Origin of the sequence: Aquamicrobium soli, from assembly GCF_042646345.1 — a bacterium.
Lineage (GTDB): Bacteria > Pseudomonadota > Alphaproteobacteria > Rhizobiales > Rhizobiaceae > Mesorhizobium > Mesorhizobium soli_A.
Map to the genome: position 1 here is coordinate 182,219 of NZ_JBHRTK010000012.1, position 55,262 is coordinate 237,480.

52 protein-coding genes and 1 riboswitch (1 of these 53 cut by a window edge) are annotated in these 55,262 nt (G+C 66.4%); of the genes, 23 read left to right on the forward strand and 29 right to left on the reverse strand.

The window, feature by feature from the left end; genetic code table 11:
- Positions 1-58: 58 nt before the first annotated feature.
- From ACFOHJ_RS10390 to ACFOHJ_RS10405, 4 genes are all read left to right on the forward strand, one after another.
- Positions 59-511 (forward strand): hypothetical protein, encoded by a 453-nt coding sequence (locus ACFOHJ_RS10390; RefSeq protein ID WP_378220430.1) that lies wholly within the window; start codon positions 59-61, stop codon positions 509-511.
- Positions 512-544: 33 nt separating this feature from the next.
- Complete coding sequence (locus tag ACFOHJ_RS10395) at positions 545-1,324, forward strand: ATP-binding cassette domain-containing protein (protein ID WP_378220431.1); 780 nt, start codon at positions 545-547, stop codon at positions 1,322-1,324.
- Positions 1,325-1,395: 71 nt separating this feature from the next.
- Positions 1,396-2,187: an ABC transporter permease gene (locus tag ACFOHJ_RS10400; RefSeq protein WP_378221527.1), complete on the forward strand. Its 792-nt coding sequence runs from the start codon at positions 1,396-1,398 to the stop codon at positions 2,185-2,187.
- Between the two features lie 5 nt (positions 2,188-2,192).
- Positions 2,193-2,807, forward strand: a complete 615-nt coding sequence (locus ACFOHJ_RS10405) for a hypothetical protein (RefSeq protein ID WP_378220432.1) — start codon at positions 2,193-2,195, stop codon at positions 2,805-2,807.
- Positions 2,808-2,829: 22 nt separating this feature from the next.
- Here the strand turns inward: ACFOHJ_RS10405 and ACFOHJ_RS10410 are convergent, their stop codons facing one another.
- The 4 genes from ACFOHJ_RS10410 to ACFOHJ_RS10425 all read right to left on the reverse strand — a co-directional run bounded on the left by ACFOHJ_RS10410 (position 2,830) and on the right by ACFOHJ_RS10425 (position 5,938).
- Positions 2,830-3,810 (reverse strand): ABC transporter substrate-binding protein, encoded by a 981-nt coding sequence (locus ACFOHJ_RS10410; protein ID WP_378220433.1) that lies wholly within the window; start codon positions 3,808-3,810, stop codon positions 2,830-2,832.
- Positions 3,807-4,550 (reverse strand): ABC transporter ATP-binding protein, encoded by a 744-nt coding sequence (locus tag ACFOHJ_RS10415; RefSeq protein ID WP_378220434.1) that lies wholly within the window; start codon positions 4,548-4,550, stop codon positions 3,807-3,809. Before ACFOHJ_RS10415 ends, ACFOHJ_RS10410 begins: the two co-directional genes overlap by 4 nt.
- Positions 4,537-5,298 (reverse strand): ABC transporter permease, encoded by a 762-nt coding sequence (locus ACFOHJ_RS10420; protein WP_378220435.1) that lies wholly within the window; start codon positions 5,296-5,298, stop codon positions 4,537-4,539. The genes ACFOHJ_RS10415 and ACFOHJ_RS10420 overlap by 14 nt, the downstream gene beginning before the upstream one ends.
- A gap of 28 nt (positions 5,299-5,326) precedes the next feature.
- Positions 5,327-5,938 carry a YkoF family thiamine/hydroxymethylpyrimidine-binding protein gene (locus ACFOHJ_RS10425; RefSeq protein WP_378220436.1) on the reverse strand — a complete coding sequence of 204 codons (612 nt, stop codon included), beginning with the start codon at positions 5,936-5,938 and terminating at the stop codon, positions 5,327-5,329.
- A riboswitch (TPP riboswitch) is annotated at positions 5,927-6,034 on the reverse strand. Its footprint overlaps the gene before it by 12 nt.
- Before the next feature lie 179 nt (positions 6,035-6,213).
- On the opposite strand from ACFOHJ_RS10425, the gene ACFOHJ_RS10430 reads away from it, so the two are divergent.
- From ACFOHJ_RS10430 to ACFOHJ_RS10440, 3 genes are read left to right on the forward strand one after another with little or no spacing between them, the layout of a single operon-like run.
- Positions 6,214-8,163, forward strand: coding sequence for a PrkA family serine protein kinase (locus ACFOHJ_RS10430; protein ID WP_378220437.1), 1,950 nt, complete (start codon positions 6,214-6,216; stop codon positions 8,161-8,163).
- Positions 8,164-8,194: 31 nt separating this feature from the next.
- Complete coding sequence (locus tag ACFOHJ_RS10435; RefSeq protein WP_378220438.1) at positions 8,195-9,499, forward strand: YeaH/YhbH family protein; 1,305 nt, start codon at positions 8,195-8,197, stop codon at positions 9,497-9,499.
- Between the two features lie 12 nt (positions 9,500-9,511).
- The gene (locus ACFOHJ_RS10440; RefSeq protein ID WP_378220439.1) at positions 9,512-11,050 is read left to right on the forward strand and encodes a SpoVR family protein; all 1,539 of its coding nucleotides are present in this window, start codon (positions 9,512-9,514) and stop codon (positions 11,048-11,050) included.
- Positions 11,051-11,065: 15 nt separating this feature from the next.
- On the opposite strand, the gene ACFOHJ_RS10445 is transcribed toward ACFOHJ_RS10440, so the two are convergent.
- Entirely contained in the window at positions 11,066-12,658 is a 1,593-nt protein-coding gene (locus ACFOHJ_RS10445) for a rhodanese-like domain-containing protein (protein WP_378220440.1), read from the reverse strand.
- A gap of 111 nt (positions 12,659-12,769) precedes the next feature.
- Positions 12,770-13,312 (reverse strand): NUDIX hydrolase, encoded by a 543-nt coding sequence (locus ACFOHJ_RS10450; RefSeq protein ID WP_378221529.1) that lies wholly within the window; start codon positions 13,310-13,312, stop codon positions 12,770-12,772.
- Between the two features lie 619 nt (positions 13,313-13,931).
- On the opposite strand from ACFOHJ_RS10450, the gene ACFOHJ_RS10455 reads away from it, so the two are divergent.
- Genes ACFOHJ_RS10455 through ACFOHJ_RS10465 form a run of 3 tightly spaced genes read left to right on the forward strand, consistent with a single transcriptional unit; the run spans position 13,932 to position 16,545 of the window.
- Positions 13,932-15,533 (forward strand): flavin monoamine oxidase family protein, encoded by a 1,602-nt coding sequence (locus tag ACFOHJ_RS10455; protein ID WP_378220441.1) that lies wholly within the window; start codon positions 13,932-13,934, stop codon positions 15,531-15,533.
- Between the two features lie 50 nt (positions 15,534-15,583).
- On the forward strand, positions 15,584-15,997 hold the full coding sequence (locus ACFOHJ_RS10460) for a c-type cytochrome (RefSeq protein WP_378220442.1): 414 nt from the start codon (positions 15,584-15,586) through the stop codon (positions 15,995-15,997).
- Positions 15,998-16,044: 47 nt separating this feature from the next.
- Positions 16,045-16,545 (forward strand): RidA family protein, encoded by a 501-nt coding sequence (locus ACFOHJ_RS10465; protein WP_378220443.1) that lies wholly within the window; start codon positions 16,045-16,047, stop codon positions 16,543-16,545.
- A gap of 45 nt (positions 16,546-16,590) precedes the next feature.
- On the opposite strand, the gene ACFOHJ_RS10470 is transcribed toward ACFOHJ_RS10465, so the two are convergent.
- From ACFOHJ_RS10470 to ACFOHJ_RS10520, 11 genes are all read right to left on the reverse strand, one after another.
- Positions 16,591-16,854, reverse strand: coding sequence for a hypothetical protein (locus tag ACFOHJ_RS10470; protein ID WP_378220444.1), 264 nt, complete (start codon positions 16,852-16,854; stop codon positions 16,591-16,593).
- On the reverse strand, positions 16,851-17,234 hold the full coding sequence (locus ACFOHJ_RS10475) for a metal-sulfur cluster assembly factor (RefSeq protein WP_378220445.1): 384 nt from the start codon (positions 17,232-17,234) through the stop codon (positions 16,851-16,853). The genes ACFOHJ_RS10470 and ACFOHJ_RS10475 overlap by 4 nt, the downstream gene beginning before the upstream one ends.
- A 30-nt stretch (positions 17,235-17,264) precedes the next feature.
- Positions 17,265-17,477 (reverse strand): NifU N-terminal domain-containing protein, encoded by a 213-nt coding sequence (locus tag ACFOHJ_RS10480; RefSeq protein WP_378220446.1) that lies wholly within the window; start codon positions 17,475-17,477, stop codon positions 17,265-17,267.
- 112 nt (positions 17,478-17,589) lie between these two features.
- Complete coding sequence (locus ACFOHJ_RS10485) at positions 17,590-17,847, reverse strand: DUF2249 domain-containing protein (RefSeq protein WP_378220447.1); 258 nt, start codon at positions 17,845-17,847, stop codon at positions 17,590-17,592.
- 146 nt (positions 17,848-17,993) lie between these two features.
- Entirely contained in the window at positions 17,994-18,341 is a 348-nt protein-coding gene (locus ACFOHJ_RS10490) for a carboxymuconolactone decarboxylase family protein (RefSeq protein ID WP_378220448.1), read from the reverse strand.
- A gap of 101 nt (positions 18,342-18,442) precedes the next feature.
- A complete protein-coding gene (locus tag ACFOHJ_RS10495) occupies positions 18,443-19,141 on the reverse strand; it encodes an ABC transporter ATP-binding protein (RefSeq protein WP_378220449.1) in 699 nt (232 codons plus the stop codon).
- Positions 19,138-20,994 carry a branched-chain amino acid ABC transporter ATP-binding protein/permease gene (locus ACFOHJ_RS10500; RefSeq protein ID WP_378220450.1) on the reverse strand — a complete coding sequence of 619 codons (1,857 nt, stop codon included), beginning with the start codon at positions 20,992-20,994 and terminating at the stop codon, positions 19,138-19,140. Before ACFOHJ_RS10500 ends, ACFOHJ_RS10495 begins: the two co-directional genes overlap by 4 nt.
- Positions 20,995-21,007: 13 nt before the next feature.
- Positions 21,008-21,883, reverse strand: coding sequence for a branched-chain amino acid ABC transporter permease (locus tag ACFOHJ_RS10505; protein WP_378220451.1), 876 nt, complete (start codon positions 21,881-21,883; stop codon positions 21,008-21,010).
- A gap of 199 nt (positions 21,884-22,082) precedes the next feature.
- Positions 22,083-23,429, reverse strand: a complete 1,347-nt coding sequence (locus ACFOHJ_RS10510; RefSeq protein ID WP_378220452.1) for a substrate-binding protein — start codon at positions 23,427-23,429, stop codon at positions 22,083-22,085.
- Positions 23,430-23,648: 219 nt separating this feature from the next.
- On the reverse strand, positions 23,649-23,990 hold the full coding sequence (locus tag ACFOHJ_RS10515) for an Hpt domain-containing protein (RefSeq protein WP_378220453.1): 342 nt from the start codon (positions 23,988-23,990) through the stop codon (positions 23,649-23,651).
- Positions 23,990-24,751: a response regulator transcription factor gene (locus ACFOHJ_RS10520; protein WP_378220454.1), complete on the reverse strand. Its 762-nt coding sequence runs from the start codon at positions 24,749-24,751 to the stop codon at positions 23,990-23,992. The genes ACFOHJ_RS10515 and ACFOHJ_RS10520 overlap by 1 nt, the downstream gene beginning before the upstream one ends.
- A gap of 102 nt (positions 24,752-24,853) precedes the next feature.
- On the opposite strand from ACFOHJ_RS10520, the gene ACFOHJ_RS10525 reads away from it, so the two are divergent.
- From ACFOHJ_RS10525 to ACFOHJ_RS10555, 7 genes are all read left to right on the forward strand, one after another.
- Complete coding sequence (locus ACFOHJ_RS10525) at positions 24,854-25,258, forward strand: response regulator transcription factor (RefSeq protein ID WP_378220455.1); 405 nt, start codon at positions 24,854-24,856, stop codon at positions 25,256-25,258.
- 10 nt (positions 25,259-25,268) lie between these two features.
- Positions 25,269-25,505, forward strand: a complete 237-nt coding sequence (locus tag ACFOHJ_RS10530; protein WP_378220456.1) for a hypothetical protein — start codon at positions 25,269-25,271, stop codon at positions 25,503-25,505.
- Positions 25,502-28,246, forward strand: coding sequence for an ATP-binding protein (locus ACFOHJ_RS10535; RefSeq protein WP_378220457.1), 2,745 nt, complete (start codon positions 25,502-25,504; stop codon positions 28,244-28,246). The genes ACFOHJ_RS10530 and ACFOHJ_RS10535 overlap by 4 nt, the downstream gene beginning before the upstream one ends.
- Positions 28,243-28,821: a DNA-3-methyladenine glycosylase gene (locus tag ACFOHJ_RS10540; RefSeq protein WP_378220458.1), complete on the forward strand. Its 579-nt coding sequence runs from the start codon at positions 28,243-28,245 to the stop codon at positions 28,819-28,821. The genes ACFOHJ_RS10535 and ACFOHJ_RS10540 overlap by 4 nt, the downstream gene beginning before the upstream one ends.
- Before the next feature lie 65 nt (positions 28,822-28,886).
- The gene (gene hrpB / locus ACFOHJ_RS10545; protein WP_378220459.1) at positions 28,887-31,358 is read left to right on the forward strand and encodes an ATP-dependent helicase HrpB; all 2,472 of its coding nucleotides are present in this window, start codon (positions 28,887-28,889) and stop codon (positions 31,356-31,358) included.
- Positions 31,359-31,390: 32 nt separating this feature from the next.
- Entirely contained in the window at positions 31,391-32,716 is a 1,326-nt protein-coding gene (locus ACFOHJ_RS10550; protein WP_378220460.1) for an ActS/PrrB/RegB family redox-sensitive histidine kinase, read from the forward strand.
- Between the two features lie 99 nt (positions 32,717-32,815).
- Positions 32,816-33,376, forward strand: coding sequence for an ActR/PrrA/RegA family redox response regulator transcription factor (locus tag ACFOHJ_RS10555; RefSeq protein ID WP_378220461.1), 561 nt, complete (start codon positions 32,816-32,818; stop codon positions 33,374-33,376).
- 128 nt (positions 33,377-33,504) lie between these two features.
- Here ACFOHJ_RS10555 and ACFOHJ_RS10560 read toward each other — a convergent pair whose 3' ends face one another.
- Positions 33,505-34,005 (reverse strand): MmcB family DNA repair protein, encoded by a 501-nt coding sequence (locus ACFOHJ_RS10560; protein WP_378220462.1) that lies wholly within the window; start codon positions 34,003-34,005, stop codon positions 33,505-33,507.
- Positions 34,006-34,158: 153 nt separating this feature from the next.
- Between ACFOHJ_RS10560 and ACFOHJ_RS10565 the strand changes: the two genes are divergently transcribed.
- Positions 34,159-34,437 (forward strand): hypothetical protein, encoded by a 279-nt coding sequence (locus ACFOHJ_RS10565; protein WP_378220463.1) that lies wholly within the window; start codon positions 34,159-34,161, stop codon positions 34,435-34,437.
- A 36-nt stretch (positions 34,438-34,473) separates the two neighbouring features.
- Here the strand turns inward: ACFOHJ_RS10565 and cueR are convergent, their stop codons facing one another.
- Complete coding sequence (cueR, locus tag ACFOHJ_RS10570; RefSeq protein WP_378220464.1) at positions 34,474-34,914, reverse strand: Cu(I)-responsive transcriptional regulator; 441 nt, start codon at positions 34,912-34,914, stop codon at positions 34,474-34,476.
- 214 nt (positions 34,915-35,128) lie between these two features.
- Here cueR and ACFOHJ_RS10575 point away from each other — a divergent pair, with 214 nt between their 5' ends.
- A complete protein-coding gene (locus ACFOHJ_RS10575; RefSeq protein ID WP_378220465.1) occupies positions 35,129-35,743 on the forward strand; it encodes a L,D-transpeptidase in 615 nt (204 codons plus the stop codon).
- A 123-nt stretch (positions 35,744-35,866) separates the two neighbouring features.
- Here the strand turns inward: ACFOHJ_RS10575 and ACFOHJ_RS10580 are convergent, their stop codons facing one another.
- The 5 genes from ACFOHJ_RS10580 to ACFOHJ_RS10600 form a co-directional block, all read right to left on the reverse strand.
- On the reverse strand, positions 35,867-36,436 hold the full coding sequence (locus ACFOHJ_RS10580; protein ID WP_378220466.1) for a NifU family protein: 570 nt from the start codon (positions 36,434-36,436) through the stop codon (positions 35,867-35,869).
- A gap of 116 nt (positions 36,437-36,552) precedes the next feature.
- Positions 36,553-37,044 (reverse strand): universal stress protein, encoded by a 492-nt coding sequence (locus ACFOHJ_RS10585; protein ID WP_378220467.1) that lies wholly within the window; start codon positions 37,042-37,044, stop codon positions 36,553-36,555.
- An 88-nt stretch (positions 37,045-37,132) separates the two neighbouring features.
- Positions 37,133-38,209, reverse strand: a complete 1,077-nt coding sequence (gene trpS / locus ACFOHJ_RS10590) for a tryptophan--tRNA ligase (RefSeq protein ID WP_378220468.1) — start codon at positions 38,207-38,209, stop codon at positions 37,133-37,135.
- Positions 38,210-38,289: 80 nt separating this feature from the next.
- On the reverse strand, positions 38,290-39,903 hold the full coding sequence (gene murJ / locus ACFOHJ_RS10595) for a murein biosynthesis integral membrane protein MurJ (protein WP_378220469.1): 1,614 nt from the start codon (positions 39,901-39,903) through the stop codon (positions 38,290-38,292).
- Between the two features lie 274 nt (positions 39,904-40,177).
- A complete protein-coding gene (locus tag ACFOHJ_RS10600; protein ID WP_378220470.1) occupies positions 40,178-42,937 on the reverse strand; it encodes a [protein-PII] uridylyltransferase in 2,760 nt (919 codons plus the stop codon).
- A 203-nt stretch (positions 42,938-43,140) separates the two neighbouring features.
- On the opposite strand from ACFOHJ_RS10600, the gene ACFOHJ_RS10605 reads away from it, so the two are divergent.
- From ACFOHJ_RS10605 to ACFOHJ_RS10615, 3 genes are all read left to right on the forward strand, one after another.
- A complete protein-coding gene (locus tag ACFOHJ_RS10605; RefSeq protein ID WP_378220471.1) occupies positions 43,141-45,663 on the forward strand; it encodes a heavy metal translocating P-type ATPase in 2,523 nt (840 codons plus the stop codon).
- A 36-nt stretch (positions 45,664-45,699) separates the two neighbouring features.
- Entirely contained in the window at positions 45,700-46,083 is a 384-nt protein-coding gene (copM, locus tag ACFOHJ_RS10610) for a CopM family metallochaperone (protein ID WP_378220472.1), read from the forward strand.
- Between the two features lie 135 nt (positions 46,084-46,218).
- Positions 46,219-47,052 (forward strand): aldo/keto reductase, encoded by an 834-nt coding sequence (locus ACFOHJ_RS10615; RefSeq protein WP_378220473.1) that lies wholly within the window; start codon positions 46,219-46,221, stop codon positions 47,050-47,052.
- A 37-nt stretch (positions 47,053-47,089) separates the two neighbouring features.
- Here ACFOHJ_RS10615 and ACFOHJ_RS10620 read toward each other — a convergent pair whose 3' ends face one another.
- From ACFOHJ_RS10620 to mutS, 4 genes are all read right to left on the reverse strand, one after another.
- The gene (locus ACFOHJ_RS10620) at positions 47,090-47,647 is read right to left on the reverse strand and encodes a TetR/AcrR family transcriptional regulator (protein WP_378220474.1); all 558 of its coding nucleotides are present in this window, start codon (positions 47,645-47,647) and stop codon (positions 47,090-47,092) included.
- Between the two features lie 87 nt (positions 47,648-47,734).
- Complete coding sequence (locus tag ACFOHJ_RS10625; RefSeq protein WP_378220475.1) at positions 47,735-48,199, reverse strand: nuclear transport factor 2 family protein; 465 nt, start codon at positions 48,197-48,199, stop codon at positions 47,735-47,737.
- 97 nt (positions 48,200-48,296) lie between these two features.
- On the reverse strand, positions 48,297-49,283 hold the full coding sequence (locus ACFOHJ_RS10630) for a diaminopimelate dehydrogenase (RefSeq protein ID WP_378220476.1): 987 nt from the start codon (positions 49,281-49,283) through the stop codon (positions 48,297-48,299).
- Between the two features lie 47 nt (positions 49,284-49,330).
- Complete coding sequence (gene mutS, locus ACFOHJ_RS10635; protein ID WP_378221530.1) at positions 49,331-52,018, reverse strand: DNA mismatch repair protein MutS; 2,688 nt, start codon at positions 52,016-52,018, stop codon at positions 49,331-49,333.
- Positions 52,019-52,217: 199 nt separating this feature from the next.
- Between mutS and ACFOHJ_RS10640 the strand changes: the two genes are divergently transcribed.
- The gene (locus tag ACFOHJ_RS10640) at positions 52,218-54,500 is read left to right on the forward strand and encodes an NADP-dependent malic enzyme (protein WP_378220477.1); all 2,283 of its coding nucleotides are present in this window, start codon (positions 52,218-52,220) and stop codon (positions 54,498-54,500) included.
- A gap of 116 nt (positions 54,501-54,616) precedes the next feature.
- Here the strand turns inward: ACFOHJ_RS10640 and ACFOHJ_RS10645 are convergent, their stop codons facing one another.
- A protein-coding gene (locus tag ACFOHJ_RS10645) for a GGDEF domain-containing protein (RefSeq protein WP_378220478.1) crosses the window boundary here: on the reverse strand, positions 54,617-55,262 show its 3' portion. It continues 512 nt past the right edge of the window; 646 of the gene's 1,158 nt are visible here — the last part of the coding sequence; its start codon lies beyond the right edge, outside the window; it ends in the stop codon at positions 54,617-54,619.

The following is a 55,262-nucleotide window of genomic DNA, read 5'->3' on the forward strand; positions in this document are numbered from 1 at the left end:
GGTTCCGCAGATTTCGTGAAAACCACGGCCGCTCGAGCAGACCGAAAGGGAGGACTACATGAACATCCGCACCGCCATCGCGCTGGCCGTCTTTACCGGGCTTGCCTTTGCCCCGCTTGCCGCCCATGCCGACGACGACGATGACGACGCTCCCAAGACAACGCGGTCCAGCCAGAACGTGCCGGAACTGATCCTCGGCTCGAAGGATTCCAGCTACGACGTCAACAAGAAGGATTTCGAGCTGATCTCGGGCCAGGGCTATCGCTGGAAGATCAGCTCCTATGGCGGCTTCGAATACAAGTTCATGACCGACCTGTTCCGTAACGTGTGGGTCGACCAGATCGTCATCAACGACCTCGAGGTGCACATGGCCGGCGCCCCGGCATGGCTTGAATTCGACGGCAAGGGGACCATGATGGTGCAGTTCCACACGGTGCGGCCGGGCCAGTATACCTGGTCGGTGCCGGACCTTGCCGACAAGGGGCTGAAGGGTACGATCACCATCAAGTAGGGTGAGCGGCAGAACGGGAAACAGGAGCGCCTGGTGCAGCATGTCAGGGCGATAGGCCAGGAGGGAACGCCGGCGGCACTCGAGGTCGTCGGTGTCAGCCATTTCTACGGCCGCAAGCAGGCGCTCAAATCCGTCTCTTTCAGCATCCGGCCGGCGACGTTTACCGTGCTGCTCGGCCTCAACGGCGCCGGCAAGACGACGCTGTTTTCGCTGACCAATCACCTTTTCGACACCCGTCATGGCGAAATCCGCATCTTCGGCCATGACATCAACCGCGATTCAAGCGAGGCGCTGCGGCGCATGGGCGTCGTCTTCCAGGCGCGCACGCTCGACCTCGACCTCAGCGTGCGCCAGAACCTCGCCTACCACGCCTGCCTGCACGGCATCGGCGCGCGCCACGCGGCCCGGCGCATCGCGGCGGTGCTCGAAACGGTCGAGATGAGCGACCGGCTCGACGACAAGGCGCGCAGCCTTTCGGGCGGCCAGATGCGGCGTGTCGAGATCGCGCGCGCCCTGCTGCACAGCCCGCCGCTGATGCTTCTCGACGAGGCCACGGTCGGGCTCGACATCCGCTCGCGCGCCGGCATCCTCTCCACCATCCGCTCGCTGGTCGAGCGCCGCGGCATCGCCGTCCTGTGGGCGACCCATCTGATCGACGAGGTCGAGGAAAGCGACGAGGCGGTGGTGCTGCGGCAGGGCGAGGTGGTGGCGCAGGGCCGCGTCGCCGACATCGTGCAGGCCACCGGCACCGGCTCGATCCAGGACGCCTTCGCCAGCCTCAATCGCGCCACCGCCGACGGGGTCGCTCCATGAGCCCGCAACCCGCCGCCGCGCTCGACAGCGCGCTTTCGCCGGCGAGCGGCCGGCTCGGCCTGCGCCGGTATATGATATGCCTGCGCGGCATCGTGCTGCGCGAGGGGCTGCGCTTCGTCCACCAGCGCGAGCGCTTCATTTCCTCGCTGGTGCGGCCGCTGATCTGGCTGTTCATCTTCGCCGCCGGCTTCCGCCAGGTGCTCGGCGTCTCGATCATCCCGCCCTACAAGACCTATGTGCTCTACGAGGTCTACATCATGCCCGGCCTGTGCGGCATGATCCTGCTGTTCTCGGGCATGCAGTCGTCGCTGTCGATGGTCTACGACCGCGAGATGGGCAACATGCGCACGCTGCTGGTGAGCCCGTTCCCGCGCTGGTTCCTGCTGGTTTCCAAGATGCTGGCGGGCGTGACGGTGTCGATCGTGCAGGTCTATGCCTTCCTCGCCGTCGCCTGGCTGTTCCATGTCAGGGCACCGGCGATGGGCTACCTCACCGTCCTGCCGGCGCTGTTCCTCGCCGGGCTGATGCTGTGCGCGCTGGGCATGCTGTTGTCGTCGGCGATCCGGCAGTTGGAGAATTTCGCCGGTATCATGAATTTCGTCATCTTCCCGGCCTACTTCGCCTCGCCGGCGCTCTATCCGCTGTGGCGCATCCAGGAGGCGAGCCCGCTGCTCTACACGATCTGCCAGGCCAACCCCTTCACCTATGCCGTCGAACTGATCCGCTTTTCGCTCTACGGAAAGGTCGAGTGGCTGTCGCTCGGCGTCGTCTGCGGCTGCCTGGTGCTGTTCCTGGCCGCGGCCGTGCTCGCCTACGACCCGGCGCGCGGGCTGATGGCCCGCAAGAAGGACATGGGAGGTTGACCCTGATGAGCAAGACGCTTCTGGCTTCGATTTTCTCGCTGGCGCTGCTGGCGCCGGCGAGCGCGTTCGCGGCCAACCCCGACCCCGACTGGCCCTGCGTCCAGCGCAAGGTGCCCAGCCTGTCGATCGGGCAGGTATGGAGCGGACCGCAACTGCCGCAAGCCGCCAGGGGCTGGGAAAAGGATTCGGAGATTTCCGCGCTGGTCGAAGAGGTTTCGGCGCGGCGCATGCCGCTGGAGGAAGCGCAGAAGAAAATCGGCGATTTCGCCGCCACCCTTTCGCCGGATACCGCGAAGGCCAGGCTGGAGATGCTGGCGCAGGGGCTGTTCGACCACATGGACGCCGAGCGTTCGCATGTCATGGCCGGGATTTCCCGCTATGCGCACAAGCAGGTCGCCATGGCCGACGAACTGCGCAGGCAGCGCTCGGCGCTCGATGCGCTGATGGCCAAGGCGGACGCCGACCCCGACGATGTCGAGCGCCAGACCGACCAGCTCAACTTCGCCACGCGCATCTACGACGAGCGCGCGCAGTCGCTGAGCTCGGTGTGCGAGGTGCCGACGATCATCGAGCAGCGCCTCTACCAGTTGGCGAAATCGGTGCAGCAGGCCATGCACTGACGGTCGCATCCGCCTCTGCCGGTCAGCGGTCGCGCCAGCTTTCGTCGATCCATTTCGAGACGTCGCCCGGCTGCTTGAGCACGTTGCCGGTCGCATCCTTGAGCACGCCGTTGTCGGCCAGGAACTGCGCCATGCGCTGCAGCCGCGCGGCGTCGATCTTGCCGACCGGCGTGTCGCCGTCCTTGAGGAACCCGCTTTCGGTTATCGCCTGCATCGAGCCTCGGACCAGTTCGGGATTGGGGAAATCCCCGGCCGCGATCATCATGTCGGCGGCCCTTTCGGGATTTTCGGCCGCCCATTCATAGCCCTCCAGCGTCGCGCGCATGAAGGTTCTGACCAGGTCGGGCTTGTCCTTCAGCGTCGCGGCACGCGTGGCGATATAGCCGTTCTGCTGGTCGGGGACGCCGTAGTCGCTATAGGCGAAGGACGCCTGGTGGCGATGCAGCAGCTTGCTGTTGACGCCCTCCCAGGTGGAAACCTCCAGCGTGAAGTCCACCGCGCCAGAGGCCAGCGCCTCGTAGGCGCCGGTGCCGAGCGTCACCGTGTTCCATTCCGGCTTGCCGCCGTCCGTGCGGATCATGGTACCGATCAGCGCCTTCTCCCAGTCGCTGCCGAAGCCGGCATAGGTCTTGCCGGACAGGTCGGCCGGTCGGGTGATCGCCTTGTTGTCGGCGTTGTAGACGAGGCGCCCCGTCTCGTGCTGCATCGTCACCCACAGGGCGGTGATGTCGGCCCCCGAAGCGCGCGCGCTGATGAAGGCCAGCGACGGGACATAGGCGAAATCGGCAAGCCCGCCCGTCAGCAGGGCCGCCGAGCTGGTGTCGGAATAGGGCAGGATATCGACGTCGAGGCCGGCCTTTTCGTAGAAGCCACGGTCGCGGGCGACGATGAGCCCGACATGGTTGGTGTTGAGCGTCCAGTCGAGCGCCAGCGTGACTTTCTGGCCGGCATGGGCGAGCGAGGAAACCGCCAGGCAGGCGGCAAAAACGAGAGCACGGATCATGATGAGAAATCCTCCAGCAACAGGGATTTGAGAAATTGGCGCAGGTCCGCCAGCGCCGCTTCGCTGCGCGCCGCCCGCGGGGTTTCGATCGGGATGTCGGCGACGATCCGCCCCGGCGCGGCAGCCATGACCAGCACGCGGTCGGCGATCTCGGTCGCTTCGCGCAGATCGTGCGTCACCATCAGCACGCCGCGCGGCTCGGCTTCCAGCCGCGCCAGGAACCAGAGCTGCATGCGCATGCGGGTGACGGCGTCGAGCGCCGAGAACGGCTCGTCCAGCAGGATGAAGCGGCTTTGCCGCACGATGGTGCGCAGGAAGGCGACGCGCTGGCGCATGCCGCCCGAAAGCTGGTCCGGGAAAAGCTCTTCCGTGCCCGCCAGGCCGAACGCCGGAAACAGCGGCGCCACGCGTGCCCGCGCAGACGTGCGTGAAGCGCCCGCCACCTCCAGCCCGAGCGCGGCGTTCTCGGCGATGGTGAGCCATGGAAACAGCGCATCCCCCTGCGGCTGGTAGCCGATGGCGGGATCGGGCCGGGAAATGTCTCGTCCGTCGATCGCGAGCTTTCCGGCAGCCGCCAATCCGGCCGGCAGGATACCCGCCAACCATTTGATGACGGAGGTCTTGCCGCAGCCGGAGGGGCCGATCAGGCAGGTGATCCTGCCGTCCTCCAGGTCGAGCGAGAGGTTTTCGACCAGGGTGCGCTCCCGCGCGGTGACGGTAAGGGCCTCAACGCGGAGCATGATGCCCTCGCCTGCGGTCGCTCAGCCATTCGATGAGCCGCACCACCCCGAGCAGGCCCAGTGTCAGCACCGACGACACGACGACGGCTGCCAGCACCAGGTCGGCGCGGAAATTGTTCTTGGCCGAGAGGATGAAAATGCCGATGCCGCGCCGCGCGCCAGCATATTCGGCGAAGATGGCGGCGACGATGGCGTAGGTCCCCGAAATCCTCAAGCCCGCGAAAAAGGCCGCGCGCGCCGAAGGCAGGTACACGCGGCGAAAAAGTGCGACCTTGCCCGCCCCCATCGAGGCCAGCAGGTCGAGATGGTCCTGCGCGGCGCGCGCATAGCCCGACAGCAGGCTGACCAGCATCGGGAAGAAGGTGACGAGGACGACCAGCAGCATTTTCGGCAGCAGGCCGAAGCCGAACCACAGGATCATCAGCGGCGCCAGCGCGATCAGCGGCACCGTCTGGCTGACGACGAAAAGCGGCATCAGGCCGCGCTCCAGCGGCGGCACGAAGTGCAGTGCGACCGAGGCGAGGAAGGCGAAGGCGACCGAGACTGAGAAGCCGAGCGCGGTGACCGAGGCGGTGCTCAGCGCATGGCCGGCAATCTCGCCCCGGTTCGCCACCAGCGCCCGCGCCACGTCGCTGGGCGCGGGAAGGAGCAGCGGCGAAACGCCGGCGCGCACGCAATAGAGTTCCCACGCGGCCAGGATGGCGGCCGCGATGAGGAGAGCGGGAAGGATGCGCCGAAGCGTTTCCATGGCTGACCTGACCGGAACGGGACGTGCGTCAGCCGTGGCTCGGGCTGTTGGCCGAAGCCGTCAGGTCGATGGTCACATGGCCTTCGGCCGGTCCGAAGCGCAGGAACGCCTGCCGCACGGTCTCGAAAACCGCACCGGCGTCGCCGCGCAGCCGGGTGCAGAAGTTCTTCGATTTGAAGAACGTTCCCGACGCCTTCAGGAAGTCGATGCAGCCGTAAATCTCGTCCATGTGCCGGTCCTGGCCAAGCACGTAGAGCGAGAATTGCACGTCGATGCCGACGCCGAGCACCGGCGCCTGCTTCACCGCCGCTGCGGCCAGCGCCGCGCGTTCGGCCAGCGGCAGCGACTGCCCGACCGTCAGCGTCTCGCAGCGGCACAGGTCGTCGTCCGGCTCGCCCGGGCAGCCGCGCGAAATCGTCGCGTGGAGCGTCACGTGCGCCGGTTCCTTCGCCGCCCTGGCAAACAGGTCGCGGATGGCGTCGAACAGCGGCTCCGGCGCGCCGACCATCAGCGTCGAGACGTCGTCCGTCTCGATCCGCAGCCGGTCGCGATGGGGGGCAAGGGCTTCCAGCCCCGACAGGATGACATCGACAAAACCCGACGTCATCGGGTACAATGATACTTGCGCGCCAATAAACATGATCCCTCGCTCCGCTGGCATTACCCAGATCAGCTTTGAAGGGTTCGCGCGGCCCCGCGCATCTCAGCCCCGTAAGGAGCACCCCTGGTTGCGGGCCGCACCATTGGCGAAATGGGCCCGTCTGTCAACTGCCTCGACGCGGCCTCAACGACCTGCCTGCCGGGTGCGGCAGATTATCGCCAGCAATCTCCGTCTTGTGAAGGAACCTCGGGGGATGCCGGCAGTTGATAGAACGGGACGACCGATAGTCGGCCGCCTCCGCGCGAGCAAAAGCCATGATTGAGAAGAATTCGGACGTATTTGATCTTTTCTCGCAGGTCTACACGAGTGCGGCGCAGGAGGAGATGAGCCTCCAGCACTATCTTTTGGCCTGCCGCGAGGACAAATCCCTCTATGCATCCGCGCCTGAGCGGATGGTCGACGCGATCGGCGAACCCACTCTGATCGACACCAGCAAGGACGAGCGGCTGGGCCGCATCTTCGCCAACAGGACGATCAAGATCTATCCTTCCTTCGCCGATTTCTATGGCATGGAAGACACGATCGAGCGCATCGCCGGCTATTTCCGCTATGCCTCGCAAGGACTCGAGGAGCGCAAGCAGATCCTCTACCTGCTCGGCCCCGTCGGCGGCGGCAAGTCTTCGCTGGCCGAACGACTGAAGATGCTGATGGAAGAGCGGCCGATCTACACGCTGAAGGTCGGCAACGCGATCAGCCCGGTGTTCGAATCGCCGCTCGGCCTGTTCCATCCCGAACGCATGGCCGATCTCCTGGAAGACAAATACGGAATCGCCCGGCGGCGCCTCAACGGCCTGATCTCGCCCTGGGCGATGAAGCGGCTCGACGAGGTGAACGGCGACATTTCCCGCTTCAGCGTCGTCAAGCTGATGCCGTCGCGGCTTCGCCAGATCGCCATCGCCAAGACCGAACCCGGCGACGAGAACAACCAGGACGTCTCGGCCCTGGTCGGCAAGGTGGACATCAGGCAGCTGGAGAATTTCAGCCAGTCCGACCCCGACGCCTATTCCTACAGCGGCGGGCTCAACCGCACGACGCAGGGCCTGCTCGAATTCGTCGAGATGTTCAAGGCGCCGATCAAGGTGCTGCATCCTCTGCTCACCGCGACGCAGGAAGGCAGCTACAACGGCACCGAGAATTTCGGCGCGTTCCCTTACCAGGGCATCGTCGTGGCCCACTCCAACGAGTCGGAATGGCTGCAGTTCAAGAACAATAAGAACAACGAGGCCTTCCTCGACCGTATCCTCGTGGTGAAGGTGCCCTATTGCCTGCGGGTCACCGAGGAGCGGCAAATCTACGAGAAGCTGCTGCGCGAAAGCGAGCTGGCCGGCAGCCCCTGCGCGCCGGAGGTGCTGGATATCCTTAGCCGGTTCACGGTATCGACGCGGCTTGCCGAGCACGACAATTCGCCGCTCTACACCAAGATGCGCGTCTATGACGGCGAGAACCTCAAGGAGATCGATCCCAAGGCCAAGTCGGTACAGGAATACCGCGACGCCGCCGGCGTCGACGAGGGCATGACCGGGGTCAGCACGCGCTTTGCCTTCAAGATCCTGTCGCAGACCTTCAACTACGACACCGAGGAAGTGGCGGCCGACCCCGTCCACCTGATCTATATCCTGGAACAGGCGATCAAGCGCGAGCAGTTCCCGAAGGAGGCGGAAGCCGCCTATCTCGACTTCATCAAGTCGGAACTGTCGACCCGCTACGCCGAGTTCATCGGCCACGAGATCCAGAAAGCCTATCTGGAATCCTACAGCGAGTACGGCCAGAACCTGTTCGACCGCTACATCGCGTACGCCGACGCCTGGATCGAGGACCAGGACTACAAGGATCCCGATACCGGCCAGATTCTCAACCGGGAGGTGCTCGACAACGAGCTGTCGCAGATCGAGAAGCCGGCCGGCATTGCCAACCCGAAGGACTTCCGCAACGAGGTGGTGAAATTCACGCTCAGGGCGCGGGCCCGGAACAACGGCCGCAACCCCTCGTGGACGAGCTACGAGAAGCTGCGCGAAGTCATCGAGAAGCGGATGTTCGGCCAGGTCGAGGACCTGCTCCCGGTGATCAGCTTCGGCTCCAAGCAGGACAGCGTGACCGAGAAACGGCATACCGAGTTCGTGCAGCGCATGGTCGAACGCGGCTACACCAAGCGTCAGGTCCGCCGGCTGGTGGACTGGTATATGCGGGTGAACAAGGCGGGCTGAAGCCGGTCGAAGCCAGGTCAGGGGACTCCCCATGCCAATCTTCATCGATCGCCGCCTCAACCCCAAGGACAAGAGCCTCGGCAACCGCCAGCGCTTCCTCCGGCGCGCCCGCAACGAGCTCAAGCGCAGCATCCGCGAGCAGATCCGGACCGGCAGGATCGCGGATGTCGACGCCGAGCACACCGTTTCGATGCCCGCCACCGACACCAGCGAGCCTAGCTTCCAGAACGCCGCCGACAGCGGCGAGCGCGAGCATGTGCTGCCCGGCAACAAGCACTTCGCGCCCGGCGACCGGCTGCCGAAACCCCGCCAGGGCGAAGGGTCGTCCACCCCGGGGCTGAAGGAGTCGGAAGACGATTTCCGCTTCGTGCTGTCGCGCGAGGAGGTGCTCGACCTGTTCTTCGAGGACCTGGAGCTTCCCGACCTGGTCAAGATCAACCTGAAGGAAATCCTCGCCTACAAGCCGCGCCGCGCCGGCTTTGCGGCCTCCGGTGCGCCGACCAACATCAATGTCGGGCGCACCATGCGCAACAGCCACGGCCGCCGCATCGCCCTCAAGCGCCCTTCGCGCGAGGAAATCGAGACCATCGCGCAGGAGATCGCGACGCTCGAGGAAGGTACGCCGGACGCTCCGGCAGGCGCACGGATCGAGCTCTTGCGCGAGGAACTGGAGCGGCTGGAGCGGCGGCGGCGTCTGGTCGCCTATGTCGATCCCGTCGACATCCGCTACAACCGCTTCGAGGCCCAGCCCCTGCCCAACACCAACGCCGTCATGTTCTGCCTGATGGACGTGTCCGGCTCGATGGGCGAGCGCGAAAAGGACCTGGCCAAGCGCTTCTTCGTCCTGCTGCACCTTTTCCTCAAGCGCCGCTACGACAGCATCGACATCGTCTTCATCCGCCATACGCACGAGGCGAAGGAAGTGGACGAGGAAACCTTCTTCTACAGCACGCAAAGCGGCGGCACGGTCGTTTCCACCGCGCTCGAGGAAATGCGCCGCATCATCGAGGCGCGCTACCCCAGCCACGAATGGAACATCTATGCCGCCCAGGCTTCGGACGGCGACAATTTCACCGCCGATTCCGAGCGCTGCATCGCGCTGCTCGACGGCGAGATCATGCGGCTGTGCCAGTATTTCGCCTATGTCGAGATTATCGACGAGCGGGAAAGCCATATCTTCGGCTCGACCAACAACGGCACGTCGCTGTGGCACGCCTACGAGGCGGTCAGCGCGCGCTGGCCGAACTTCCAGATGAGCCGCATCGCTACCGCGTCCGATATCTATCCGGTGTTCCGCCGGCTGTTCACCCGGCAGCCGACACCACGGAGCGAGTGAGGAGGAGCGCGGATGACCCATTCCGCCACCACGTCCGGGCTGCTGTTCTCGGGCTCCGACTGGGATTTCCGGACGCTGGCGCGCGCCTATGACGCCATCGAGGCGATCGCGGTCGAGGAGCTTCACCTCGACACCTACCCGGTGCAGATGGAGGTCATTTCCTCAGAACAGATGCTCGACGCCTACTCCTCCGTCGGCATGCCGCTGATGTATCGCCACTGGTCGTTCGGCAAGCATTTCCTCTACGAGAACCTGCTCTACCGCAAGGGCGGGCGCGGGCTCGCCTACGAACTCGTCATCAATTCCAACCCCTGCATCGTCTACCTGATGGAAGAAAACACCATGGCGTTGCAGGCGCTGGTGACGGCGCACGCGGCGCTCGGCCACAACCACTTCTTCAAGAACAACCATCTGTTCCGGCAATGGACCGACGCCGGCGCGATCCTGAGCTACCTGGATTTCGCCAAGGGCTACATCGCCCGCTGCGAGGAACGGCACGGCCTCGCCGCCGTGGAATCCATTCTCGACGCGGCGCACGCGCTGATGGAACAGGGCGTCTTCCGCTACCACCGCCCGCCCAAGCTTTCTCAGGAAAAGCAGACGCGCAGCGCGCTCGAGCGCCTCGAACACGAGGAGCGCAGCTACAACGACCTGTGGCGCACCCTGCCGACGTCAAAGGAGGACAAGAGCGAAGACAAGATCGCGGAACGCAAGGAATCGCTGAACCTCCCGGAAGAGAACCTGCTCTATTTCCTGGAAAAGAACAGCCTGGTGCTGGAGCCCTGGCAGCGCGAAATCTTGCGCATCGTCCGCGTCATCGCCCAGTATTTCTATCCGCAACGGCAGACGCAGGTGATGAACGAGGGCTGCGCCACCTTCGTCCACTACACCTTGATGACCACGCTGTTCGACCGCGGCATGATCGGCGAAGGCTCGATGCTCGAGATCCTGAAGAACCACTCGAACGTGATCTTCCAGCCGGCTTTCGACGACCCGCGCTTTTCCGGCATCAACCCCTATGCGCTCGGCCTCGACATGATGCAGGACATCCAGCGCATCGCGACGAAGCCTACGGCCGAGGACCGCGACTGGTTCCCCGCCATCGCCGGCAGCGGCAACTGGCGCGAAACCCTGCTGGAGGCCTGGATCGACCACCGCGACGAGTCCTTCATCCGCCAGTATCTCAGCCCGACGCTGATCCGCAAATGGCGGCTGTTCGTCCTTGCCGACATGGCCGAGGAAACACATTACGAGGTGGCGTCGATCCACAATGAGCGCGGCTACGAGAAAATCCGCTCATCGCTGGCCGACCGCTACGACATCGGCGCGACCCGGCCGAATATCCAGGTGGTGGACGTGGACCTGCTGGGCGACCGGCGCCTGCGCCTCCAGCACAAGGTGAAGGACGGCATCATGCTGGAGGAAGCCGGCCGCGACGCGACGCTGCGCCATATCCGCCGGCTCTGGGGCTACGACGTCAGCATGGAAGGCGTGGACGCGCAAACCGGCGCGCGTCTCTACGAAACCTCAGCCGACCGGGCCGGAGGGTAAGCGGGATTCGGACCGCTATCGGGGGACTTCGGCCGTAATCGGGAAGGCCGCCCGCTCGCGCTCGTCGATCTGGTCGGTCAGTCCGGTTTCCCAGGCGAGATATTGCCTCGCGGCCTCGAGGTTGCCGGCATGGCGGTCGTGAACGAAGAAGAGATAGTCGATGCATTCGCTATCCGGAGGAAATTCCGGCGTGGCCGCCAGGGCCAGTCCGGCCGCGTTCCAGGCTTCGGGCGACCCCTGATGCAGGCCGGCTATGGCGGCGCCGCCTTCGGCGAGATCAGCGGCAAGGGCGCGAGCGACCGTTTCTTCCGCCGCGACGACGGCAACCGGGCGGCCATCGATCTCGCGCAACGCGTTTTCAAGCCGCGCCCGCGTCGCCCATATCGCGTTATGCAGATGGCTGGCGCGATAATCCATCGCCGGTCGTGCATCGACGATGACGGCATCGCCCTGCAGGCCCGCCAAAGCCGCCACGTCGAGCAGCGGGAAGGAAGGCAATTTCGCGGCGCAGCCCGGACCGGGAGCTGAAAAGCGATCACCGGCCGCCGCCAGGCCGCCTTCCAGCACGTGCGCATCCCATCCCATGCGGCCGAGCCAGCTCGCCACGACGGCAGCCCTCACCTCGTCGTTGTCGACCAGCACGACGCGCGCGTTGCGCACGCCGAGCCATAGATCGGTCGCCTGCAACAGTTGCCCGCCGGGGGCCGAAACCGCGCCCGCGACGGAGCCGGCCCAAAATTCCTCTTCGGTGCGGACATCGAGCAAAAACGTGGTGCGATCCGTCTCCCGCATCCACTGCGCGGCAGCGTCGGCCGACACCCGGCGCACGCCGTGACGCTGTGCAAAGCGCGCGGCCTCGTCCCTCAGCCGCGCCAGCGGCGCCCCTTCCGGCGCCGCCGGATACAGCCGGTCCGCGCCATGCTCCAGTTCCAGGCCGGCCAGCCGCCAGCCCATGGTGCCGTTTTCCAGCGCGAGGACGCGGTTGCGAATGCCGAAGCCATGCAGGATGGCGGTGCCCATGATGCTGCGCGTGCGCCCGGCGCAGTTGATCACGACCGTGGTTTCCGGGTCGGAAACGATCTGGCCGATGCGATAGACCAGCTCGCCGTTGGGGCAGCAGACGCTGCCGGGAATATTCATCTTTCGGTATTCGTCGACCGGCCGACCATCGACGACCACGACATTGCCGCCCGCCTCGATCAACTCACGAAGCGCCGGGGCGGCGATCCCGGGAATGGGCAAGGCGTGCTCCACGAGTTCGCCAAAGGTCTTCGACGGCACATGGACCCCGGCGAACAGATGGAACCCGGCTTCGCTCCAGGCCGCCGCGCCGCCGGAAAGCACGCTGACCTTGCCATAGCCATAGGACTCCAGGCGGCGGGCCGCCTTTTCGGCGATACCGCTTTTGCCGTCGTCATAGAGCACCACGCGGCAGGACCGGCGCGGAACCAGCCGGTCGATCTCCTTTTCCAGCCGGCTGAAAGGCAGCGAAACCGCATAGAAAAGATGCGCCTGGCCGTACTCGCCATGCTCGCGGACATCGAGCAACGCGATCTCCCCGCCGTCGTGGAGCCATCCCTTCAAGCACGCCGCATCGATCCGCTGCATCGTCGTCTCCCGTATCCGCCACCGTGCGTTAGCGCATTTGGCCGCCGGACGAAATCGCCGGCGGCCCAAAAAAGCCGCGGCGGCGGAGACCCCGCCAACCGGCCGTAGCGATCAGGCCAGGCCGATTTCCGGAGCGGGCCGCTGCAGCCCGAAGCCTCGCCGGCTCCGGTGCCGCTTCACGAGGCGCGCCGGGTCCGAAGCCAGCATGCGCACGAACCGCGCCAGTTCGACATCGTCGAGCCGGGCCGCCGCCTCGTCCAGCCCGAACCATTGCCGCTTGCGCTGGCCGCGTTCGCGCCAGTGGGTGAGCGTGCCCTGCACATTCATGCCGAACAGCGTCACCTTGACGTGTTCGCGGGAACCGTCGTCATGGCCCTTGAGATAGTGGAAGTCGGTCAGCGGCTGCGGATCGATGTCGCCGATGATCCCGGCCTCCTCGAAGGCTTCGAGGGCGGCGGTCATGAACGGCGCGCGACCTTCCATCGGCCATCCCCTCGGCACGATCCAGCGGCCCCTTTCGCGCGACGTGATCAGCAGCATCTCGATGCCGCCCTTGCCGCGGAAGCGCCACGGCAGGACGCCGTATTGCTGCCTCGCCTCCGCGGTTGCCGTGCCGGGCGTCTTGTCGACGTCGACCATCATGGCGATGTCCATCAACTCCACCTCCTTGCGGCAGACGGTGCGGGGGCGGGCAACGGCACTGGGCCGCCATGGACCGATCGACGGGTCGAGAAATAGATCGTGCCGGGCGCCTTGCACCAGGGACAACGGCTCGCGGCTGCGGGAAGGCTGCGGTTACAGGCCGGACAGGCCTGCCGGGAAACGGAAAGAGACATGAAAACGCTCCATCAAAGCGGCGCTGGCGCGACCGCAAAAATGAACCGCATTTCTTGAGCTTGATCCCGGAGCGGCGGAGAAGTCGTGCGGCGTCAGAGGTTCATGAGCCGACCGCTCCGGGCGGAGTGGCGCGCTTGGGCGGTGAGCCTCGACATCCTGATGACCGATTTCATGCACATGGTTTCTCCCTACAGGCCAATTGTGACAAAATTATAGGCCAAGCAATGGCTTAAATCGGTTTAAATATGTGGGCTTGACAGCGCTTTCGCCGGCCCCGCGCGGGACTGCGCCGCCCTTCGGCCCTCGTCGGCGCCCATGTCGCGCGAGGATTGACTTGAGGGCACACGGCTATAGTTCTCCCCAAGGCTGCAAATGCCGACCCTCTGCGTTGCCAGAGAACTGTCACGAAAACCCCGCCGGAAGGAAATATGATCTCATGACCGGGTATCCATCACTCACCGGAATCAGCCGCCGAAACCTGCTCTCGCTGATTGGCCTGACCGCCGGCAGCGCGGTCATGTACCAGGCGATGACCAGCCTGGGCTTCGCTGCCGAATCGGGCTTCAAGGGGCCGGTCAAGCTCGAAGGCGACCCCAAGGGCGCCACCGTGCTCATCCTGGGCGCGGGCCTGGCCGGCATGCTGGCGGCGATGGAGATGCGCAAGGCCGGCTACAAGGTCAAAATCCTGGAGTACAACAACCGTGCCGGCGGCCGTAACTGGACCGTACATGGCGGCGACACCTTCACCGAACTGGGCGGCGCGAGCCAGACCTGCGAGTTCGACAAGGACCAGTACATCAACCTGGGCCCGTGGCGCATTCCCTATCACCATAACGGCCTGCTGCACTATTGCCGGGAACTCGGCGTGACGCTGGAGCCCTTCCAGCAGCTTAACCACAACGCATTCCTGCATTCCACCGAGGCCTTCGGCGGCAAGCCGCAGCGCGTGCGCGACATCAAGACCGACTTCCAGGGCCACGTGTCCGAACTGCTCGCCAAGGTGACGCAGAAGGGCAAGCTGGAAGGCGACGTCACCAAGGAAGACCAGGAGATGCTTCTGGAAGCGCTGCGCGGCTGGGGCGCGCTCAACCAGGACTACGCCTACGCCAAGGGCGTGACCTCGGCCGAGTTCCGCGGCTACGAGAAGGACCCGGGCGGCGGGCTCGGCGCGGAGCCGGTTCCGGGCGCGCCGATCGATCTTTCCGACATCCTGAAGTCCGGCCTGTGGGGCAGCCTGGCCAATTTCGGCCTCTACGAGTTCCAGACCACCATGTTCCAGCCGGTCGGCGGCATGGGCAAGATCGGCGAGGCCTTCGCCAAGCAGGTGAGCGACCTCATCACCTTCAACGCCAAGGTCACCAAGATCGAGCAGAACGACAAGGGCGTCACCGTGACCTACGAGGACGCGACCAAGCCCGGCGCCGTGCAGCAGGAAACGGCCGACTGGTGCGTGTGCACCATTCCGCTCACCATCCTCAGCCAGATCGACGTCCAGGTCGGCGCGCCGATGAAGGCGGCCATCGACGCGGTGCCCTACGCCTCGTCGGTGAAGGTCGGCCTGCAGTTCAAGCGCCGCTTCTGGGAACAGGACGACCTGATCTTCGGCGGCGTCAGCTACACCAACCTGCCGATCACGCAGATCTCCTACCCGAGCACGAGCTTCAATACCTCGGGCAAGGGCGTGCTGCTGGGCTGCTATACCTGGAACGGCCCGAACTCCTACGAGTTCACCTCCATGAGCCCGCAGGAGCGCGTCCAGCGCGCCGTGGAATACGGTTCGCAGATCCACCCGCAGTACAAGGAAGAGTTCGAGAACGGCGTCTCCTGGGCCTGGCACCGCTCGCCCTTCACCCTGGGCTGCGCCGGCGACTGGACGGACGAGACGCGCAAGGAGCACTACGACAATCTGTGCCAGATCGACGGCCGCATCGTGCTGGCCGGCGAGCATGCCTCGTACATTCCCGCCTGGCAGGAAGGAGCGATCCTGTCCTCGCTCAATGCGATCGAGCGCCTGCACCAGCGCGTCATGCAGGGATGACGGCGATGAAGCCCGGCCCCTCCTCCCCCAACAACGCAAGGCATTTCACCATGACCTCTCCAGCCAAACGGCCGCTCGGCCTTCTCGCCGCCACGCTGGCACTCGCCACGCTCGCTACTTCCGGCGCCTTTGCCGATTCGGCGGGCGCGACCTTCAGCCAGGGTGAAAAATTCACCGAGGAAAGCGGCGAGGCGCTCTACGCCAATGTCTGCCAGGCCTGCCACATGGACCAGGGCCAGGGCGCGGTCGGCGCCGGCCACTATCCGGCGCTCGCCAAGAACGAGAACCTAGAGGCGGCCGGCTATCCGATCTACATCCTGCTGCATGGCCAGAAGGGCATGCCGCCGGTCGGCCAGATGATGAGCGACGAGCAGGTCGCGGCCGTGGTCAACTATGTGCGCACCCATTTCGGCAATAACTACACCGACAAGGTGACCGCCAAGGACGTGGCGGAAACACGATAGGCACGCCCTTCCCCCGACCCGACACCCCCGAGAACGAGGAAAAGACGATGATGAACATGCGGATCGCAATCGCTGCGACGGCTGTCGGCCTGTTGATGGCCGGCAGCGCCAGGGCCGAAGACGTCGTGCGCCACAAGATCCCGAACTCGACCTTCCCGATCGCCCAGGCCGTCGAGATTCCCGCCGGCAAGACGACGGTCTATCTCAGCGGCGCGGTGCCCGGCGTCGCGGACGAGAAGGCCGACAAGAACAGCGTGGCGGCCTATGGCGACACCAAGACCCAGACCGAATCGGTGCTGAAGTCGATCGAAAAGACCCTCGACGGCCTCGGCCTCAAGATGGGCGACGTGGTGAAGATGCAGGTCTTCCTGGTTGGCGACCCGGACAAGAACGGCCAGATGGATTTCGGCGGCTTCATGGAAGGCTACACCCAGTTCTTCGGCACGGAAGCGCAGCCCAACCTGCCGACTCGCTCGGTATTCCAGGTGGCCGGCTTGGCCAACCCCGGCTTCCTCGTCGAGATCGAGGTGACGGCGGTCCGTCCCTGACGGCACTTGTCGCCCCCTGGCGGGGCCTCTATCGCAGCCGCGCTGTCAGCAGGGCGGCTGCGTCCATGTCAGCTTCGGCGTCAGGCGGTGCAGCAGCACGTCGAAGCGCCGCGCCAGAACCGGCCGGGCGTGCCTGAGCGTAACGCAGGCGCGGCCGGCCAAGCGGCACGCAGCCTCCACCTCGCCGACATCGGCGAGGGCGTGCAACCCTTCCAGAAGGACGACGCAGACCGCCTCCGTGCGGTCGGCATCGGTGCAAGGGCCCTGCGCTCCATCCGTTCCGGCATCGCCGTTGCTACTATCGCTCATGACTCGATGCCGAAATGGGCCTTGGCATCGTCGCTCATCATCTCCGGCGACCATGACGGCTCGTAGGTGAGTTCGACCTCGACCGTCTCGACACCGGTTACCGCCGACGCGCATCCGCGCGCGCCCTCGAGCAGGTAACTGGTTGCCGGGCAGCCGAGCGTCGTCGTCGTCATGCTCACCAGCGCCGCGCCGTCCTCGCCCACCGAAACGTCGTAGACCAGGCCGAGATCGACGATGTTGTAGCCGAGTTCGGGATCGATCACCTGCCGGAGCGAGGTTCTGATTTCCTCCGCCAGGCCGCCCGCCCCAGCCTTGGCCGGACGGACCGCAGGGCGGACTGGCTTGCGCAGGACCGGCGCGCCCGACATGAAATGTTCCATGATGACCCCGAGCAAGGCCGGCTTCAGGCGCTACCAGTCGCCACCCTTTTTGGTGATCGTGATGGTTTCCGGCCCGAACGCCAGCGCCGCGACGCCCTCGACGTCGAACAGGCGGGCCGCAAGCGGCGACACCGCCGCCGCCTGCCTGTCGGCGAACTCCATGACGCCCTCTTTAACGACGGGCCGGCCCGGCAGGAACCGCAGCCGCGAGGGATCGTCCGTCGCTTCGGTCTGGATGAACATGTCATGCCCCCAACGCGTTCATTGCGGCCAAGCCGGATCGACAGGTGCCACCGCCCGTTGCAGGCGGCGACCACGGTTTCAACCTCTCACCAGCGATCCGGCCGGCGGCCGGTCACGCGGCCTTGGCAAGCCTGCCGATCTCGACGCGCCAGACCACCGGCCCCTGCTCGACATAGGTCCAGGAGAACTGCCCGGGGTGCTCCGCCTCCAACTGGTAATAGAGCGGCTTCGGATCGTGGTCGTTGACCAGGATGAAGGAGGCGCCGGGCGCCAGTTCGCCGACGAGTTCGAAGATCTTCTGGTGCCGTTGCATCGGCACCAGGCTGCGGACATCGACTTCGTTCTTTTCTGCCTTCGCGGCGTGCGCCATGGGACTGATCCTTCAATTCTGGAATGAACGGTGGCAGCCCTGCCGCGCCCCATGATCACGAGCTATCGGCGTCGGTCTGCGGCACCGATAGTCGCCGTCAAAAGATGCATTGTCAATATATCTTTATTCGGGAAACGATGTAACCCTCAGGTCCGACCCCGGCTGTCCACCTGCTCGAAGGTCGCCAAGGCCAGGTTCGAATGCGCGAAGGCGCCGCCGGCGCGCATCTCGGCGGCGACCCAGATCGCCTCCATGATCTCCTGCTGCGTCGCGCCGTCGCGAAGGGCCGCCTTGGTGTGGCCCTGGATGCAGTAGGGGCACTGGGTGACGTGGGCGACCGCCACCGCGATCAACTGCTTCATCTTGCGCGGCAGGGCGCCGTCCTTGAACACCGCCTCGCTGAAGGCGCGGAAAGCGGCGTCCTGGTCGGGCGCCAGTTCGCGGCGCTTGTCGGCAAGGGCCTTCGTCGGCCTGGGATAGAGAGCATCGTCCATGGGATGGCGTCCTTTCTACGTCATAAAAACGGTCAGGACGCGCTTCGCCGGAAACCGGGGAGCTTCCGCCCACCGGTTCGCGCAGTGCCGCTATGCGGGTGTCATACGCCCAGATAGCGGTGCAGGATTTCGGGCTTGGCCTTGAGATCCTGCGGCGTGCCGTCGAAGACGACATGGCCGTTGTTGAGAATATAGGTGCGGTTGGCGATGGACAGCGCGGCCGCGATGTTCTGCTCGACGATGACGATCGTCTGCCCGTCGGCGGCAAGCTTCTTGCAGACCGCCAACAGGTCGCGCACGATGATCGGCGCCAACCCCTCGAAGGGCTCGTCCAGGAGGATGAGCTTGGGGCTGCGGATCAGCGCGCGCGCGATGGCCAGCATCTGCTGCTCGCCGCCGGAAAGATCGGTGCCGCGGCTGGTGCGCCGCTCCTTCAGCCGCGGGAACGTATCGTAGATGCGCTCCAGCGGCCATTTCTCGCTGGCGCTGAGGCTGGCCAAGACCAGGTTCTCCTCGACATTGAGGCTGCCGAAGATGCGCCGGTCCTCGTGCACCAGTTGCATGCCGGCCAGCGCGATGGCGTGGCTCTTTTTGCCGGCGATCTCGGTGCCGTCGAACTTCACGGAGCCGCTTCTGGGCGTCACCACGCCCATCAGGCTTTTCAGCGTCGTCGACTTGCCGGCTCCGTTGCGCCCGAGCAGCGCCACCACCTCGTTGCGCTCGACATGCATCGACACGTCGAACAGGATGTGGCTGTCGCCGTAAAAGGTGTTGAGCCCTGCGACCTCTAGAAGACTCATTCGAACACTCCGCGCATGCCGCCGAGATAGGCTTCCTGCACCTTCTCGTTGCTCTTGATCTCGTCGGGCGTGCCTTCCACCAGCACCTGCCCTTCCTGGAGGACGGTGACCTTGGAGACGAGCTCGAACAGCGAGTCCATGTCATGGTCGATGACGACCATGGTGCGGCCCGCGCTGATCGACTTCAGCAGCGCCACCGTCTCGACACGCTCGCGCGGGCTCATGCCGGCCAGCGGTTCGTCGAGCAGCAGCAACCGGGGCGACGAGGCCAGCGCCAGGCCGATTTCGAGCCGGCGCTTTTCGCCATAGGCAAGGTCCGACACCGGCGTGTCGACCCGGCCGGTGAGGTTGACCAGTTCGAGCGTCTGCTCGACCAGGGCGTTCAGCTCCGGCATCTTCCTCATGTTGCGGAACAGGTCGAGCTTGAACCGGCCGCGCAGGGCGGCGAGCGCCGCGACCGTGACGTTCTCGCGCACGGTCAGCCGGTTGAAGAGCTGGTTGACCTGGTAGCTCTTGGTCAGGCCGAGCTGGCAGACATTGGTCACCGTCATGCCGGTGATGTCGCGGCCCTCGAACACGATCTTGCCCGAGGAAGGCGGCAGTTCGCAGGTCAGCATCTTGAAGAAGGTCGACTTGCCTGCGCCGTTGGGCCCGATGATGCCGTGCAGGGCGCCCTGCTCGACAGTGAAGTCGATGTTGTTGTTGGCGACCAGGCCGCCGAAACGGCGGGTCAGGCCGCTTGCCTGCAGGATCGGCCCGCCCTTGCCGCCTTCCGGCTGCCGATGCGGCATCTGCACGACCCTGGCCGGGACGCGCGGGGTGTGGACCTTCACCTCGTCCACCAGTTGCGGCGAGGATTCCTCCGGCTCCGACGCCGTGCGCTTGCCGGTGAGGTAGTGGTAAAGGTCCTCGATGCCGCCGATGATGCCGCGACGCAGGAAGCAGACCAGAAGCACGAAGACGAGGCCGAGGACCAGCTTCCAGGCGGCGCCGAGGCCGAGGGCCGCCTGCAGGAAATCCTGCAGGAACAACCAGACGGCAGCGCCGAGCAGCGGGCCGAACAGCGTGCCGATGCCGCCGATGGCCGACTGCATGATGAGCTGGCCCGAGGTCTCGAACATGAAGGCGTCCGGCGGCATGAAAGCCTGCATCACGCCGAGGCAGCCGCCGGCAAAGCCGGCATAGGCGGCGGCGATGACGAACGCGGCGAGCTTGTAGCCATGGATGTTGTGGCCGATGGCGGTGGCGCGCAGCGGGTTCTCGCGGATCGCCCGGAAGATCGCGCCCACCGGCGAGCGCACGATGCGCAGCGCCAGCACGATGCCGATGAAGTAGCACACCGCCAGGAACTGGTAGAGCGACCAGCCGGTATCGAAGTTCAGCGTCGTGAAGCCGAGATTGAGGGTCGGCGTCGGCACGCCCGGCAGGCCGTTCTCGCCGCCGGTCCAGTCGGCCAGCGGGTTGAACTCGACGAAGTAGAACACTTCGGCGATCGCCACCGTGATCATGGCGAAGTAGATGCCGGTGCGCCTCAGCGCGATCAGGCCGACGAGATAGCCGACGACCGCCGCGACGACCATGCCGAGCAGCAGCGCCGGGATCACATAGGGGAAGCCGGCCCGGGTCAGAAGGTAGGCGGCAAAGAAGCCGCCGGTGCCGTAGAAGGCCGACTGGCCGAAGGACAGCAGGCCGGTGAAGCCGAACAGGATATCGAAGCCGATACCGAACAGGCCCCAGACCAGGATGCGGTTGACCGTGTTCGGCGCGAAGCCGAGATGCGGCAGGATGAACGGCGCCAGCAGCAGGCCGACGGCCGTGATGGCCTCGATGAGAAAGGGACGTGCTTTCAGCATAGCAGGTCTCCTCTCACTCTCTGCCCTTGGCGCCGAGCAGCCCGTGCGGCCGCAGCACCAGGACCAGGGTCATGACCGCAAACAGCATGACGTAGGCGTAACTGGGATTGAACATGGAGGTGATACTGATGATTTCGCCGGCGATCAGCCCGCCCAGCACGGCACCGGGGAACGAACCGACGCCGCCGATGACCACGACGACGAACGTCTCGACGAGGATATCGTCGCCGATGCCCGGCGTGAGCGAAACCACCGGAGCGTTGATGATACCGGCAAAGCCCGCCGCCATGGCGCCGATGCCGAACACGATCATGAAGACGCGATGGACGTTGATGCCCAGCGAGGAAACCATGATCGCATCCTCGATGCCGGCGCGCACGATCATGCCCAGCCGGCTGCGGTAGAGGACGAAGAAAAGCGCGATCAGCGCCACCGCGACGATGCCGACGACCGCCAGGCGATAGGTCGGATAGAACATGAAGCCGAGCGGCGTCACGCCCTGCAGGGCGGGCGGCGGCGGCACCAGCTTGGAGTCGCTGGAAAAGATGAGCCGGACAAGCTCGACGAAGACGATGCCGATGCCGAAGGTGACCAGGAGCTGGTCTTCGTCCGGCCGGTCGTAGAAATGGCGGATGACGGTGCGTTCCATCAGGATGCCCACGATCATCACGAACAGCGAGCCGGCGATCACCGCGACAACGAAGGAATCGGTGTAGGTGAAGGCGACGTAGCCGGCGTAGCCGCCGAGCATGAACATGGCGCCATGCGCCAGGTTGAGGACGCCGAGCGTACCGTAGATGATCGTCAGGCCCGACGAGATCAGCGCCAGAAGCGCGCCGAGCGCCAGCCCGTTGAACAGTTGCGAGACGAAATTAGCCCAATTGATCATGGCGGATTAATGAGTCCCTCCTCCGAAGGCCGGCGCGCCAGCGCCGCTCCGGGTCCTTGTTTGACGCATGTCCTGTTCCGCGAAGTGTCGCCCGGAGGCGAGAGGTCATCGCGGTCGAAGGCCGCTGCCCTGGCGCCGCCGGGTCAGGATCCGGTCCGGCGCGGACGGCTTTGCCGCCCGCGCCGGACCGATGATTTCCTCAGGTGTAATCCCCGAGGTTGCAGCCGAAGGCGTCGGGCTTCTGCATCAGGCCCTCGCCGGGGACGATTTCGACGATGTCGTAGAAATCCTCCTTGTTCTTCATGTCGGCTTCCATCTTGCCCTTCACGATCATCACCGGGCGCACGCACTGGTGGTCTTCGGGGCGATAGTGGACGTCGCCGACGAGCGAGGGGATGGTCTCGCCCTTTTCCCAGGTCTTGATGATGTCCGGCGGGTAGAAGCTGCCGGTTTCCTGCACCATGCGCGCCCAGTGGACGATGCTGATGTAGGAGTTCTCGGCACCCCATTCGGGCATGTAGCCGTACTTCTTGTTGAACGCCTCGTTGAACATCTTGGCGAGCGGGTACTTGTCTTCCATCGTCCACCAGTACTCGGTGGCCGCATAGACGCCCTGCATCAGGCCGCCGGTCTCGCGCGCCAGGAACGGCACCTGGTAGGGCACGGCGAGCTTCATCTTGTCGAGCACGCCGAACTGCTTGGCCTGCTGGATCGACAGCACCGCGTCGTGGCCCCAGTTGACGTTGATCAGGATGTCGGCGCCGGAGTTGGCGATGTTGAGCAGGTAGGACGAGAAGTCGGGCGCGCCGAGCGGCGACACCTGGTTGGTCACGGTCGTCCAGCCGGCCGAAGCCGTCATGTCCTGCATCGACTTGGTGACGGTGTGGCCGTAGGTGTAGTCCGGCGTCATGTACGCCACCTTGAGGTCCTTGCCGAACTCCTTGATCAGCACCGGCGCGATCGCCGCCGCCGCCGTCTGGCCGAAGAAGCACTGGCGGAAGCCGTAGCGCACGCAGTCCTTGCCGGTGGTGTCGTTGGAGCCGGAGATCATCGAGACGTAGAGGACCTTCTCGCGCTGTGCCAGCTTGTTCAGCGCCACCGCGACGGCCGACGAGGTCGAGCCGGTCATCAGGACGACCTTGTTCTCGGTGATGAAGCGCTGCTCGGCCTGCACGGCCTCGTTCGGCTTGGCGCCGGAGTCGGCGACCACCAGCTTCACCTGCTTGCCCAGCACACCCTTCGAAAGCTTCGGCGCCAGTTCCTTGATCAGCGCATGGCCTTCATTGATGTGCTCGGCCGCCAGTTCGGCGCCCTTGAGCTCGTCCTCGCCCTGCACCGCATAAGTGCCGGTGCGCGGCACGGCGACGCCGATATAGACCGTGTCACCCTCGCTGCCCGCCGGCCAGGTGCCGATCGGCGGCTGATCCTCGGCGAAGGCAAGCACCGGAAATCCCATCGGCATCATGGCGGCGCCGGCCATGCCGGCACCCGTCAGCAGCGCCTGCCGACGGGTCCACAGGCCGGATCGTTTCGTAGTATCAGGCATTCCATCTCCTCCCTTGCAGTTCCAGCGCGCATGGGCGCGGCTGTCTCTTTCACGGCGACGGGAGAGGCGGACGGCAGGCCGCCGCGCAACGCGCGCGGGCCAGCACCGTCCCAACGGATCAACTCCTCCCACCGATCCAGGTGGAGAAGTAAAAGCCTTCAAACTGATGACTTCCTGAATTGAACCTGACGCGAACCTGACTTTTTCGCGAAAACAGCCTCACGAACCGGCAAGACCGTCGTCCAGGGCCCGCAGGAGCACGTCGATGGCCCGCCGCACGCGCTCGTGTGCGGCCGCACGGTTTTCGCCGGGGCGGCGTTCGAGAATCACGTCCTCCAGCGCCAGCGCCGCGCTGCTGATCGCCCCATAGCCGAAGGTTCCCGCCGCACCGCCGAGCCGGTGCGCGAGCGTCGCGATGTCTTTCAGGCGTCTTGCCTGCGCTTGGGTATCGAGCGTTCCCAGGGCATCGGCATGGCGGGCGAGCGCCGCCCGGTCGCCGGCGAGCCGGGCCGGGAACAGGCCGTCCGGGTCGAGCAGCGCGCGATCCACCGGCGCGGCCATCAGGCTTCGCCGGGCTTCAGTTCCACCAGCCGGTAGCCGATGCCCCGGCGCGTTTCGATGGTCGCCTCGGCGCCGGCCGAGCGCAGCGCCTGCCGCAGCTTGTAGACCTGCGCCTCGATCGAATTGGTGGAAACCTCGTCGTTGTAGCCGTAGAGCGCTTCCTCGATCATCCGCTTCGGCGTGACGTGGTTCTTGCGGCGCACCAGAAGCTCGAGCAACTGGAACTGCTTGAGCGGCAAGGGCAGGCTGCCGCCGGCGACCATCGCCTCCAGCGAGTCGCGATCGACGACGATATTGGCGACGGACAGGTGGTTGCCCTTCAGCCGCGACGGGCGCCGCAGCAGCGCGGCAACCCGGGCGCGCAGTTCGGGCACCGCGAAGGGCTTGACCAGATAGTCGTCGGCGCCGTTGGACAGGCCGGTCACCCTGTCCTCGACCCGGTTGCGGGCGGTCAGCACCAGGATCGGCGCCTCGATCATGCGGTTGCGCATGTCGCGCACCAGTTCCAGCCCGTCGCGGTCCGGCAGGCCGAGATCGACGATCATCAGGGCGTAGGCGGTATCGCGGGCCGCCATCAGCGCATCTTCCGCGAACTCGACGGAATCGACGGTGAAGCCCAACGACACCAGTTCGCGCCGCACCAGTTCCGTCAGGTCGCGGTCGTCGTCGACCACGAGGATGCGCGCCTGGAGCACGTCGGAAAATTCGTCGCTTTCGTCGGGCATCGTGCCGTTGGACACTCTGCCCGCAACATTCATCATGTCGCTCTGTCCCGGATGCGGTGCGCGATATTTGTGCTAGTCTTGTGAATAAAACACAAGAGGTTTACTGACTTCAGAGGCCATTGCAGGAGGACAATGCCGATGTCGGCCTCTATTTTGATCGCCGACGACGATCCCAACATCCTGCTCGCGCTGAGCTATCTCATGCGGCGGGAAGGCCACGCCGTGCGTACCGCGACCGACGGCCAGCAGACGCTGGACGCGGTTGCCGCGGCCGCGCCTGACCTCGTCCTGCTCGACGTGATGATGCCGAAGGCCAACGGCTACGATGTCTGCCGCACGCTTCGCGCCAGCCATGCCTATGACGCGGTGCGCATCGTCATGCTCACCGCCAAGGGACGCGAGGCGGACCAGCGCGCCGGGCTGGCGCTCGGCGCCGACGCCTATATCAGCAAGCCTTTCGCCATCGGCGACGTCATCGATTGCGTGGCGAGCGTGCTTGCCGGCAAGCCGAGGCCGGCCGCCGCCGGCATCTGCGACGGCTAGGCCCGCCGCGATGCTGCGCCGGACGGCAAAGCGGGACCGGCTGGTCGGACTGTTCATCGCCGGCGCCGTGCTCCTGAACCCGCCTATCCTCAACCTGGTCGGCGGCACGCTGTTCGGCTGGCCGGCGCTCTATCTCTACCTGTTCGCCGTATGGGCCGCCCTGATCGCGGCCACCGCGCTGATCGTCGAGAGGGGCGGCAGCGGCTCGGCCGGCCGCGGGCGCGCCGAGGATGGTGACCAGCCGTGAGCCAGCAGGTCATCATCATCGCCGCCGTCGCCTACCTGGCGCTGCTGTTCGCCGTCGCCTACCTGGCGGAGCACAGCACCGGGCGCTTTTCGCGGCTCACCGGCTCCAGCCTCGTCTACACGCTGTCGCTGGCGGTCTATTGCAGTTCCTGGACGTTCAACGGCGGCGTCGGCCGCGCCTCCATGTCCGGGCTCGACTTCCTGCCGATCTACCTCGGGCCGACGCTCGCCTTCCTCATCGGCCCGGTCATCATCCGAAAAATCCTGCGGGTCAGCCAGGCCAACCGCATCACCTCGATAGCGGACTTGATCGGCGCGCGCTTCAACAGCGGCGGGCTGGCGGCGCTTGTCACGGTCATCGCCGTGATCGGGCTGGTGCCCTATATCGCGCTGCAGCTCAAATCCATCTCGATCGGCTTCGCCGCGCTCAGCAGCAGCAGCGAGGCCGCCCACCCGATGATGCAGCCGCTCCTGGCCGACGGCGCGCTGTGGGCGGCCATCGTGCTCACCATCTTCGCCATGCTGTTCGGCAGCCGCAGCATTCATCCGGGCGAACACCACCCCGGCATGATGGTCGCCATCGCGCTCGAATCCATCCTCAAATTCGTCTGCCTGACCGCCATCGGCCTGTTCGTCGGCTATGGCCTGTTCCACGGTTTCGGCGACCTGTTCTCGCAGGCGATGGAGCGGCCCGAGATCAGCGCCCTGTTCGAATACGCGCCTAACCGCTACGGCTACAACTGGATCGCCATGACGCTCCTGGCCATGGTCTCGGTGTTCTGCCTGCCGCGCCAGTTCCAGGTGATGGTGGTGGAGAATGTCGACGAGCGGCATCTCAACCGCGCGCTCTGGCTGTTCCCACTCTACCTGCTCGCCATCAACCTGTTCGTGCTGCCGATCGCCATCGGCGGCCGGCTGCTGCTGCCGGCCGATACCGATCCGGACAACCTGGTGCTCACCCTGCCGCTGTCCACCGGCCAGCCCTTCCTGGCGCTGATCGCCTTTCTGGGCGGCCTGTCGGCCTCGGCCTCGATGGTGGTGGTGGAAACCACGGCGCTCAGCGTCATGGTCTGCAACGACGTGGTGATGCCGGCGCTGCTCCGGGTCAAGGCGCTGGGCCTCGCCCGCAAGTCCGACCTGACCAGCCTGTTATTGTGGGTGCGCCGCATCGTCATGATCGCGGTGATGGCGCTCGGCTATTTCTACATGCGCCACGACAGCGCCCAGTTCGCGCTGGTGTCGATCGGGCTGATGTCTTTCGTCGCCGTGGCCCAGTTCGCGCCGGCCATCGTCGGCGGCCTGTTCTGGCGCGGCGCCACCAAGGCCGGCGCCTTTGCCGGCATCTCCGCCGGCGTGCTGGTATGGGCCTATACGCTGCTTTTGCCTTCCTTCGCCCGCTCGGGCGCGTTCGAGATCGGCTTCGTCGCCGACGGGCCGCTGGGACTGGCGTTGCTGAAACCCTACGCGCTGTTCGGGCTTGCCGGCCTCGACCCGGTCACCCACAGCGCATTCTGGTCGCTGCTGGCGAATATCGGCGCCTTTCTCGGCGTGTCGCTCGCCGGCCGCCAGACGCCGATCGAGCAGGCGCGCGCCACCCTGTTCGTGGATACCGAAAACCTCGACGAGGTGGCGCAGATCTGGCGGCGCACCGCGCGCGTGCCCGACCTGATGTCGCTGGTGTCGCGCTTCCTCGGCCGCGAGAAGGCGGCGGCGGCCTTCGCCGGCTGGGCCCACGCGCGCGGCCTCGACCCGGCCACCGCCGTGCAGGCCGACGCCGAAACGGTGCTGTTCTACGAACGCCTGCTCGCAGGCGTCATCGGCGCCGCCTCGGCGCGCGTGCTGGTCAGCGCCATCGTCGAGGAAGAACAGCTCGGCGTCGACGAGATGATGCGCATCCTCGACGAGACGTCGCGGATCATCGAGGCCAACCGCCAGTTGGAGGAGAAGTCGCGCGCGCTGGAGACGGCGACCGCCGAACTGACCGAGGCCAATGCCCAGTTGCAGGTGCTCGACCGGATGAAGGACGACTTCGTCGCCACCGTCAACCACGAGTTGCGCACGCCGCTGGCCTCGATCCGCGCCTTTTCCGAGATTTTGCGCGACCATACCGACATGCCCGACACCGAGCGCAACGAGTTCCTGCGCATCGTGGTGACGGAATCCGAACGCCTGACCCGGCTCATCAACCAGTTGCTCGACCTCTCCAAGATCGAGGCGAGCGGCGCCATTCCGGCCAAGAGCGCCCTCGTCGACCTTGCCGCCGTGATCCGGGAATCCACCTCGGCCATGTACCAGGTGTTCGCGACGAGCGAGGTGGAGCTTGCGCTGCGCATCGAGGCCGACCCGGCGCTGGTGATGGGCGACCACGACCGTCTGGTCCAGGTGGTCATCAACCTGCTCGGCAATGCGGCGAAGTTCTCCCCCACGCGCGCCGGGCTCGCCACGCTGCGGCTCTACCGCATCGGCGGCGACTTCGAGATATCGGTGACCGACAACGGCCCCGGCATCCGTGCGGCCGACCGCGAGATCGTCTTCGAGCGCTTCCGCCAGCTCGGCGACACGATGAGCGAGAAGCCGAAAGGCGCCGGCCTCGGGCTGGCGATATCGCAACGCATCGTCGCCCAGCACGGCGGCCGCATCTGGGTGGAGGGCGCGCGCGGCGGCGGCGCAGTCTTCCGCGTGCGGCTGCCGGCGGCTCCGGCCTCCGTGCCGGCCGAAAAGACGCTGGCGACCGCGCCATGAGCGATTCCCCGCCACCCACGGATCGGCCGCAGGCGCTGACGGCGTTCTTCTCCCGCCCCGCGCTTGCCGTCGCCAGGGACCTGATCGGCGCGCGCCTTGCCATCGACGGCGTCGGCGGCATTATCGTGGAGACCGAGGCCTACGCGCCGGACGACCCGGCCTCGCACAGCTATGGCGGCATCAGGAACCGCAACCGCACGATGTTCGGGCCGCCGGCGCACGCCTATGTCTACCGCTCCTACGGCATCCACTGGTGCCTGAACTTCGTCTGCCTGCGCGGCCACGCCGTGCTCATCCGCGCGCTGGAGCCGGACACCGGCTTGGCGGCGATGGCCGAACGCCGCAACCTCGACCGGCCGCGCCTGCTGTGCTCCGGGCCGGGGCGGCTGTCGCAGGCGCTCGGCGTCGACAACTCGATGGACGGGCTGCCGCTCGACCGCCCACCGTTCTCGCTGACGCCGCCGACAGAGCCGGCCGGCATCGCCACCGGGCCGCGCATCGGCATCACGCGAGCCGTCGAGCAGCCGTGGCGATTCGGGCTGGCGGATTCCCCCTTCCTCAGCCGTCGCTTCTAGGCATTGCCCGCCGCCGCTGCTATGCGGAGACTTGTTTTGCCCGCGCAACCAGGCGACCGCCCTACGTGACTGCCCCGACGTTCGAAAAATTGCCCGGCCTGCCGGTCACCGAAGCGCTGCCGGCGCTGAAGCGGGCGCTTGCCGAAGGCAATGCCGCCGTGCTGGTGGCGCCGCCCGGCGCCGGCAAGACCACGCAGGTGCCGCTGGCGTTGCTCGACGCGCCGTGGCGGGGGGACGGCAAAATCGTGCTGCTGGAGCCGCGGCGGCTTGCCGCCCGCGCCGCCGCCCGCCGCATGGCCGCCCTTCTCGGCGAGGAGCCGGGGCAAACGGTGGGCTATGCCATGCGCATGGAAAACCGCACCTCGGCGCGCACGAAAATCCTCGTCGTTACCGAGGGCGTGTTTTCGCGCATGCTGCTCGACGACCCGGAATTGCCGGGGGTGGCCGCCGTCCTGTTCGACGAATTCCACGAGCGTTCGCTGGACGGCGACTTCGGCCTGGCGCTGGCGCTCGACGTGCAGGGCGCGCTGCGCCCCCACCTGCGCCTGCTGGTGATGTCGGCCACTCTCGACGGCGCGCGGGTGGCAGAACTGCTGCACGGTGCCCCGGTCATCGAAAGCGCCGGGCGCGCCTTCCCGGTCGATATCCGCTACGTCGAACGGCCGACGGGCGTGCCGGTCGAGGACACGATGGCGGGAGCGATCCGAACCGCCCTTGCCGAGGAGAAAGGCAGCCTGCTTGCCTTCCTGCCCGGCCAGCGCGAAATCCTGCGAACCGCCGAGCGGCTGGAGGGCCGGCTTGGCGGCGACACCGACATCGTGCCGCTCTACGGGTTGCTCGACGGCAAGGCGCAGGACGCCGCCATCAAGCCGCCGCCGGCCGGCCGGCGCAAGGTGGTGCTGGCCACCTCGATCGCGGAAACCTCCATCACCATCGACGGCGTGCGCGTCGTCATCGACAGCGGGCTTTCGCGGCTGCCGCGCTTCGAGCCGTCGAGCGGGCTGACGCGGCTGGAAACCGTGCGCGTCAGCAAGGCTTCGGCCGCGCAGCGTGCCGGCCGCGCCGGGCGCACGCAAGCCGGCGTCGCCATCCGCCTGTGGCGCGCCGAGCAGACGGCGGCGCTGCCTTCCTTCACGCCGCCCGAAATTCTCGAGGCCGACCTTTCCGGCCTCGTGCTCGACTGCGCCGCCTTCGGGGTCGCCGATCCGGCGTCGCTTTCCTTCCTTGACCCGCCGCCGGCCGCAGCCCTTGCCGAAGCGCGCACGCTGCTCGTCACGCTGGGCGCGATCGATCCCGCCGGCCGGCTGACCAGCCAGGGCGAAAGCATGCGCAAGCTGGCGCTGCCGGCGCGGCTCGCGCATATGGTGGCAAGGGCCGCCGAAGACGGGCTGGCGCTGCCGGCCGCCGACCTCGCGGTACTGCTGACGGAGCGCGGCCTCGGGGGCGACGCCGTCGATCTCGACCGGCGGCTGTCTCGCTTTCGCGACGAAAAATCCGCCCGCGCGCAGGCGGCTCGGCAGTTGGCCGGGCGGCTGGCGCGACAGGCGGGCGCCAGCCGGACCGACGGCCCCGCCTCGGCCGGGGCGCTGCTGCTCCATGCCTGGCCGGACCGTGTCGCCAAGGCGCGAGGAGAGCGCGGCCGCTTCGTGCTGGCCAACGGCTCGGGTGCGGCGCTGGACGCCGCCGAAGCGCTGGCCGGCGAGCCCTTCCTCGTCGTCGCCGACCTGACCGGCAAGGCCCAGAACGCCCGCATCACTGCAGCCGCCGCGGTGACCGAAGCGGAGATAAGGGCTGCGTTGGGCAAAGGCATCGAAACGCACCGGCAGACCCTGTTCGATCGCGACCGACGTGCGGTGCGCACGCGCGAGATCGAGCAGCTCGGCGCCATCACGCTGGCCGAGCGCATGCTGCCGGCTCCTTCGGGCGCCGAGGCGGACGCGGCCATCCTCGAGGCGCTGCGCGAATACGGGCTCGACCTCCTGCCTTGGGACAAGCCCGCGCTAGTCCTGCGTGCCCGCCTGTCCTGGCTGCATCGCGGCCTTGGCGCGCCGTGGCCGGATGTCTCGGATGCGGCCCTCACCGAGCGCCTGGACAACTGGCTGGCGCCGTTCCTGACCGGCGCGGCGAGTTTCGCCGCCATTTCTCCGGGCGCGCTTTCAGCCGGGCTCACGGCACTGGTGCCGCATGATCTGCAACGGCGAATCGACACGCTGGCCCCGACCCATTTCGACGCCCCCTCCGGCAGCCACGCGCCGATCCGCTATGACGCGGAAGGGCCGGTGCTGGCGATCCGCGTGCAGGAACTGTTCGGGCTCGACACGCATCCGTCGATCGCCGGCGGCATGGTGCCGCTGACGCTGGAACTACTCTCGCCGGCGCACCGTCCGATCCAGACCACGCGCGACCTGCCCGGCTTCTGGCGCGGCTCCTGGGCCGACGTGCGCACCGACATGCGCGGCCGCTATCCGCGCCATGTCTGGCCCGAAAATCCGCTCGAGGCCGCCGCTACCAGCCGCGCCAAGCCGCGCGGCCGCTAGAATTTTCCGCGCTATCCTATAAAAGCCGCGTGATGAGTGATTTCCAGCGCGCCCCCGACTTCCGGCAGAGCCAGCGGCTACGCCTCAACACGCTGATCCGGCTGCGCTGGCTGGCCATCGTCGGCCAGAGCATCACCGTCCTGGTGGTCGCCTACGGGCTCGAATTCCCGCTGCCGGTCGGCCCCTGCTTCGCGCTGATCGCCACCTCGGCCTGGCTCAACCTGGTGATGGCGTTCCGCTATCCGGCCGCCCACCGGCTGACGCCTCCGGCGGCGCTGGGCATCCTCATCTTCGACAGCCTGCAACTGGCCGGCCTGCTCTACATGACGGGCGGCCTCACCAACCCGTTCTCGCTGCTGCTGACGGTGCCGGTCGTCATTTCCGCCGCCTCGCTGCCGCTGCCGCTGACCGCCGTACTGGGCGCGCTGGTGATGGCGGCGGCGTCGTTCCTCGTGTTCTTCCATTTGCCGCTACCCTGGACCGAGGGCGCGACGCTGGTGGTGCCCTTCGTCTATGTCGCCGGCATGTGGGTGGCGGTGTTCTCGTCGATCTCCTTCACCGCCATCTATGCCTTCCGCGTCGCCGAGGAAGCGAGGCTCCTGGCCAACGCGCTCGCCGCCACCGAACTGGTGCTGCAACGCGAGCAGCACCTGTCGGCGCTCGACGGGCTGGCGGCCGCAGCCGCGCACGAACTCGGCACGCCGCTCGCCACCATCACGCTGGTCGCGCGCGAGATGGAAAAGGCGCTCGGCAACGAACCGAAATTCCGCGAGGACGTCACCCTGCTGCGCTCGCAGAGCGAGCGCTGCCGCGAGATCCTCAAGCGGCTGACCAGCCTGTCCTCCGAGGGCGAGCCGCAGCTTTCGCAGCTTCCGCTGACCTCGCTGATCGAGGAGGTGATCGCCCCGCATCGCGACTTCGGCATTTCGATCGAACTGGTTCCCGGCGAGCGGACCGGCCCCGAGCCGGTCGGGCGGCGCAATCCCGGCGTGCTCTACGGCCTCGGCAACCTCGTTGAAAACGCCGTCGATTTCGCGCAGGCCAAGGTCGTCATGCGCTGGGGCTGGAACGACAGCCGCATCACCCTTTCCATCGCCGACGACGGCCCCGGCTTTCCCGCCGAGATCATCGACCGCATCGGCGAGCCCTATATGTCCACCCGCCAGGGGGCGGAGCCGGGCGGCGGCCTCGGGCTTGGGCTGTTCATCGCCAAGACCCTGCTCGAACGCTCCGGCGCCAGCCTGTCCTTCAGCAACTCCAACGGCCCCGGCGAAGGCGCGGTGGTCGAGATCAGCTGGGCGCGCGCCAGTTTCACCAATCCGCAGGCGGCGGACGCGGCCCTGCTTGCAGGCGCATAGGACGACGCGCCCGAAGCGGCGGCATTGGACAAGCGCCGCGCGTAACTATATCTGCTTGAAAAGCTGACGGATAAAGCTGACAAACAAGGACAATGCGAGATGGACGGCGAAGAAGCCGCTGACGGCATGGTAACGGGCGAAGACACTTCCCTGCTGATCGTCGAGGACGACAAACCCTTCCTGACCCGGCTCGCCCGCGCGATGGAAACCCGGGGCTTCGTCGTCGACACGGCCGAAAGCGTGGAAGAGGCCGTCGGCAAGGCGCGCGCCAACCCGCCCGCCTACGCGGTCGTCGACATGCGGCTCGGCGACGGCAACGGCCTCGACGTGGTCGCCGCCATCCGCGAGAAACGCGCGGACGCCCGCACCGTCATCCTCACCGGCTACGGCAACATCGCCACCGCCGTGACGGCGGTGAAGCTCGGCGCCGTCGACTACCTGTCGAAGCCCGCCGATGCCGACGACGTGTTCGCGGCGCTGACCCGCACCGGCGAACGCGCCGCGCCGCCGGAAAACCCGATGTCGGCCGACCGCGTGCGCTGGGAGCATATCCAGCGCGTCTACGAGATGTGCGAACGCAACGTCTCGGAAACGGCACGCCGCCTCAACATGCACCGCCGCACCTTGCAGCGCATCCTGGCCAAGCGCGCGCCGCGCTGAGCGTTCCTGCCGCCTGCCGGCCGCCTCCCGGAGCGGTTCTGGTTTTCCAGAACGGGCAGAACCGCTCTACCTCTTTGTTACCCGCATTTCCGGACGCAAAACCGCTTCACGCTCTTGCTGGAAATGCCCTACTCGCTTTCGCCGTCGAGCGCTGGCACCGAAACCCCGGCCAGTTCCGCCGCCAGCAGACGGGCGGCCCCGGCGCGCGCGATGCGCAGCATCAACGCCTTGCGGGTGGCGGCGGCCAAGCGATGCTCCGGCGCCTCGCGTAAAATTTCCGCCCCGTAGCCGTCGGAAAGGATGAAGCCGCATTCGGACGGAAATATCTCCGCGGGCACGCCCGGATGGGTGGCGAAGAAGAAGCGGTCCGAATGCAGCCGGTAATCCGGCCATTTGCGGTCGACGCGAAAATCCTCGACCGAGGACTTGATCTCGATGATCCAGATGTCGCCCTTGGGCGTCAGCGCCACCAGGTCGGCGCGACGGCCGGTGGCCAGCGACAGTTCCGGCAGCACATGCGCGCCCATCTGCATCAACAGGCGCTGCACGCCGCGCCGCACCAGCAAGGCGCGCTCCGACTGGCGGCCGTCGAGAAGCGGGTTCTGGGGAATCGGTGAAACGATGGGCATGGCCGATCATGCCAGATTTTGTTCACGGTTTGAACCGGGTATTGAGAGGTGGCTTTCCCTGCGGCCAACGGGCGCAAGGATTCCCGAAAGCCGCTTTATTTTCGCCAAAGGCCTGTTTTCTGGTTGCCGCCCCATCGAAGAGCGGTCGTCGCCATGCATCGACATCCCCACGTCCTGAATGCGTCTTCCAACCTGCTCGGCATCTGCTTCGTCATCATCGGCGCCCTGAAATTCACCAAATCCGATGCCGGGTCCTTCGCCGACGAAACCGCGTGGGTGGCGGCGCTGATGTTCCTGGTCAGCATCACCGCTTCCTACATCGCCATCCGCAACGGCAATGCGAACAAATGGAAGAACATCGTCGCCGACGTGGCCTTCTTCTGCGGCCTGCTGGCGCTCTCGCTCTCCGTTTTCATCCTGGCTTTCACCTGATCCCGGAGCAGTCCGACGCCGAAGTGCCGGTTCAGGTCAGCCGATTTCCGCCACCGACTCCCGCTTGCGGGAAGCGGGCTTCGGCGCGTCGGCCTCGCCCGCCATTTCCTCCAGGATCGGGCAGTCCGGACGCTCGTCGCCGTGGCAGGCATGGACGAGCTTCTGCAACGTGGCGCGCATGGCCTGCAATTCGCGCAGCTTTTCCTCGATCGCCTCGACATGGGCGGCGGCGATCTGGCGGACATCGGCGCTGGCGCGGCTTCGATCGCGGTAGAGCGCCATCAGTTGCCGGCAATCGTCGATGGAAAAGCCGAGCCCGCGGGCGCGCTTCAGGAAGGCAAGGCGATGAATGTCGTCTACCGTATAGGCGCGATAGCCGTTGCCGGTCCGTTCGGGCCGGATCAGGCCGATCTCCTCGTAGTAGCGGATGGTCTTGGCCGGAAGCCCGGCACGGCGGGCGGCTTCACCGACATTCATGGCTCTGATCCCCGTTATCGCCTCGAATCGCACGATCGATTCCGTTTCACATTCCCGTGATGAGTGTTGTCAAAATACCACAGGTTGCGCTCTTAGGCCGCGCAGCATGGCGCATATAGGCAACCCCTGCTTGGCAGGCAACGGAAATGCTCGCATGAATGGCGGCGAAAACAAGGCTCGAATCGGGCCATCGATCGGGTGGAGCGTTGGTCTAATGCGCATGAAATCCCTTATCCTGGCCGCCGCCGCGGCAGCCATGCTTTCCGGCTGCACCAGCATCGGCCCGATGCAGGTCTTCACCAACGACTACGGCCCGGTGACCGATGCCGGCTACCAGCTGCCGCGCATCCCGATCGAAAAGGTGCCGCAGAAATACCGACGCCAGGTGGTCCGCTACGACACCGCGGAAAAGCCCGGCACCATCGTCGTCGATACCGCCAACAAGTTCCTCTATTTCGTCATGCCTGAAGGCAAGGCGATGCGCTACGGCATCGGCGTCGGCCGCGAAGGCTTCGAGTGGCACGGCACGGCGCGGGTGGCGCTGAAGCGCGAGTGGCCGACCTGGACGCCGCCGGCCGCCATGATCAAGCGCCAGCCCGAACTGAAGAAGTGGGCCGGCGGCATGCCGCCGGGCCTGACCAACCCGCTCGGCGCGCGCGCGCTCTACCTGTTCAACAAGGGCGGCGATTCGGGGTACCGTCTGCACGGCAGCCCGGAATGGAACTCGATCGGCCACGCCATGTCGTCAGGCTGCGTGCGCCTGATGAACCAGGACATCATCGACCTCTACAACCGTGCCGAGGTCGGCGCCAAGGTCATCGTCCAGTAAAGCTTTTATACGCGGGCCGTCCAGGCAACACATTAGGACGTCCAACAGAAAAACCGGGCTCTTTGGCCCGGTTTTTTGTTTCTCGATAATTGTGCGACCAGAGCGCGTTCGCGCTCCGAAGGCTTACGCCACCTGCTCGACCTGCTCCACCTCGGGCACGAAGTGGCGCAACAGGTTCTGGATGCCGTGCTTCAGCGTCGCCGTCGAGGACGGACAGCCGGCGCACGAGCCCTTCATGTGCAGGAACACGGTGCCGTTCTGGAAGCCACGGAAGGTGATGTCGCCGCCGTCCTGCGCCACCGCCGGGCGCACCCGCGTGTCGAGCAGTTCCTTGATGGTGAGCACCAGTTCCTCGTCGGCCTTGTCGTAGAATTCGCTGGTCTCGCTGGTTTCGAGCGCCGGGCCGGCATGGGCCATCACCGGGGCGCCCGACATGAAATGCTCCATGATGGCGCCGAGAATGGCCGGCTTCAGGTGCTGCCAGTCGGGGCCGTCCTTGGTAACGGTGATGAAGTCGTAGCCGAAGAAGACGCCGGTCACGCCATCGATCGCGAACAGGCGGCCGGCCAGCGGCGAGGCCTCGGCCGCACTTGCCGCGTCGCGGAAATCGGCGGTGCCCTCACGCAGCACTTCCTTGCCGGGCAGGAATTTCAGCGTCGCCGGATTGGGAGTCGTTTCCGTCTGGATGAACATGGCTGTCTCCGTGCCCGAATGACCCTGCGGGCGAGTAGTTTGGAATAATTCTAATTAGGCCTTGCAGGCCCGATATTCAAGCAAAACCGCCGATGACCGTTCGAAGCGGCGCGGATTCAGCCAAGGCTGGTGATTTCGTCGTCCGACAGGTTCTGCGGCACCACGGTCACCGGGATCGGGAAGGCGGCGCCCTTGCCGACCACCGAGGCCACCAGCGGGCCGGGTCCCTCCTTGGCGGCGCTGGCGCCAAGCACGAGGATGGCGATGTCCTGGTCCTCCTCGATGACCTTGTGGACCTCCTCCACCGTCTTGCCCTCGCGCACCACCAGTTCCGGCTCGATTCCGAATTTCTCGCGGATTTTGGTGGCGTAGCCGTCGAGCATGGTGCGCGCTGTGGCGTTGGCCTCGTCACGCATGATCTTTTCCACGCCCAGCCAATGCTGGAAGTCGTCCGGCTCGATCACGTAGAGCAGGACCAGCACGCCGTTGGTGCTTTTCATGCGCTGCGCGGCATAGGCCGCGGCGCGCTCGCACTCCGGCGTATCGTCGATGATCACCAGAAACTTGCGGCGATGACCCGCTTCGCGGCTGAGGCGTTTGGAGACCATGCTCACCCTTATCGATGGAGTTTCCGCGCTGTAATCTGCCACCGGCGGCGCCCGGCAGCAAGCGCCGGACGCAGTGCCGATGCGAAGGTCAACCCTGCAGCAGCCCGATGATGTCGCGCACGTCCTTCATGGTCGCCTCGGCCAGCTTGCCGGCGCGCTCGCCGCCGTCCCTCAAAACGCCGTCGACATAGGCGCGGTCGGCCGAGATGCGGCGCATTTCGACGGCGATCGGGGCGAGTTTTTCCACCGCCAGGTCGGCCAGCGCTGTCTTGAAGGCGGAAAACTGCTGGCCGCCGAATTCCTTCAGCACCGCCTGCTTCGACGTTTCGGCGAGGCCGGCATAGATGCCGACGAGGTTTTCGGCCTCGGGACGCCCGGCAAGGCCGTCGACCTCGGACGGCAGCGCCTCCGGATCGGTCTTGGCCTTCTTGATCTTCCTGGCGATGGTCTCGGCGTCGTCGGTGAGATTGATGCGCGACAGGTCCGACGGGTCGGACTTCGACATCTTCTTGGAGCCGTCGCGCAGGCTCATGATGCGCGCCGCCGGGCCGCCGATGACGGGCTCGGTGATCGGGAAATAGCCGTTCACCGTCTCGTCGCCGACCTGCATTTCCACACCGAGGCCGAGCTCGGCGATGCGGCTGGAAAAATCGTTGTTGAACTTCTGGGCGATGTCGCGCGTCAGCTCCAGGTGCTGCTTCTGGTCGTCGCCGACCGGCACATGGGTGGCGCGGTAGACGAGGATGTCGGCCGCCATCAGGCTCGGATAGGCGAGCAGGCCGAGCGAGGCGTTCTCGCGGTCCTTGCCGGCCTTGTCCTTGAACTGCGTCATGCGATTCATCCAGCCGATGCGCGCCACGCAGTTGAAGATCCACGCCAGCTCGGCGTGCTGCATGACCCGGCTCTGGTTGAAGACGATGTGCTTCTTCGGGTCGATGCCGGAGGCCAGGAACGCGGCGGTGATGGCGCGCGTCTGTTCGGCAAGGTCTTCATGTACCAGTTGCGCCGTCAGCGAGTGCAGGTCGACGACGCAGTAGATGCAGTCGTTCGTCTCCTGCAGGGCGACGAATTTCCGGATCGCGCCGAGATAGTTGCCGAGATGCAGGTTGCCGGTGGGCTGGACGCCCGAGAAAACCAGCGGCTTGAAGGGGGAAGGCTCAGTCATGATCAGTGTCCTGGCTTGTGGAGGGCCGTTTCGCGCGCGGCGAAATTCGAGGGGGCTTATGGATCAGGCGCGGACCGCGATCAAGAGGCTGGATCGCCGTCGACAGGGGATGAGGCAGACGGGACCGGCGCGCCGCGGCGGCGCATGCTGCGCCGGACCATGCCGAGGTCGGCGCCGCCGATGGCGAAGGCGAGCGCGAAATAAAGCACCATGCCGCCAAGACACAGCAGGCCGAGCGCCGTCGCCTTGACCACCAGCGGGGAACCGGAGGCAAGGTACGGAGCCAGCGCATGTGAGCCGAACCAGAGTGCCGCGCCCATCAGGGCCGAAGCGAGCACCAGGCGCGGGATGCGCCGTATCAGCGCCTCCTCCCTGCCCCAATGGCCGCGCCGCACCAGGACCACCAGCAGCATCAGCGCGTTGACCCAGCCGGCGACGCTCGAGGCTGTGGCGATGCCCGGCGCGCCCATGGAGGGAAACAGCGCCAGCGCCAGCGCCACGTTCACCGCCACCGAAATCGCCGCGAAGACCATCGGCGTGCGGGTGTCCTCGCGCGCGAAATAACCTGGCGTGAAGGCCTTGATCAGCACGAAGGCGGGCAGGCCGAGGCCGAAGATGGCCAGGATGGCGGCGACCGTCGGCGTCGAGTTGCTGGCGGCGAAGGCGCCGCGCTCGTACAGCAGGCGCACGATCGGCTCGGAAATGACCGTGAGCGCCGCCGCCGCCGGCAGGGTCAGGAACAGGGTGAACTCGACAGAGCGGTTCTGCAGGTTGGCCGCCTCGGTGGCATGGCCGGCCTTCAGCGCCCGCGACAGTTCCGGCAAGAGCACCATCGCCACGGCGATGCCGACGACGCCGAGCGGCAGCTGGTAGACGCGGTCGGCCAGCGCCAGCGAGGAGACGGCGCTAGCCTGGGTGGAGGCGATGGCGGTGCCGATCAGCTGGTTGATCTGGGTGATGCCGCCGGTGATCGCCGCCGGGAAGGCGAGCCACAAAAGGCGCTTGACGTTCTGCGTCATGCGCGGACGGCGGAAACCGATGGAAATGCCGGCGTGACGTACCGCGATCCACACGATCGCCAGTTGCACCACGCCCGCCGCCATCACGCCCCAGGCCATCCAGTAGCCGACGCTGAGACCGTCGGCGCCGGCGTGCCAGGCATAATAGAGGACGCCGATCAGGATGACGTTGAGGAAGACGGGAGCGACGGCGGCCGCGAAATAACGGCGCAGCGAGTTCAGCATGCCGGCCATCATGGCGCCCAGCGACATGCACATCAGGTAGGGGAACATGATCGCCGCCAGCGCCACCGTCAGGTTGTATTTCTGCGGATCGCCGGTGAATCCGGGGGCGATGATGGTGCTGACCAGGAACGGCATCGCCAGTTCCATGGCGATGGTGATGAAGATCAGCACCGTGAACAGGACGCCGAACACTTCTTCCGAGAAGCGGCGGGCGCCGTCATGGCCGCCGGCCTCGATCTCCTTGGCGAACAGCGGCACGAAGGCGGTGTTGAACGCGCCTTCGGCAAACAGCCGGCGAAAGGTGTTGGGAAACTGGAAGGCGGCGTAGAAGGCATCCGCCACCGGCCCGGTGCCGAGCGCCGCCGCCATCAGCATCTCGCGGGTGAAGCCGAGCACGCGGCTCATCAGCGTGCCGGAAGCAACCGTCGCGAATTTTTTGATGAGGCTCATGCCGAAACCTCCGAGGGATTACGGGGCGGCAGCCCCCCACCCCCGCCCCCTCCCCACAAGGGGGAGGGAGATTTTACAGCAGCATAGCGGCGACTTGCGCCGGCAATTTTTCGAGAAAAGCGGGTGTGCCGGCGTTCCCCTCCCCCTTGTGGGGAGGGGTCAGGGGTGGGGGGATTGCGGTCCGTGACGGACGCGACGGCCCTACCCCTGCGCGCAGGGGTCAGGGATGGGGGCAAGGCACCGAAAAGGATCGGAAAGGGACGCAATCTCAATTCTACTCCGCTGCCGCCTTCGTCCTGGCCAGGCCCGTGCCGTCCAGCGTGGCGACGAGTTTCTCCACGATCGCCTTTTCGCGCGCCGGGTTCTCGATCTTCTGGCCGGTCAGGTCGGTGACATAGAAGGTATCGATGACCTTTTCGCCGAAAGTGGTGATGTGGGCCGAGGCGATGTCGAGCGACAGGTCCGACAGCGCGCCGGTGATCTCCGACAGAAGCCCCGGCCGATCCAGCCCCTCGACCTCGATGACGGAAAAGCGGTTGGACAGCGCGTTGCGAATCTCGGCGCGCGGCGGAATGCGGAACGTCTTCTGGCCGCGCCTGGGCTTGGTGCGTTTCTCGATGATCTCCGGCAGATAGCTTTTTCCGGAAAGCGCATCCTCGATCAGCTTGCCGACGCGCGTCGAGCGCCGGCGCTCGTCCTCGTCGAGCTCGAACTCGCGGTTGATCAGGATGGTGTCGAGCGCGCGGCCGTCCGCCGTAGTAAAGACCTGCGCATCGACGATGTTGGCGCCGGCGGCGGCACAGGCGCCGGCGATGACCGACAGCAGGCGCGGATGGTCCTGCGCCAGCACGGTGATCTCGGTGACCGCCTCGAACTGGTGCGGCCTGACCATGGTGTCGAGGCTTCTCCTGGCCGCATCGGCCTGGCGGATGAACTCGGCGTGGCGCACCTGGTCGGCAAGGTCCACGGTCAGCAGGTAGTTCTGGTAGTGCAGCGCGACGATGCGGTCGCGCTCCGCCTGCGGCCAGTGGCCGAGTGCCTCGCGCAGCGCATCGCGCGCGGCCGTCGTGCGGTCGGCGCGCGACATTTCGGAAAAGCCGCCGGTCAAAAGCAGCTCGGTCTCGAAATAGAGCGTGCGCAGTAGCTGGCCCTTCCAGCCATTCCACACGCCCGGTCCGACACCACGAATATCGCAGACGGTGAGAACCAGGAGCAGCTTCAGCCGCTCGACCGACTGCACCACCGAGGCGAAATCCTCGATCGTCTTGCGGTCGTTGAGGTCGCGCGTCTGCGCCGTCATCGACATCAGGAGATGATGTTCGATCAGCCAGGCGACGGTCCCGGTATCGGCGGCGGAAAGCCCCATATGCGGGCAGATGCGCCGCGCGATGCGGGCGCCGGCCACCGAATGGTCCTCCAGCCGCCCCTTGGCAATGTCGTGCAGCAGCACGGCGACATAGAGCGCGTCACGGCTTTTCTTCAGCCCCGGCATCAGCGAATGCGACAGCGGATGGACTTTTGCATCGTCGCCGCGCTCGATCTCGGACAGCACGCCGATGCAGCGGATCAGGTGCTCGTCCACCGTGTAGTGGTGGTACATCGAGAACTGCATCATGGCGACGATCTTGCCGAAATCGGGGATCAGCCGGCCCAGAAGGCCCGCCTCGTTCATGCGGCGCAGGTTGAGTTCGGGATCGCGGTCCGAGGTCAGGATATCGAGGAAAAGCCTGTTCGCCTCGGGATCGCGCCGCAGCGCCCGGTCGACAAGGCCGAGCGAGCGGGTGAGAAGCTTGAGCGCATGCGGGTGGAACTCCATCGCGTGCTTGTCGGCGAACCAGAACAGCCGGAGAAGATTCACCGGATCGCGCTCGAACACCTGGTCGTCAGCGACATTGAGGCGATGGTTGTCGACGATGAAATCGCTGGTGCCGGCAAGCTTGCGCTTGCGGCGCGAGAAGCCGCCGATGATGCGGTCGAAGCCGGGCACGTACTTCGCCTGCTCCTCCTCCAGCGCGGCGCAAAAGATGCGGGTCAGGTCACCGACATTCTTGGCGACGAGGAAGTAATGCTTCATGAAGCGCTCGACCGCCGAAAGGCCGGGATGGCTGGTATAGCCGAGCCGCTCGGCGATATCGCGCTGGATGTCGAAATGCAGGCGCTCCTCCGCCTTGCCGGTGAGGAAGTGCATGTGGCAGCGCACCGCCCACAGGAAATCCTCGGCCTTGCGGAACAGGTTGTATTCAGCCTGCGTAAAGACCCCCTTGCCGACCAGTTCCTCGGCGGTGCGTACGCGGTAGAAGTATTTCCCGATCCAGAACAGCGTATGCAGGTCGCGCAGGCCGCCCTTGCCGTCCTTGACGTTGGGTTCGACCAGGTAGCGGCTCTCGCCGGCCTTGGCGTGGCGGGTATCGCGCTCGGCAAGCTTGGCCTGCACATATTCCGGGCCGGTCGTGGATACCAGTTCGCGGTCGAAACGGTGCTCCAGCGTCTGGAAAAGCTTGCCGTCGCCGCAGACCAGCCGCGCCTCGAGCAGGGCCGTGCGGATGGTGATGTCCTCGCGCGCCAGCCGCAGGCATTCCTCGACGGTGCGGGTGGCGTGGCCGACCTTCAGCCGCATGTCCCACAGCAGATAGAGCATGGTTTCGGCGGCAGCGGCCGCCGCCGGGGCCTTGCCCTGCGGGAGCAGGAACAGGAGGTCGATGTCGGAACCCGGCGCCAGCGTGCCGCGGCCGTAGCCGCCGACGGCGACGACCGCCATGCTTTCGCCCCCGCCGGAGACGCAGGCGTAAAGCGCGCCGATGATCTCATCCATGACATGGCAAAGGCGGATGGCGCAGGCCGAGCCGCTGCCATCAGCCTTCAGCAATTCCTCCACCCTGCCGAAGGCTTCCGCCTTGCGCTCCTTGAGCAGGTGAAGGGCCGCCGCCCTCGCCTGCGGCTGCGTAAGCCCGCCGTCGCCGGCCATTGCCGCGAGATCTGCGCGCAGGGCGTGGCCGTCGATCAGTTCGTCGAGCTTCAGGGGTAGTTTCGCCATAGGCCGCGCGGGTGCCGTTTCGGGAAGTGCCTTATCGGGCGCGTCTATAGCGTGTTTTGGGGGCCATGGGTATGGGGCCCAGCCCCAAGCGGCGGCGAAGAGGCTCGCCTTAGATTTCTTGTCCGAAGGCCTCTTGACCTTCCAGTTGCTGGAAGCCCTACCTTCGATCGAAATCGAGATTCCGCATCGTTTCGAGGACCGCAATGGCGAACCACGACCACCACCATGATCACCACCACGCCCAGGGCGGAACCGGCTCCTGCTGTTCCGCGCGCGCCGCAGCGCCGGCCGACGAAGCCGTGACCCGCGATCCCGTCTGCGGCATGACCGTCGACCCGAACGCCGGCAAGCCGAGCGCGGAGCACGGCGGGCGCGTCTTTCATTTCTGCAGCGAAGGCTGCCGGACCAAATTCACCGCCCACCCGGAAAGCTATCTGACCGCCGAAGACCCGGTCTGCGGCATGAAGGTCGACCGCGCCACGGCCCGGCATTTCCTCAGGCACGAGGGCGAAAAATTCTATTTCTGCTCGCAGGGCTGCCTCGACAAGTTCCAGGCCGACCCGGAAAAATACCGAAACGGCCGGCCTGCGCCCACCCCGGCGCCGAAGGGCACGAAATACACCTGCCCGATGCACCCCGAAATCGTGCGCGACGGTCCCGGCGACTGCCCGATCTGCGGCATGGCGCTGGAGCCGATGGGGGTGCCGACCGGCGAGGAAGGCCCCAACCCCGAACTGGTCGATTTTTCGCGCCGCTTCTGGGTGAGCGCGGCGCTGTCGATCCCGCTGCTCGTCCTGTCAATGGGGCCGATGCTCGGGCTGCCGGTGCGCGATCTGGTCGGCGAACCGGCTGCCACCTGGATCGAGCTGGCGCTGGCCAGCCCGGTGGTGCTGTGGGCGGCGATCCCGTTCTTCCGGCGCGGCTGGCAATCCATCCTCAACCGCAGCCCGAACATGTGGACGCTGATCTCGCTCGGCGTCGGCGCCGCCTATCTCTACAGCGTGGTGGCCACGCTGTTCCCCGGCCTTTTCCCACATGCGTTCCGGGGCCATGGCGGCGCCGTCCCGGTCTATTTCGAGGCCTCGGCGGTCATCGTGGCGCTGGTCTTCCTCGGCCAGGTGCTGGAACTCAGGGCCCGCGAAAAGACCGGCTCGGCCATCCGCGCGCTGCTCGACCTCGCCCCGAAGACCGCGCGGCGCATAGGATCGGACGGCAGCGAAACGGATGTCGCGCTGGACAGCGTGCGCGAAGGCGACCTCCTGCGCATCCGCCCGGGCGAAGCCGTGCCGGTGGACGGCACCGTCACGGACGGACGCTCGGCGGTGGACGAATCGATGATCACCGGCGAGCCGCTGCCGGTGGGCAAGGCGGCGGGCGACCCGGTCACCGGCGGCACCCTCAACCGCAACGGCACGCTGGTGATGCGGGCCGAACGAGTCGGCTCCGAAACGACCCTTGCGCGCATCGTTGATCTGGTCGCCAAGGCGCAGCGCAGCCGGGCGCCGATCCAGGGGCTGGCCGACCGTGTTTCCTTCTACTTCGTCCCGGCCGTGGTGCTGGTCGCCATCGTGGCGTTCATCGCCTGGGCGCTGTTCGGACCGGAGCCGAGGCTGGTCTTCGCCCTCGTCTCGGCGGTGTCGGTGCTGATCATCGCCTGTCCCTGTGCGCTCGGGCTGGCGACGCCGATGTCGATCATGACCGCGACCGGGCGCGGCGCACAGGCCGGCGTGCTGGTCAAGGAAGCGGCGGCGCTGGAACGCTTCGCCGCCGTCGATACGCTGATCGTCGATAAGACCGGGACGCTGACCGAAGGCCGCCCGACGCTGACCGACGTGGTCGCGCTCGACGGCTTCGGCGAGGACGAGGTGCTGTCGCTCGCCGCCGCCATCGAACAGGGTTCGGAGCATCCGCTAGCCGACGCCATCGTGCAGGGGGCGAGAGAGCGCAAGCTGACGTTTTCTGCCGCCGACGGTTTCGAGGCCGTCAACGGCAAGGGGGTGACCGGCAAGGTCGGCGGCCGCGCGGTGCTGCTCGGCAATGCGCGCTTCCTCGAAGAGGAGGGCGTCGATACGACCCGGCTCGCCGGGCAGGCCGACGCCTTGCGCGCGGACGGCCGCTCGGCCGTGCTGGTTGCCATCGACGGCAAGGCGGCCGGCATCGTCGCCGTGTCCGATCCGATCAAGGCGACCGCCGCGCAGGCGATCAAGGCGCTGCACGAACAGGGCCTCACCATCATCATGGCGACCGGCGACAACGAGCGCACGGCGCAGGCGATCGCCGCCAAGCTCGGCATCGACCGGGTGCAGGCCGGGCTGCTGCCGGAATCGAAAGCCCGGCTGATCGAGGAGCTTCAGGCAAAGGGAGCCGTGGTGGCGATGGCCGGCGACGGCATCAACGACGCCCCGGCGCTCAGCACTGCCGATGTCGGCATCGCCATGGGCACCGGCGCCGATGTGGCGCTGGAAAGCGCCGGCATCACGCTGCTCAAGGGCGATCTCACCGGCATCGTGCGGGCGCGCCGGCTGGCGCAGGCGACCATCGGCAACATTCGCCAGAACCTCGTCTTCGCCTTCCTCTACAACGCGCTCGGCGTGCCGGTGGCCGCCGGCGTGCTCTACCCCCTGACCGGCACGCTGCTGTCGCCGATGCTGGCGGCCACGGCGATGAGCCTGTCGTCGGTGTCGGTCATCGCGAACGCGTTACGGCTCAGGACATTGAAACTCTGAACGCCTTTTCCAGATAGACTCCAAAGGAGAATTCCCATGCGTATGACCCGCAAAATCCTGCTCGCGCCGATGGCCGCCGTCGCGCTGCTGGGCGCGCAGCTCGCCGGCATGCCGGCGCAATCGGCACAGATGAACCATGACATGGCCGCCGCAGCGACCGACGATCCGGCCGCCGGCTACCAGGCGGCGATGGACAAGATGCACCGCGATATGATGGCCATGCAGTACACCGGAAACGCCGACGCCGACTTCGTGCGCGCCATGATCCCGCATCACCAGGCAGCCATCGACATGGCCAAGGTGCTGCTCGACCATGGCAAGGATCCGGACCTGCGCAAGCTGGCGCAAAACATCATCACGGCGCAGGAAAAGGAAATAACGGAAATGGAAGACTGGCTGGACGCGCATCCGGGAAAATAGGCGGCCACACGGCCTGCCTTCCCCCGGCGGCAAATGCCGGGTGAAGCAGGCCGGACACAGAATCCTCCCAATACTGGCTCAAATCCCGTCATGCGGTATCCTTGATCCCACTGCCGCCTGACGAAGGAGCCACCGATGCCGATCCGAACCACCACCCTGCCCAGCGGCGAGGCCGTGCCGGTCCTCGGCCAGGGCACCTGGCACATGGGCGAGGACAGGAGCCGCTTCGCCGAGGAAGTGGCGGCGCTGCGGCTCGGTCTCGACCTCGGCCTGACGCTGATCGACACGGCGGAAATGTACGGCAACGCCGAATCCGTGGTCGGCGAGGCCATCGCCGGCCATCGCGATTCAACCTTCATCGTCTCCAAGGTACTGCCGTCCAACGCCTCGCGCTCGGGCACGGTGGCGGCCTGCGAACGCAGCCTGAAGCGGCTCGGCACCGATCGCATCGACCTCTACCTGCTGCATTGGCGCGGCGGCGTGCCGCTGCGCGAGACGGTGGAAGCGCTCGAGGCGTTGAAGGCGGCGGGAAAAATCCGTCATTGGGGCGTGTCCAATTTCGACACCGACGATATGGAAGAACTGGCGGCCTTGCCCGCCGGCGGGAACTGCCAGACCAACCAGGTACTCTACAACCTCACCCGGCGCGGGCCGGAATTCGACCTTCTGCCGTGGTGCCGGCAGCGCGGCATGCCCATCATGGCCTATTCGCCGGTGGAACAGGGGCGGCTGGCGCGCGGCGGCAAGCTGGACGCCATCGCCGCCCGCCACGGCGCGACCGCGGCACAGATCGCCCTGGCCTGGACGATGGCCCGGCCGGGTGTCATCGCCATTCCCAAGGCGGTCCGAGCCGAGCATATCCGACAGAACGTCGCTGCGCTCGACATCAAGCTCGCGCCTGAAGATCTCGCCGAACTCGACCGGCTGTTCGCGCCGCCGCCGCGCAGGCAGCCGCTGGAGATGATCTGAACACGAGTCTGAAACCGAACCGGGCGCCGGCGGCCCCTCAGACCGCAAGCCTTGTCCTTGCCTGCCCCAGCGCGCGCGAGAACACGGCCGTATCGTCGAAGGCGCGCGACAGGGTCAGCGCGCCCTGGATGGCCGCGACCGTATCCTCGGCAAGCTGGTCGGCTTCAGGCTTGTCGCGGCCGCCGCGTTGCAGTGCTGCGCTGAGATGCGCGACCCAGGAGCCGAAATAGGCCCTTATCTCGGTAACGAAACGATTCCTGGAATCATCCAGCGCAAAGGCCCCGACCAGGCAGACGCGGCCGCCCGACTGGAAATAGAGGTCGGTGGCGTCGAGCATGCGGCCGATGCCGGCGGCGGGTTGGCCTTCGTCCCGCAGGGGCGCGAACACGTTTTCCTCGAACCATGCGGCGATGTGGGCGAGCACGGCGGCGGCCATCTCTTCCTTGCCGCCGGGAAAGAAGTTGTAGAGGCTGCCCTTGCCCAGCCCCGTCGCCTGCCCGATCCGCGTCAGGCTGGCGCCCTCATAGCCATGTTCGCGAAACACCTCGGCGATGCGGGCGATCAGTTTCTCGGCTTCGGCGGTGTCTGCGCGCATGCGCTCCTAGAGCGTCAGGACGCTCTATCCCTTTGTTGGAGCATTATCTTTTTGCAAAAACCGCGATGCACTTTTCGGGATCATGCTCTACAGGTCCAGTTCGGAAAGGCCGGGGTGATCGTCGGGACGGCGGCCGAGCGGCCAGAAAAACTTGCGCTCGCTTTCCCTGATCGGCAAGTCGTTGATGCTGGCATGGCGGCGGTACATCAGCCCCTCCGCATTGAACTCCCAGTTCTCGTTGCCGTAGGAGCGGAACCAGTGGCCGCCATCGTCGTGCCATTCATAGGCAAAGCGGATGGCGATGCGATTGTCATGCGAACTCCACACTTCCTTGATCAGGCGGTAGTCGAGCTCGCGCACCCATTTGCGGCGCAGGAACGCGACGATCTCGGCGTGGCCGGTGACGAATTCAGCACGGTTGCGCCAGATGCTGTCCTCGGTATAGCCCGACGCCACCTTTTCCGGGTCGCGCCCGTTCCAGGCGTCTTCGGCCAGCCGCGCCTTCTGCGCGGCGGATTCGGGAGTGAAGGGCGGAAGCGGCGGGCGGCTCATGATTGTGTTGCTCCATCATTTATGGCCGCGACGCGGTCGACGGATGGTTTGTACCGTTCGGTACAAACCTCGTCAACAATGATCTGACCGCCGGCGCCTACAGCTCTTCGGCGCGCAACTGCTCGGCGCTCCTGGAGGAAAGCAGGCCCGGCGGCACGTCGAACACCGTCTTTGCGCCATACTGCCCCATGGCGTGCAGCCGATGGACGGCGCGGGCATAGGCCACCAGCACGCTGGCGGTGAACTCGGGATTGCTGCGGAGCTTCAGCGCATATTCGACGACCTGGGCGTTGCCGGCCGAAGTGTTGCCGCTGCGGATGACGAAGCCGCCATGCCCCATCGCCCGGTGGTCGCGCGCCAGTTCCTCCGCGCTGATGAAATGCACCGTGGTGTCGTAGGCGTCGAAATAGTGCGGCATGGTGACGATGGCGTCGCGCACCCGCTCGGCGTCGGCGCCTTCCTCCAGCACGACGAAGCACTCGCGCGTGTGCTTCTCGCGCGTGGACAGGACCGGCCGTTCGGCGCGGCGCACCCGTTCCACCGCTTCCTCGACCGGGCGCGTATACTGGACGGCGTCGGCAACGCCGTCGACGCGGCGCACGGCATCCGAATGCCCCTGGCTGAGCCCGTCGCCCCAGAAGGTGTAGGTGGCGCCGTCCGGCAGCAGCGCCTCGCTCATGACCCGGTTGATGGAAAACATGCCGGGGTCCCAGCCGGCCGAAATCAGCGCCGTGCGGCTGTTTTCCCGGGCAGGCGCATCCACGGCGGCGAAATATTCGGGGATGCGGGCATGCGTGTCGAAGCTGTCCACGGTGTTGAACAGCGCCGCCAGTTGCGGCCCCTGCACGGGCAGGTCCTCCTTGGAACCGCCGCACAGGATCAGCACGTGGATGCGGTCGGTATGGCCGGGCAGCGCTTCCATGCCGAAAACCGGCGTGGCGGCCTGCAGCGGCTTGAGCTGCTCCGGGGGCCGCCGGCTGTAGATGCCGGCAAGCTCCATGTCGGCGTTCCTGGCGACGGCCGCCTCGACGCCGCGCCCGAGATTGCCGTGGCCGGCGATGGCGATCCTGATCCGTTCAGCCATGATGACTGTCCCTTCCTGGTTTCTTCGATGATTTTCCGGGGATAAGATTACAGCTCGGCCAGGCCCTTCAGCCGATAGAGCGTTTCCAGCGCCTCGCGCGGCGTCATCTCGTCGAGGTTGAGCGCGGCGAGCGCTTCGCCCACCGCATCGCTCTTCGCCGGCTTCGGTGCCTCGCGCCGGGCGGCGACGGAAAACAGCGGCAGGTCGTCCACCAGCCGCTCGGCCTTGCCCGAGACTTCGCCTTCCTCGAGCTGGCGCAGCACCTCGCGGGCGCGCGCCACCACAGCCTCAGGCAGGCCGGCCAGCCGCGCCACCTGCACGCCATAGCTGCGGTCCGCGGCGCCCTTGCCGACCTCGTGCAGGAACACCACGTCGCCTTCCCACTCCTTCACCCGCATGGTGACGTTGTGGAGCCGCGACAGCTTTCCGGCCAGCGCCGTCATCTCGTGGAAATGCGTGGCGAAGATCGCGCGGCAGCGGTTCTTCTCGTGCAGATATTCCACCGCCGCCCAGGCGATGGAGAGGCCGTCGAAGGTGGCGGTGCCGCGCCCGATCTCGTCGAGGATGACCAGCGCCCGCTCGCCTGCCTGGTTGAGGATCGCCGCCGTCTCGACCATCTCGACCATGAAGGTGGAGCGGCCCCGCGCCAGGTCGTCGGAGGCGCCGACGCGCGAAAACAGCCGGTCGACGACGCCGATACGGGCGCTCGTGGCCGGCACGTAGGAGCCGGTCTGGGCAAGGATGGCGATCAGCGCGTTCTGGCGCAGGAAGGTCGACTTGCCGCCCATGTTGGGGCCGGTCAAAAGCCAGATCGCCCCGGCCTGCTTGCCCCCTTGGGCATCGCCCTCCGGCGAGAGGTCGCAGTCGTTGGCGACGAACGGCGCTTCGGCGGCGCGGCGCAGCGCCTGCTCGACCACCGGATGGCGACCGCCGACGATGTCGAAGGCAAGGCTGGAATCGACCTGCGGCCGCGACCAGTTCTCGCTTTCCGACAGCAGCGCCAGCGCCGCCGATACGTCGAGCACGGCCAGCGCCTCCGCCGCCGCGCGGATTTTTTCCGCCTCGCCGACCGCCTCGCCGACAAGCGCGTCGAAGGCGGCAAGCTCGATCGCCAGCGCGCGGTCGGCGGCGTTGGCGATCTTGGATTCCAGTTCCGCCAGTTCCGTCGTGGTGAAGCGCATGGCGTTGGCCATGGTCTGGCGGTGGATGAACCTCGCCTTCGCCTCGTCGGTGCCGGTCATGATCGCGGCATGGTTGGCGGTCACCTCGATATAGTAGCCGAGCACGTTGTTGTGCCGGATTTTCAGCGACCTGATGCCGGTCTCGTCGGCCAGCGCGCGCTCCATGCCGGCAATGACCTTGCGCGACTCGCTGGCCAGCGCCCGCATCTCGTCCAGTTCGGCATGGTAGCCGGCGCGCAGGAAGCCACCGTCGCGCTTCAGCAGCGGCAGTTCCTCGGCCAGCGCCTCGCCGAGATGGCGGCCGAGCGCGGCCGGCAGGCCGGCGATCGCGGCCAGTGCCTGCGCCAGTTCATGGGGCGGCTGGACGCCGGCAAAGGTGTCGGCGACCGCGACGGCCGCCTCGAAGCCGGAGCGCAGCGCGCCCAGATCGCGCGGGCCGCCGCGATTTAGCGCGAGCCGCGTCAGCGCGCGCGGCATGTCGGCGACACCCTTCAGGGCCAGCCGCACCGCCTGGCACAGCCGCGTCTCGGTGCGGAAGAACGACACGGAATCCAGCCGCGCCGCGATCGCTGCCGGATCGGTCAGCGGCGCCATCAGCCGGTCGGCCAAGAGCCGCGCGCCGCCGCCGGTCACGGTGCGGTCGATGGCCTTGAACAGCGAGCCCTCACGGCTGCCGGACAGCGTGCGCAGCAATTCCAGGTTGGCGCGCGTCGCCGGATCGATGAACAGGCTCGAGCCCTGCTCCTCGCGCTCGGGCCGCGACAGCGGCGGCCGCTCGGCCTTCTGCGTCTTCTCGACATAGGCGATGATGCCCGACACCGCCGAAAGTTCGGCGCGCGAAAAGCTGCCAAAACTGTCCGGCGTCGCCACCTCGAAGAAACGGGCGATGCGCGCCGGCGCCGACGTCGAATCGAACAGGCTCGCCGGCTGCGGATTGGCGACGCGGCCGAGGAGGTCGAAGACCGGCTTCAGCTCGGGATCGTAGAAGACGGGCTCGGCGACGATCAGCTCACGCGGATCGACGCGGAAAATATCGGCCAGCAGCCGCTCGGAACTGGTTTCGGCCACCCGGAAGGCGCCGGTGGAAATGTCGACCCAGGCCAGCGCCAGCGCGGAATCCGAACTCGCCTTGACCCGCCCCAGCGCCATCAGGAAGCTCGACTCCGACGGCGCCAGAAGCTTGTCCTCGGTGATGGTGCCGGGCGTCACCAGCCGGATCACGTCGCGCCGCACCACCGATTTGGAGCCCCGCTTCTTCGCTTCCGCGGGGTCCTCGATCTGCTCACAGACGGCGACACGGAAACCCAGCGCGATCAGCTTCTGCAGATAGTCGTCGGCCGCATGCACCGGCACGCCGCACATCGGGATGTCCGCACCCTGGTGCTTGCCGCGCTTGGTGAGCACGATGCCGAGCGCCGCACTCGCCTTCTCCGCATCGTCGAAGAACAGCTCGTAGAAATCGCCCATGCGGTAGAACAGAAGCGAATCCGGGTTCGCCGCCTTGATCTCGATATACTGCTCCATCATCGGAGTGACACCGGCGGCGGCTGGCATTGGGGTTACGCCGCCTGTGGCGGCGGCCGCGGGCGGCGCCGTCGTCCCGGCGCGGATCGGCGTGTCGTCGTTCAAGAAACTGTTTCCAAAATTTCCGTACGCATTGGTTTGGCGATTTACATTTGCAACGTGTAGCCTTACCCGCGAACAGTCCACAAGAAACGTGGATCGCGCGTACCACCGGGAGGAACCAGCAAGCATGGCACGCAAGGACAGGCAGGCAGAACAAGGTCCATCGGTCAGCCCCGAGGAGGCGCTCGAATTCCACGCCATGGGGCGGCCGGGCAAGCTGGAGATCGTACCGACCAAGCCGATGGCGACCCAGCGCGACCTGTCGCTGGCCTATTCGCCCGGCGTCGCCGTCCCGGTACAGGCGATCGCCGACGACGGCAGCCGCGCCTTCGACTATACCAGCCGCGGCAACATGGTCGCCGTCATTTCCAACGGTACCGCCATCCTCGGCATGGGCAACCTCGGCGCGCTCGCCTCCAAGCCGGTGATGGAAGGCAAGGCGGTGCTGTTCAAGCGCTTCGCCGATGTCGATGCCATCGATCTCGAGGTCGACACCGAGGATGCCGACACCTTCATCAATTGCGTGCGCTACTTGGGGCCGTCCTTCGGCGGCATCAACCTGGAGGATATCAAGGCGCCGGAATGTTTCATCATCGAGCAGAAGCTGCGCGAACTGATGGACATCCCCGTCTTCCACGACGACCAGCACGGCACCGCCATCATCTCGGCCGCCGGCCTCATCAACGCGCTGGAGATCACCGGGCGCGACATGAAGACGACGAAGATGGTGTGCAACGGCGCCGGCTCCGCCGGCATCGCCTGCATCGAACTGATGAAGGCGATGGGCTTCGCACCGGAAAACATCACGCTGTGCGACACCAAGGGCGTGGTCTGGCAGGGCCGCACCGAAGGCATGAACCAGTGGAAGTCGGCACATGCGGTGAAGACCGACGCGCGCACGCTGGCGGAAGCGCTGGAGGGAGCCGACGTCTTCCTCGGCCTGTCGGCCAAGGGCGCGCTGACCCCCGACATGCTCAAGTCGATGGCGCCGAACCCGATCATCTTCGCCATGGCCAACCCGGACCCGGAAATCACCCCGGAAGAGGCCGCCGCGATCCGCACCGACGCCATCATGGCCACCGGCCGCTCGGACTATCCGAACCAGGTCAACAACGTGCTCGGCTTTCCCTATATCTTCCGCGGCGCGCTCGACGTGCGGGCCACCACCATCAACGACGCCATGAAGATCGCCGCCGCCCAGGCGCTGGCCGAACTCGCCCGCCAGGACGTGCCCGACGACGTCGCCGCCGCCTACCAGGGCAACCGGCCGAAATTCGGCCCCAGCTACATCATTCCGGTGCCGTTCGACCCGCGCCTGATCTCGGCCATTCCGGTCGCCGTGGCCAAGGCCGCGATGGAAACCGGCGTGGCGCGCCGGCCGATCCTCGACCTCGACAAATACGCGCTGGAACTGTCGGCCCGCCGCGATCCGATCGCCTCGACGCTGTCGCGCATCTACGACCGCGTGCGCCGCCAGCCCAAGCGTATCGTCTTCGCCGAGGGCGAGGAGGAGCAGGTGATGCGCGCCGCCGTCTCCTACGTGAACCAGCGGCTCGGCACCGCCATCCTGCTCGGTCGCGACGACGTCATCAAGGAGAACGCGAAGAACGCCGGCGTCGATATCGACAAGCCGGGCATCGAGATCATCAACGCCAGGCTTTCGCGCCGCAACGGCCTCTACACCGACTATCTGTACGAGCGCATGCAGCGCAAGGGCTTCCTGTTCCGCGACTGCCAGCGCCTCATCAACAACGACCGCAACCATTTCGCCGCCTGCATGGTGGCGCTGGGCGACGCCGACGGCATCGTCACCGGCGTCACCCGCAACTATTCGACGGCGCTGGAGGACATCCGCCGCGTCATCGACGCACGTCCGGGCCACCGCGTCATCGGCGCCTCGATCGTGCTCGCGCGCGGGCGCACCGTCATCGTCGCCGATACCGCCGTGCACGACATGCCGGATGCGGTGCAGATCGCCGACATCGCCGAGGAAGCGGCCAACTTCGCGCGCCGCATGGGCTACGAACCGCGTGTCGCCATGCTCGCCTACTCCACCTTCGGCCATCCGCAGGGCGAGCGCTCCGAGCGTATCCAGGAGGCGGTGCAGATCCTCGACAAGCGGCGCGTCGACTTCGAATATGACGGCGAGATGTCCGCCGACGTGGCGCTCAACCCGCGCGCCATGGCGCAGTATCCGTTCTGCCGGCTGACCGGGCCGGCCAACGTGCTGGTGATGCCCGCCTTCCACTCGGCCTCGATCTCGACCAAGCTGTTGCAGGAACTGGGCGGCTCGACGGTGATCGGCCCGCTGCTGGTCGGCCTCAACAAGCCGGTGCAGATCGTCAACCTCAACGCCAAGGATTCCGACATCGTCAACATGGCCGCGCTCGCGGCCTATGCGGGGACGTAAAAGAGCAACCTTATCGGCGATACGGCAGGTCCCCGAAAGCTTCGCTACGGCGCGGCTTCCGGGCTACCTTGCCTCTCACTAGCCATAGCTTTTCGCCTGAGGCAGGCAGCTTGCGCTCACGCCACCATCTGCAAGGCGGCGGACACGCGGTTGCGCCCAGTGTTCTTGGCCCGGTAGAGCGCGGTATCGGCGCGGCTCAAAATGGCGTCGAAACTCTCGCCGGCGAATTGCGCCATCGCGACCCCGGCGCTGGCGGTTCCCTGAATCCGGCCCTTGTCGGTTTCGATATCGAGCGTCGCGAAAGAGGTCCGGATGCGCTCGGCGACGTCGATCGCGGCGGAGAAGGTTGTGTCGCGGACGACGAGCACGAACTCCTCGCCCCCGGTTCGCGCCGCCAGATCGTCCGGCCGAACATGCTGGCGCAGGACGTCAGCGAAGCGGCACAGGACCTGGTCCCCGCCGAAATGCCCGTAACGGTCGTTGATGGCCTTGAAGCTGTCGAGGTCGAGGCAGACGACGGCATCGCCCTGCCGAAGCCGGCCGTCGGACAGGTCGTCGAACAGCGCGCGCCGGTTGAGCAGCCCGGTCAGCGCGTCGGTCCGCGCTTCATGCAGGTGCCGACGGGCGGCCCGCGACTGGTTGAGCCCGAGCGACAGCGCGCCGATACCGGTGATGCCGACGATCGACATGATGGCGTTGAAATGCTCGGCCCAGTTGTCGGGACGGCCGTCCAGCACCCAGGCGCGCTCATGCAGCAACACG

What these genes read in the sequence shown, in the direction of transcription:
- ACFOHJ_RS10390 (WP_378220430.1), top strand. Translation starts at nt 59, where the DNA reads ATGAACATCCGCACCGCCATCGCGCTGGCCGTCTTTACCGGGCTTGCC.
- ACFOHJ_RS10400 (WP_378221527.1), top strand. Translation starts at nt 1,396, where the DNA reads ATGATATGCCTGCGCGGCATCGTGCTGCGCGAGGGGCTGCGCTTCGTC.
- ACFOHJ_RS10405 (WP_378220432.1), top strand. Translation starts at nt 2,193, where the DNA reads ATGAGCAAGACGCTTCTGGCTTCGATTTTCTCGCTGGCGCTGCTGGCG.
- ACFOHJ_RS10410 (WP_378220433.1), bottom strand. Translation starts at nt 3,810, where the DNA reads ATGATCCGTGCTCTCGTTTTTGCCGCCTGCCTGGCGGTTTCCTCGCTC.
- ACFOHJ_RS10415 (WP_378220434.1), bottom strand. Translation starts at nt 4,550, where the DNA reads ATGCTCCGCGTTGAGGCCCTTACCGTCACCGCGCGGGAGCGCACCCTG.
- ACFOHJ_RS10420 (WP_378220435.1), bottom strand. Translation starts at nt 5,298, where the DNA reads ATGGAAACGCTTCGGCGCATCCTTCCCGCTCTCCTCATCGCGGCCGCC.
- ACFOHJ_RS10425 (WP_378220436.1), bottom strand. Translation starts at nt 5,938, where the DNA reads ATGTTTATTGGCGCGCAAGTATCATTGTACCCGATGACGTCGGGTTTT.
- ACFOHJ_RS10430 (WP_378220437.1), top strand. Translation starts at nt 6,214, where the DNA reads ATGATTGAGAAGAATTCGGACGTATTTGATCTTTTCTCGCAGGTCTAC.
- ACFOHJ_RS10435 (WP_378220438.1), top strand. Translation starts at nt 8,195, where the DNA reads ATGCCAATCTTCATCGATCGCCGCCTCAACCCCAAGGACAAGAGCCTC.
- ACFOHJ_RS10440 (WP_378220439.1), top strand. Translation starts at nt 9,512, where the DNA reads ATGACCCATTCCGCCACCACGTCCGGGCTGCTGTTCTCGGGCTCCGAC.
- ACFOHJ_RS10445 (WP_378220440.1), bottom strand. Translation starts at nt 12,658, where the DNA reads ATGCAGCGGATCGATGCGGCGTGCTTGAAGGGATGGCTCCACGACGGC.
- ACFOHJ_RS10450 (WP_378221529.1), bottom strand. Translation starts at nt 13,312, where the DNA reads ATGGACATCGCCATGATGGTCGACGTCGACAAGACGCCCGGCACGGCA.
- ACFOHJ_RS10455 (WP_378220441.1), top strand. Translation starts at nt 13,932, where the DNA reads ATGACCGGGTATCCATCACTCACCGGAATCAGCCGCCGAAACCTGCTC.
- ACFOHJ_RS10460 (WP_378220442.1), top strand. Translation starts at nt 15,584, where the DNA reads ATGACCTCTCCAGCCAAACGGCCGCTCGGCCTTCTCGCCGCCACGCTG.
- ACFOHJ_RS10465 (WP_378220443.1), top strand. Translation starts at nt 16,045, where the DNA reads ATGATGAACATGCGGATCGCAATCGCTGCGACGGCTGTCGGCCTGTTG.
- ACFOHJ_RS10470 (WP_378220444.1), bottom strand. Translation starts at nt 16,854, where the DNA reads ATGAGCGATAGTAGCAACGGCGATGCCGGAACGGATGGAGCGCAGGGC.
- ACFOHJ_RS10475 (WP_378220445.1), bottom strand. Translation starts at nt 17,234, where the DNA reads ATGGAACATTTCATGTCGGGCGCGCCGGTCCTGCGCAAGCCAGTCCGC.
- ACFOHJ_RS10480 (WP_378220446.1), bottom strand. Translation starts at nt 17,477, where the DNA reads ATGTTCATCCAGACCGAAGCGACGGACGATCCCTCGCGGCTGCGGTTC.
- ACFOHJ_RS10485 (WP_378220447.1), bottom strand. Translation starts at nt 17,847, where the DNA reads ATGGCGCACGCCGCGAAGGCAGAAAAGAACGAAGTCGATGTCCGCAGC.
- ACFOHJ_RS10490 (WP_378220448.1), bottom strand. Translation starts at nt 18,341, where the DNA reads ATGGACGATGCTCTCTATCCCAGGCCGACGAAGGCCCTTGCCGACAAG.
- ACFOHJ_RS10495 (WP_378220449.1), bottom strand. Translation starts at nt 19,141, where the DNA reads ATGAGTCTTCTAGAGGTCGCAGGGCTCAACACCTTTTACGGCGACAGC.
- ACFOHJ_RS10500 (WP_378220450.1), bottom strand. Translation starts at nt 20,994, where the DNA reads ATGCTGAAAGCACGTCCCTTTCTCATCGAGGCCATCACGGCCGTCGGC.
- ACFOHJ_RS10505 (WP_378220451.1), bottom strand. Translation starts at nt 21,883, where the DNA reads ATGATCAATTGGGCTAATTTCGTCTCGCAACTGTTCAACGGGCTGGCG.
- ACFOHJ_RS10510 (WP_378220452.1), bottom strand. Translation starts at nt 23,429, where the DNA reads ATGCCTGATACTACGAAACGATCCGGCCTGTGGACCCGTCGGCAGGCG.
- ACFOHJ_RS10515 (WP_378220453.1), bottom strand. Translation starts at nt 23,990, where the DNA reads ATGGCCGCGCCGGTGGATCGCGCGCTGCTCGACCCGGACGGCCTGTTC.
- ACFOHJ_RS10520 (WP_378220454.1), bottom strand. Translation starts at nt 24,751, where the DNA reads ATGATGAATGTTGCGGGCAGAGTGTCCAACGGCACGATGCCCGACGAA.
- ACFOHJ_RS10525 (WP_378220455.1), top strand. Translation starts at nt 24,854, where the DNA reads ATGTCGGCCTCTATTTTGATCGCCGACGACGATCCCAACATCCTGCTC.
- ACFOHJ_RS10530 (WP_378220456.1), top strand. Translation starts at nt 25,269, where the DNA reads ATGCTGCGCCGGACGGCAAAGCGGGACCGGCTGGTCGGACTGTTCATC.
- ACFOHJ_RS10540 (WP_378220458.1), top strand. Translation starts at nt 28,243, where the DNA reads ATGAGCGATTCCCCGCCACCCACGGATCGGCCGCAGGCGCTGACGGCG.
- ACFOHJ_RS10550 (WP_378220460.1), top strand. Translation starts at nt 31,391, where the DNA reads ATGAGTGATTTCCAGCGCGCCCCCGACTTCCGGCAGAGCCAGCGGCTA.
- ACFOHJ_RS10555 (WP_378220461.1), top strand. Translation starts at nt 32,816, where the DNA reads ATGGACGGCGAAGAAGCCGCTGACGGCATGGTAACGGGCGAAGACACT.
- ACFOHJ_RS10560 (WP_378220462.1), bottom strand. Translation starts at nt 34,005, where the DNA reads ATGCCCATCGTTTCACCGATTCCCCAGAACCCGCTTCTCGACGGCCGC.
- ACFOHJ_RS10565 (WP_378220463.1), top strand. Translation starts at nt 34,159, where the DNA reads ATGCATCGACATCCCCACGTCCTGAATGCGTCTTCCAACCTGCTCGGC.
- cueR (WP_378220464.1), bottom strand. Translation starts at nt 34,914, where the DNA reads ATGAATGTCGGTGAAGCCGCCCGCCGTGCCGGGCTTCCGGCCAAGACC.
- ACFOHJ_RS10575 (WP_378220465.1), top strand. Translation starts at nt 35,129, where the DNA reads ATGCGCATGAAATCCCTTATCCTGGCCGCCGCCGCGGCAGCCATGCTT.
- ACFOHJ_RS10580 (WP_378220466.1), bottom strand. Translation starts at nt 36,436, where the DNA reads ATGTTCATCCAGACGGAAACGACTCCCAATCCGGCGACGCTGAAATTC.
- ACFOHJ_RS10585 (WP_378220467.1), bottom strand. Translation starts at nt 37,044, where the DNA reads ATGGTCTCCAAACGCCTCAGCCGCGAAGCGGGTCATCGCCGCAAGTTT.
- trpS (WP_378220468.1), bottom strand. Translation starts at nt 38,209, where the DNA reads ATGACTGAGCCTTCCCCCTTCAAGCCGCTGGTTTTCTCGGGCGTCCAG.
- murJ (WP_378220469.1), bottom strand. Translation starts at nt 39,903, where the DNA reads ATGAGCCTCATCAAAAAATTCGCGACGGTTGCTTCCGGCACGCTGATG.
- ACFOHJ_RS10600 (WP_378220470.1), bottom strand. Translation starts at nt 42,937, where the DNA reads ATGGCGAAACTACCCCTGAAGCTCGACGAACTGATCGACGGCCACGCC.
- ACFOHJ_RS10605 (WP_378220471.1), top strand. Translation starts at nt 43,141, where the DNA reads ATGGCGAACCACGACCACCACCATGATCACCACCACGCCCAGGGCGGA.
- copM (WP_378220472.1), top strand. Translation starts at nt 45,700, where the DNA reads ATGCGTATGACCCGCAAAATCCTGCTCGCGCCGATGGCCGCCGTCGCG.
- ACFOHJ_RS10615 (WP_378220473.1), top strand. Translation starts at nt 46,219, where the DNA reads ATGCCGATCCGAACCACCACCCTGCCCAGCGGCGAGGCCGTGCCGGTC.
- ACFOHJ_RS10620 (WP_378220474.1), bottom strand. Translation starts at nt 47,647, where the DNA reads ATGCGCGCAGACACCGCCGAAGCCGAGAAACTGATCGCCCGCATCGCC.
- ACFOHJ_RS10625 (WP_378220475.1), bottom strand. Translation starts at nt 48,199, where the DNA reads ATGAGCCGCCCGCCGCTTCCGCCCTTCACTCCCGAATCCGCCGCGCAG.
- ACFOHJ_RS10630 (WP_378220476.1), bottom strand. Translation starts at nt 49,283, where the DNA reads ATGGCTGAACGGATCAGGATCGCCATCGCCGGCCACGGCAATCTCGGG.
- mutS (WP_378221530.1), bottom strand. Translation starts at nt 52,018, where the DNA reads ATGCCAGCCGCCGCCGGTGTCACTCCGATGATGGAGCAGTATATCGAG.
- ACFOHJ_RS10640 (WP_378220477.1), top strand. Translation starts at nt 52,218, where the DNA reads ATGGCACGCAAGGACAGGCAGGCAGAACAAGGTCCATCGGTCAGCCCC.